Consider the following 57049-nt stretch of genomic DNA (forward strand, 5'->3'; position numbering starts at 1 on the left):
CACCAACTCGACACCGCCGTCCACCAACACGGCAAGGGCGACCTCACCCGACTCCTCACCGGCAACGACACCTGGACCGTCAACGACTGACACGAGGGGCACGACGACACACCGGGGGAGGGCGCGGAATCCCGCCCGCCCTCCCTCCGGCCCGCCCGGGAAGGCACCCGGGAGCGCGACCGGCCCCCGGGCGGGAGTCGAGCGGAGATGTAGCGCCCCTGACGAAGCTGGACGACGCGGCACCGGGCGGACCCGGTGCCCCCGCGTCGAAAGGGCCCGTATGAGCATCGTCGAGGAAGCGCCACTGGAGACCGTACTCGCGCCGAACCCCCGGCCCGCGGCTCCGATCCCCCCGCGCCGGGAGGAGCCCCCGTTCGCCCCGCTGCGCGAGCGCACCGCGGAGCTGCACGCCGTCCGCGCGCTGGCCGAGGCCGGGCCGGGCGAACGCGCCACCGAGGCCCAGCACGCCAAGGGCAAGCTGACCGCCCGCGAGCGCATCGACCTCCTGTTCGACGAGGGCACCTTCAACGAGGTCGAGCAGCTGCGCCGGCACCGCGCCCAGGGCTTCGGCCTGGAGGACCGGAAGCCGTACACCGACGGGGTCGTCACGGGCTGGGGCCGGGTCCACGGCCGCACCGTCTTCGCGTACGCCCACGACTTCCGCATCTTCGGCGGGGCGCTGGGCGAGGCCCACGCCGAGAAGATCCACAAGCTGATGGACCTGGCCGAGGCGGCCGGGGCCCCGATCGTGGGGCTGTGCGACGGCGCCGGCGCCCGGATCCAGGAGGGCGTCACCGCCCTCGCCGGCTACGGCGGCATCTTCCGGCGCAACGTCCGCAACTCCGGCGTGATCCCGCAGATCTCCGTCGTCCTCGGACCGTGCGCGGGCGGCGCGGCCTACTCGCCGGCCCTCACGGACTTCGTGTTCATGGTCCGCGGCACCTCGCAGATGTTCATCACCGGTCCCGACGTGGTCCAGGCCGTCACCGGCGAGGCCGTCACCATGGAGCACCTCGGCGGCGCGGACAGCCACGCCGGCACGTCGGGCGTGGCGGCGTTCGCCTACGACGACGAGGAGAGCTGCCTGGAGGACGTCCGCCACCTGCTGTCGCTGCTGCCCTCCAACAACCGCGAGCTCGCCCCCGCCGGTGACCTCGACGACCCGGCGGACCGGCGCTGCGAAGGCCTCCTCGACCTGGTGCCGGCCAAGCCCACCCAGGGCTACGACATCCGCGACCTCATCGAGGAGATCGCCGACCACGGGGACTACTTCGAGGTCCACGCCCAGTGGGCCCGGAACGTCGTCTGCGCGCTGACCCGCCTCGGCGGCCACGTCGTCGGCGTCGTCGCCAACCAGCCGGCCCACCTCGCGGGCGTCCTCGACATCCAGGCGTCCGAGAAGGCCGCCCGCTTCGTACAGTTCTGCGACGCCTTCAGCATCCCGCTCGTCACCCTGATCGACGTGCCCGGCTTCCTGCCCGGCGTCGACCAGGAGCACGACGGCATCATCCGGCACGGCGCGAAGCTGCTGTACGCGTACTGCGACGCGACCGTGCCCCGGATCTCGCTGATCCTGCGCAAGGCCTACGGCGGCGCCTACATCGTCATGGACTCGCGCTCCATCGGCGCGGACGTGGCCCTGGCCTGGCCGTCGAACGAGATCGCCGTGATGGGCGCGGAGGGCGCGGCCAACGTCATCTTCCGCCGCGAGATCGCCGCCTCCGACGACCCGGAGGCCACCCGCGCGCAGAAGATCGAGGAGTACAGGAACGAGCTGATGCATCCGTACTACGCGGCCGAACGCGGCCTTGTCGACGACGTCATCGACCCGGCCGAGACCCGCTCCCGGCTCGTCTCCGCCCTCGACATGCTGCGCGCCAAGCACGCGCAGCAGCCGAGCCGCAAGCACGGGAACCTCCCGCTGTGACCGCCCCCGCCGAGAACCCCGACGCCCCCGCTTCCGCCGACGACGCGGCGGCCCTGTCCCTGGCGGCCTCGATCCGCATCGTCAAGGGCAACCCGACGGCGGAGGAGGTCGCGACCCTGGCCGCCCTCCTCATCGCGCGGATGCGGCTCCAGCAGGAGGCCCGGGAACGGGACCGGCGGCCGGAGGCCCCCGTGCACAAGCTGCCGTCCCCCCGGCGGCCGGCCTTCGTCGCGCCGGGCGCCTGGGCCTCGTAGATCCCGGCGAGTGCTATCCGAGGTCGCTGCCCGGCGCGCCGGTGTCCTCCGGGGCCTCCCACTCCTCGTCCTCGTCCTCGTCCTCCTCCCCCTCGGTCTCCGTGAAGAGGACCTCGCGGGCCTGTTCGGCGGCGCGGGCGAGGCTCTCGGCGACGAAGTCGAGGAAGCGGGCGACGTTCTCCAGGCGGACGGCGGCCGGGGTGCCGGGCCCGAGGACGCCGACGCCCTGCCGCGCGACCTCGACCTGCTGGACGAGGGACCGCACGCTGGCGACCATCGACTGGTACCAGAGGTCGTCGTCGACGACGTAGCGCTCGCGGCGGCGCTCGTCCCGCTCCCTGCGGACGAGGGCCTGGCTCTCCAGGAAGGCGATCGACTTGGAGATGGTCGCCGGGCTGACCTGGAGGCGCCGGGCGAGCTCGGACGCGGTCAGACTGCCGGCGTCGGTCATGAGGAGGGCGACCATCACGCGGGCCATCATCTTCGGCATGCCCGACTGCATCATGACGGTGGTGAACAGCTCCTCGTACGCCCGTACGGCCTCGGGGTCGCCCCCGCGCGGCCGGTGCACCGGCTCCGGCCCCCGGGGCGCGGCGGGCCTGCGCCGGTGGGTGCGCTGCTCCGTGGCGCGGTGGGCCAGGTCCGCGCGGTACCCGACGGGGCCGCCGTTGCGCATCACCTCGCGCGTGATCGTCGAGGTCGGGCGGCCGAGGCCCCTGGCGATCTCCGCGTAGGCGAGGCCGTCGGCCAGCCCCAGCGCGATCTGCTGACGGTCCTTCTGGGTGAGCCTGCCTCCCGGCACCGCGGCCTCCTTCGTGTCCACTGAGGTTTCCACCAAGGTCTCCACCGTAGCGTTAACCATCAATCCATTGCAACACCCGAAAGGCTGGGCGTTGCGTTAAACCCAAGCCCACCGCAACAAGTTCAAGACGCTGAACTGGGCCGACTCGGTCACCACGCAACCACTTCATTGCCGCACGCTCGAACGCAACGTAGCCTTTCCATCATACGAAACACCGGTTCGTCAGGAGGGCGCCATGCAGAAGTTCGACACCCCCACCCCGATCAACGCCGTCTTCGACGTCCCGGCCGGACGCGTCCAGGTGATCGCCGCCACCCGGACCGACACCGTGGTCGAGGTCCTGCCGATGAACCCCGCGAAGAACCGCGACGTCAAGATCGCGGAACAGGCCTCGGTGGAGTACGCCGACGGCGTCCTGCGGATCGGGATCCCGGTGAAGAACCAGTACTTCGGCTCCTCCGGCTCCGTCGAGGTGACGGTCCGGCTCCCCGCCGGCTCGCGGGTCGAGGGCAGGGCCGCCGCCACCGAGCTGCGGGGCGTCGGACGGCTCGGCGAGGTCGTCTTCGACGGCGCCTACCGGCGGATCAAGATCGACGAGGCGACGGGCGTCCGCCTCGACGCGGTCGACGGGACCGTCGAGATCGGCCGGCTGGGCGGCCCCGCCGAGATCACCACGACGAGGGGCGACATCCGGATCGCCGAGGCCCTGGGCGGCACGGTCACCCTGCGCACCCAGCAGGGCGACATCTCGGTCGGCGCGGCCCGGGGGGTCTCCGCCTCGCTCGACGCCGGCACCGCCTACGGCCGCGTCGCCAACGACCTGAGGAACGACGGCACGTCCACGCTCGACATCCACGCCACCACGGCCAAGGGCGACATCACCGCCCACAGCCTGTAGAGCCCCGGCCCGCAGAGCCCCCGGCCCACGAAGTCCCGACCCGTACGACCCCAGCCCGTACGACCCCGACCCGTACGACCCCAGCCCGTACAGCTCCGCCCCGCGAACCCCACCCCGCAGAGACCCACCCCGCAAAGGCCCACCCCGCAAAGGCCCGCCCCGCAAAGGCCCGCCCCGCGGAGCCCCCGCCCTTTCCGGAGCCCCGGTCTGGGAACATGATCGGCATGGAGGCGGCAGCGACGTTACGAAGCGACACCGGGACACCCGACGGCCACGACGTACGGGTATGGGTCCTGCGCGCCCCGGCGGCTCCGCGCACCGCACGGGAACTCGCCGTCCTGGACGAGTCCGAGCACCGGCGCCTGGCCGCCTTCGCCCACGACCGGGACCGCGCGCTCTACGGGTTCGCCCACGTGGCGCTCCGCACGGTCCTGTCCGCCCTGACCGGCGCGGCACCGGGCGACCTGCGCTTCGCCCGCGACCCCTGCCCGTGCTGCGGCGAGCCGCACGGGCGACCCGTTCTCGTCCCCGCGCCCCTGGAGTTCTCGCTCTCCCACAGCCGGGGCCTGGTCCTCATCGGCACCGCGTCGACCCCGATCGGCGTCGACGCGGAACTCGTGCCGGAACCCCAGGTCGTGGAGGAGCTCACGAGGATGCTGCACCCGGCCGAGCGCGCCGAGGTCGAATCGGCGCCCGCGGACGACAGGCCGACGGTCTTCGCCCGCCTGTGGGCCCGCAAGGAGGCCTACCTCAAGGGGCTCGGCACCGGCCTCGGCCGCGACCTCGGCGCCGACGACGTCCGCGCCGACCTCCCCGGGTGGCGGTTCACCGACCTCCCCGCCGGCCCCGGCCACAGGGCCGCCGTCGCGGTCGCCTCCCGGGCGCCGCACGGGGTGCTGATCCACCGGACGCTCCCGACGGGCTGACCGGCGGGGCCCGGGTCGGCCGCGGGGGCGGTCGGCCGAGGAGCGGCGACAGGATCAGCGACGAGCGGGGCGGACAGGGACCCGGTGCCGTCGCGGGCGACCTGCGCGGAGCCGTGGGAGCCGATCACGAGCCCGGCCCCGGCGCACAGCCCCGCGACGGCGGCAACGGGCGGCCCGGCCCGCCGGGCGACCGCCGCGCCCGCAATGAATGCGGCGACGGACCGGACCGCGCCGGAACGGGGGATCTGGTTCCAGGCACCCGGTGGGCACTCCCGGGCCGGATCGGCCGGCACTCCGAGGAGGGGCCCGCCGACGAGCGCGGACACCACCGTGAGGATCCGCGCCCTTCCCTCGGTACCGGACACGGGCGCGAGGGCGGGGAGGCGTTCACGAGGCTGCTCGCCGTCTCTTCCGAAGTGTGCGCGGCCTTGAGTCCCCGGATGCGGCCGTGAAGACGCGCGGATCCGCCACCGCGTTCACCGTTCCCCGGTCCCTCTTCCCCGTTCAGTCCCTGCACCCTTCAGTCCCTGTAGGAAACCGCAGGTCAGCCCCTTCCCCGGCAGGGACCCAGGGACTGAAGGGACTCAATTCTCCTGTTTCCGGCCTTTACGTGCGTGCGTGCATGCGCGGGCGTGAGTACGTACTTGTACACCTGCTCATGAAGCCTGTGCCGCTGATAACTGGAGATTTGAGTCCCTTCAGTCCCTTTCAGTCCCTGGACCGATCGGCTCAGCCCCCTGACCTGCAGGTTCGTGCAGTGACCGAAGGGACAGGGACCGAAGGGTCCGAGTGCGGCATCAGCCCCTCCGGGCCGGGGAGGGTGTCCGGGGGAGGGGTACCCGGCAGCGGGCGCCCGCATGTCCCCGTACCGCCGGGCCGGGGACGGTCCGGAGACGGCCCGGGGACCGGAGGGACCGAAGGGACCCAGTTCCGAAACAAGGGCGACGTCATGCGTGAGTCGCCCGTGACGCTGGGCTAGCATCCGCGATAGGGAATCTTCAGTCCCTTGAGTCCCTGTGAACGCCTCCTCCGCATCGCCAAGGAAGAACCCGTGCCCGTCCGTCCCGAAGACGTCGCGACCTGGATGGTCCGGCACGGGTTCGCGGTGCACCCCCTGGCCCCCGGCGCCAAGACGCCCGCCCCCAACTGCGGCGCGTGCGCGACGGGGACCCACCCGGCCGGGCGCTGCCCCTGCCACGCGCGGCGCGGCTGGTGCCACGGCTTCCACGCCGCCACCACCGACCTCGACACCGTCCGGCACTGGTGGGCCGCCCAGCCCCGGTTCGGGGTCGGCGTCGCCTGCGGACCCTCGCGCCTGGTCGTCATCGACGTGGACGCCCACACCGACCGCCCGCCCGAGCGGGCCCGGCTCCTGCCCGGCATCCCCGTCCACGACTCCGTCGACCTGACCGGGCTCGCCAGCGGGTTCGACACCCTCGCCCTTCTGGCCGCCCACCGGCGCAGGCCCGACCCCTGCGCGGACGCCTCGACCCTGCGCGTACGGACGCCCTCCGGCGGCATGCACGTCTGGTACCGCGCGCCCCGGCACGCGCCCGCGTTCAAGTCCTCCAGCGGATCCGGCCACCGCACCGCCCTCGCCTGGCAGGTCGACGTCCGCGCCGCCAACGGCTACGTCGTCGCCCCCGGCACCCGCACCACGGCCGGCGAGTACCGCGCCCTGCCCGGCGCCCGCACCCCCGCCCCGCTCCCGCTCTGGCTCACCGCCGAACTCACCCGCACCGGACACCGCGCCGACCCGCCGCCCCCGAGCCCCTCCACGGCGGCCTCCCCCACGCCCGCCTCGTCCCCCCGGCCCGGCGGCGCCCCGCGCGTCCTCGCCGCCCTCCTCCGGGACGTGGAGGCCTGCGGCGCCGTCCCCGAGGGGGCGGCCTTCAGCGAGAAGCTCAACCGGGCGGCCTTCACCGCCGGCGGACTCGTCCGGGGCGGCCACCTCGGGGACGCCGAGACCCGGCGGCTGCTCCTCGAAACCGCCACGCGCGCCCGCCCCCACCAGCTCCGCAGGAACGCCCACATCGTCGAGACCGGCATGCGCGCCGGCAGCGCCCGACCCATCCGACCCGAGGAACGCACATGAGCAGCGCCGGAAGCACCGGGTTCAACGCCCAAGCGGCGGCCGAACAGCTCGCCGCGTTCGGCGACGAGTCCGCGCCCGACCCCGCCGCGCCGCCGCCGCCCCGGCGGAAGGACGGAACGACGCTCCCCCCGGACCCCTCGGACTTCGTCCAGTCCGGCCTGCTCGCCGACCTCAGCGACCGCGGCAACGCCAAACTCTTCGCCCACCTCCACCACGACCGCTTCCGGCACGTCGAAGGCCTGGGCTGGTACGTCTGGGACGAGTACCGGTGGAAGCGCACCGGCGGCGAGAAGGCCGCCATCTGGGCCGCGGGCGACATGGCCGAGGAACTGCCCACCACCGACCCCCGCGGCGTCTTCACCGACCGCGAACTCACCCAGCACCGCAAGCGCGCCATGTCCACCTCCGGCGTGAAGGCCATGCTGGCCCAGGCCAAGGCCTCGCCCGGGCTCGCCCTCGACCCCGACAGCCTCGACGGCGACAAGTACGCCCTGTGCACCCCGGCGGGCGTCGTGGACCTGCGCACCGGCGAACTCCGCAAGCCCGACCCCACCCGGGACCTGCACTCACGGGCCACCCACCTCGCGCCCGAGGCCATGCCCACGCCCCGGTTCCACGGTTTCCTCGCCCAGACCTTCGGCGAGGACGACCCGGGCAGGGAGATGATCGACTTCCTGCACCTCCTGCTCGGCTACTCCATCACCGGCGACGTCGGCGGCCAGGTGCTGCCCTTCCTCTACGGAGTCGGCGCCAACGGCAAGTCGGCGCTCCTCGACGTCGTCATCAAGATCCTCGGCGACTACGCCGACGTCGCGCCCCCCGGCTTCCTCATGGAGCGCGGAAAGTTCAACGAGCACTCCACCGAGCTGACCGAGCTCCACGGCCGCCGCCTGTTCGTCTGCAGCGAGCTCAAGCCCCACGACAAGTTCGACGAGGCCCGCGTCAAACTCCTCACCGGCGGCGACCGCCTCAAGGCCCGGCGCATGCGCCAGGACTTCTTCAGCTTCGAACCCACCCACAAGCTGTGGCTGCTGGGCAACCACCGCCCCGAGGTCGGCACCGGCGGACACGCCTTCTGGCGGCGCATCCGCCTCATCCCCTTCGAGCGCGTCGTCCCCGACCACCGCAAGATCGACAACCTCGCCGAGATCCTCGTCCACGACGAGGGCCCCGGCATCCTCCACTGGATGATCCAGGGGGCCAAGGCCTACCTGGCCGCCAAACCCGCCCTGGCCGGCCCCAGCGTGGTCCGCACCGCCACCCAGGCGTACGCCACCACCGAGGACCACATCGGACGCTTCCTCTCCGAGTGCTGCACCACCGGCGGCGACCTGGAGGAGCCCCGCGACCTGAAGGTCGAACAGGGCGCCCTCTACCGCGCCTACAGCGGCTGGTGCCAGGACGGCGAGGGACTGCGCCCCGCCACCACCCGCGCGTTCGCCACGCGGATCCGGGCCGAGATCGGCGTCGCCTCGCCCGGCGAGATGCTGCGCTCCAACGGGCAGAAGTTCTATCCCGGGCTCGCCCTCCTGGCGGACGACGAGCCGCCCCGGCGTACCGCAGACGGGTAGGCCTCGGAGTGAAGCCGGACCGCGTGCCCTTCGAAGACGACCGACGGACCTACCATGGACGAGGAATGAGCCGAGGCATCCAGCCGCCGGGCCCCGCGACGGCCGGCCGCACACCGACACCGGCGCCGAGCACGGCGTGGAGGAGACCGGGCCCCCCGCGGGCCGAGACGACCGAGAAGGGACCCAGGCCATGAGTTCGCTCCTGACGGCAGGCGACCTCACCCACGAGAACAGAGTGGTGTGGCTGGAGGACCCGGAAGAGCTCGACTACGTGCGCCAGGCCCTGGACAAGACCCCCCGCCGCCGGGGCAAGCCCCGCTACCACCGCGACGGGCGCATGATCGGCTTCGCCGAACTCGACGACAGCGCCGAGGCCGACCCCGACAGCGGACTGCAGAAACGACGCGTCTTCTACCTGCTGCCCCACGACCGCGACGCCGAGCCCGACGGGCTGTACCGCGCGGGGGCGCCCGGCGAGGCGGTGGACCCGCGGACGATCCGGCCGGGCCAGGTGGGCAGCAAGACCGCCCGCTCGCAGCGGGGGACCGAGGCGACGGTCGCCTGAATCGGTTCTTCGGTCCCTCCGGTCCCTCCGGTCCCCGTCGCACCGGCGAAGAGCGACGGCCGGGGCAAGATCACCGGCCGGGGCCGGGACGGTGCACCGCGGACCGCTGTCGGGACGGGCGCCCGACGCGGTCGTACGTGTGTGCGGCAGGACCGACAGGCACCGGTCAGCCATGATGTGACCTGATTCGCCCGAACATCATGTGGAGATCGTGCGAAACGCGCTGGTAATTTGAGAGCCGCGATCCCGTGAGGTCGGGGGGAAGTCAGGGTTTGCGACCGCCATAACGGTAGCCGGGTCAAGCCCTTGTACGTCTGTACTGCCTGCCTGCGCGCGCGACAGGGAGTACGGAGAGAGGCCGATCGTGACCCAGGCAGGGCAGGGAGGGCAGGCTCAGGGGGGCGAGGGAGACCCGTCGGAGCCGAGTCCCTCGGCACGCAGGCGTGCCCTCGGGCAGCGGCTCGTGCCCGACGAGACGATGCAGCTCCGCGTACCCGAGGGCGGCATACCCACCACCCGCTCCGGAGGGCCGCTGATACCCGGCGGGGGCCGGCGCGCCACGTCCGAGGACACCGCCGGCACGCCCTCCGGCACGGAGGAGGCCGGAGGCGCCGCCCCGACCGGCGACTCCCAGGCCGGCGACTCCCCGGAGACCGCCCCCGGATCCCGCGCGTCCCGCCGCGCGGACGCCAGGACCGCCGCGCCCGGCCGCCCGGGAACCCGGCGCCGCCGCAAGGCGCCCAGGACGGCGCCCACCGCCCGCCTCGTCGCCGCGGTCCTCGCCGCCACCGCCGTCGTCGTCGCCGTGGCCGGCCCCCGGCTGCGCCGCGTGCGACCGCACTACCCCCGCCCCGGACGGACCGGCTGGAAGCGCTGGGTGCCCTCCTGGCGGCAGACCGGGGGAGCGGTCCTCGGCGCGTTCGGCCTGAGCGTGCTGACCCTGACCGTCGCCTACGCCGTCACCGACATTCCGGACAACCTCAACTCCTACGCCACCCAGCAGGACAACGTCTACTTCTGGGCCGACGGCACCCCCATGGCCCGCGCCGGCTGGGTGCAGCGGCAGGAGGCGGAGCTGGAGGACGTGCCCGAGGACGTGCGCTGGGCCGTGCTCGCCGCCGAGAACGAGAGCTTCTACAGCGACCCCGGCATCTCGGCCAAGGGCCTCACCCGCGCCGTCCTGCGCACCGTGGGACAGGGCAGCACCCAGGGCGGCTCGACCATCACCCAGCAGTACGTCAAGAACGTCTACCTCAGCCAGGAGCAGACCTACAGCCGCAAGTTCACCGAGGCCATGATGGCCCTCAAGCTCGACAACAAGATGAGCAAGGACGAGATCCTGGAGGGCTACCTCAACACCAGCTGGTTCGGCCGCGGCACCTACGGCATCCAGCGCGCCGCCCAGGCCTACTACGGCAAGGACGTCAGCGGGCTCAACGCCAGCGAGGGCGCCTTCCTCGCCGCCCTCCTCAAGGGCGCCGGACTGTACGACCCGACGCTCGGCGCGGCCAACCGCGCCCGCGCCGAGGAGCGGTGGCGGTGGACGCTCGACCGGATGGTGAAGATCGGCAAGCTGTCGCCGGAGGAGCGCGCCGGCTACCGCACCTTCCCGGAGCCGCTGGAGAGCAACCCGCTCTACAACACCGGCGAGCAGAGCGACTACCTGGTGGAGCTCGCCACCCAGTACGCCAAGAAGTCGGCGCACGTCTCCGACAAGGACTTCGACCGCGGCGGCTACCAGATCTACACGACCTTCGACAAGAAGCGCGTGGACCAGCTCACCCGGGCCGTCGGCGCGGCCCGCGACAAGGCCCGCAAGACCAACCCCGAGGCCGCGAAGCACGTCCACTACGGCGCCGCCTCCATCGCCGTCGACGGACGCATCCTGGCCATCCACGGCGGCCCCGACCACCGCAAGCAGGGCTACAACGAGTCCAACGCGACCACCGTGCGGGCCGGCTCGGCGTTCCAGCCGTTCGTCTACGCCGCCGCCCTGGAGCACGGCGTGCGCAAGAGCCGGGACGGCACCCCCGAGCCGGTGACGGGCGAGACGGTGTACGTCGGCGACGACAAGGTGCCCGTCACCACGCCGGAAGGGCCGTACTGGGACCGCAGCGGCCGCAAGGTCGCCGCGAAGAACGACGCCGGACGGTCCTACGGGCGGATCTCCCTGCACCGGGCCCTCGCCTCCTCCGTCAACACCACCTTCATGCAACTCGGCATGGACACCGGCCTGGACAAGGTCCGCGCCACCGCCCAGGCCTCCGGACTGCTGCCCTCCAGCCTCGGTGCCCAGGTGCCCGCACTGGCCGCCGGCAGCTCCACGCCCAGCGCCATCCGGATGGCCAGCGGCTACACCACCTTCGCCGCCCAGGGCCGGCACACCGAGCCGTACGCCATCCTCAAGGTCACCCGCAACGGCCACGTGGTCGCCACGGACGCCCCGGCCACCCGCCGGGCCATGGACGCCGACACCGCCGCCGAGGTGCAGTCCGCCCTGACGGACGCCTTCCGCACCGCCTACCCGGAGACCGCCGCGAAGGCGGGCGGCGAGGTCGCCGGCAAGAGGGGCACCACCGAGGACGACACCGCCGCCTGGTACGTCGGCACCGAGAAGAAGGTGTCCACCGCGGTCGTCGTCTACCGCATCGACCTCGCCAAGAGCCTCGAACCCCTGCCGCTGGAGGGACTGGGCGGCACGATCGCCGACAGCGTCCCGTACGGCATCTGGTCGGAAGCCCTGAGACCGCTCGGCTGACCACCGGCGCGACCGCACCGTCCACGTCCACGCCTCCGAGAGATTGAGGCCCCCGAGAGATTGAGCCGCAGATGAACAAGCCGTCGGGCCGACGCCGCAAGGACCCCGCGCCCCGCCGTCTCCCCGCCCGCCCCGGAACGCTCGCCCTGGCGGCGCTCCTCGTCGTCGCCTCCACCGTCGGCGGCTACCTGGTGCTCTCCGGCACCGACGACACCGCCCCGACCGCGTCCGCGACGAACGGCTCGCCGCGCCAGCCGGTGTCCGGGGCCTCGGGGGAACCGGCCTGGGACGGCAAGGTCAAGGTGATCGGCGACGGCTCGACCTCGTACACCGGCCCGCAGAAGGAGCAGCTGAAGCCCGAGCCCCTCAAGCCCGGCGAGAAGCCCCCGCAGTTCGTCGTCTTCTCCTGGGACGGCGCCCTCCAGGGCGACGACGGACTGTTCGCGCACTACCGGGAGATGGCCAACCGGCACGACGCCCACATGACCTTCTTCCTCACCGGCATCTACCTGCTGCCCAAGGGCAAGAAGGACCTGTACGACCCGCCGCAGCACTCCCGCGGCAGCGCGGCCATCAGCTTCCCCACCGACGAGCACGTCTACACCACCCTGGAGCAGCTCGCCGGGGCCTGGAAGGACGGCAACGAGATCGGCACCCACTTCAACGGGCACTTCTGCGGCCCGAAGGGCGGCGGCGACTGGAGCGTGCCGGAGTGGAAGAGCGAGATCGACCAGTTCTACGGCTTCGTCGAGAAGTGGAAGACCAACACCGGCAGGACCGACCTCGACCCGCTGCCGTTCGACATACGCCGCGAGGTCTCCGGCGGCCGCGCCCCCTGCCTCGAAGGCCAGGCCAACCTCCTCCAGGCCGCCAAGGGCTACGGCTGGCGCTACGACGCCAGCTCCGCCGGCGACTTCCAGATATGGCCGAAGAAGAAGAACGGCATCTGGGACTTCCCGCTCCAGATGCTCCCGTACGAGGGCGGCAAGTACCAGGGCCTGTCCATGGACTTCAACTTCCTCTACAACCAGTCCGAGGGCAAGACCGACGGCGATCCGGCCATGTACCCGAAGTGGCAGCAGGAGACCCTGGACACCTACATGGCCGGATTCGACCGCGTCTACTACGGCAGCCGCGCCCCGCTGTTCATCGGCAACCACTTCGAGGAGTGGAACGGCGGCATCTACATGAAGGCCGTCGACCGCATGATCGAGAACGTGTGCACCAAGAAGGACGTCAAGTGCGTGTCCTTCAAGGAGCTCGCCGACTGGATGGACGCCCAGAAGCCCGCCACTCTGGAGCGCCTGCGCAGCCTCGACCCGGCCCAGTCGCCGGACTGGTCCACCGTCGTGAAGTGACCCGCCGACGGCTGTCGACGCCCCGGTGACAACAGTCCGGAAACCTCCTTGCATCAGTCACCCCACCTCCTTCACACGAGCCGCACAAGGCATGCGAAGATGCCGCTTACCTCGGCGGTCCTATGCCGGGGAAAGAGGGGAAAACGCCAGTGAAGTCAAGAAAACTGAAGCACACGCGACGCCGGGCGACGATACTCACGGCGGCCGCCGCATCGGCCGTCGCGGGGGCCGCACTGCTGCCCAACTGGAACGCGGGCGCCTCCACGGCGGCCGAGCCCCAGGTCGACGCCAAGACCAAGGCCGCCTTCCAGAGCCTGGCCGACGCGGTCTTCACCGACCGCACCAACGCCCTGGTCGACCAGCCGCGCCACGGCGGCAAGAAGGCCCTCACCAAGGGCTTCTCCGGCAAGGTGGAGCTCTCCTCGGACATCGGCCGCACCGAGGACACCGCCCTGAGGCAGCTCGGCGACCGCAAGAACCGGCTGGCCGACAACGGCGAGAAGTACAGCGCCGGCAGCACCACGGTCACCCTGGGCCGCACCGACGTCAAGGGCCGCACCGCCGTCGTCACGGTCACCGAGAACACCACCCTGACCTACGCGAAGGTCACCGGCGGCGAGCCGGGCACCACCGGCTTCCAGGCCCGTCACGAACTCACGTTCAAGGCGGACAAGAAGGGCTCCTGGAAGCTCACGAAGATCCGCGAGACCGGCGACGGCTACCTCGCGGTCAACCAGCTCGCCCAGCCGATGACCGCCACCGTGGCGGCCAAGACCACCACCACTCCGTCGGCGCCCCGCGCCGCCATCACCAAGCGCCCGCCGGCCGCCCCCAAGAACCTCACCGGCGGCGAGTACGACTACAAGGCGATGGCCGCGTACGCGGAGAAGTACTGGACGAACTACAACCCGGCCTACCCCAACTTCAACGGGGCCGGCGCGGGCGGCGACTGCACCAACTTCGTCAGCCAGTCCCTCAAGGCCGGCGGCTGGAAGCACGTGCCCGGTTACGTCTACGACTACACGCGCTGGTTCGGCACCGCCGACATCCAGTCGCACTCCTTCATCGGCGTCAACGAGTGGTCCTGGTTCGCGCAGAACTCCAAGCGCACCACCAGCCTCGCCAACGTCTACCAGCTGGACGTCGGCGACGTCCTCCAGGTCGACTTCAACAAGGACGGGTCCAAGGACCACACCATGATCGTCACGTCCCGCCGCAACGGCGTGCCGTACCTGACGTACCACTCCACCAACACCCTGCGCCGTTCGGTGACGAGCATCATCTCGTCCTACCCGAACGCCGCGTACTACGCCTACCGCACCTGACGGTCGGCAGCCCCCGAGCCGCAGCGCCCCGCGTCCACGACGACGCGGGGCGCTGTGGCGTCGTCGCCGAACCGGAGTAACGCAACCGGGCCCCGGTCGTTCACAGGGAGTTGCCCGGCGACGGCGACACGCTCCCGGAGGAGGCCCACGGTGACAACGGAAATCGGCAGGACGCGCACGGACGGGACGCCCGTGGAGCACCGGCTGTCGTACGAGGGCTTCGCCTACCACGCACGGGTCGTGCGGTCCTCGGCGGCCCCGGGGACGGTGCCGGTGGTGATCCTGGGAGGATCCGCGCAGGACCGCTACACCTGGGTCAGGCACGAACCGCGGCTGACGCCGACGACCCCGGTGATCACCGTGGACCTGCCCGGATACGGCTCCGCCGACTTCCTCCCGGCCGGCTACGGCCTGGACTTCCTGGCCGACACGGTCCACCACATGGTGACCAGTCTCGGCCACCCCGCCGTCCACCTGATGGGAGCCTGCTACGGGGGCAACGTGGCACTGCGCTTCGCCCAACGCCACCCGGAGGCCGTGCGCAGCATGATCCTGGCCGGCACGACCCTGGTGGTGCCCGAGAACTTCAAGGCGGCGGTCGCGGGGTGGACCGACATGCTCCGGCAGGGCGACCGCGCCGGCTACGCCTCCGGCATGGTGGCGGCGTTCACGGCACCCGCGGAGCTCGGGCCCGTGCGCAAGCGCAACGTCATGACCCGGATGCTCCACCGCCAGGGCATGGACCGCACCGCGCACGAACTGCGCATGGACGCCGAGCACAGCGACCGCGTGCTCCGCCACGGCGTCTACGCCTCCGGCCGCCTCCCCGACGTCCCCTGCCTGGCCTTCACCGGCGAGTACGACACCCTCACCCCGCCCTCCCACAGCCGCCGGGTGGCCGAACTCTTCCCCCGCGCCCGGTTCACCACGGTCAAGGAGACCGACCACCTCTCGCTGCTGGAACGCCCGACCGAGGTGGCCGACCTCTGGCAGCGCTTCTACACCGAGACCCCCTTCGACGAACTCGACTTCCTGAACGGCGTCGAGAGGATCGAGAGCCCGGCGCCCCTCCTGACCTCCCCGTAGGACCGACGGCCCGGCCGCCGAAGGGTCCGGGCCATCGGACCGGTCGGTCTTCTTCTGGGCGCCGAGAGTGTGGATGGGAACATCGGGGGCATGCGGGGGTGGAGCGCTCGGCCGCGCTCTGGATATGGCAGGGTCTGGCGGACTTCCCCCTCCGGCAGACCCCCTGGTGGACGAGCGGCCCGCACCTGGTCGGTGCGGGCCGCTCGGCGCGTGTGAGCGTGACTCCGTTACCGCCCCGCGCCGGCGAGGACGAGCCGGCTGGCGACGCCGCCATCGGGCACGATCACAGGCCGGCCGTTGTCGTCGACACGCCGCAGCCCAGACACGAAGATCACGATCTGCGCCTGGGGCGTGACCTCGCGTCATGGCAACGAGCGTGTGAGCCACACCACTTCACCGTTGTCTTCCGTGGAGACGTGATCCCGCTCGAACCCGAGCTTCTCAAGGACACGGAGCGACGGTGCGTTCCACGCGCCGACGGTCGACCAGAGCCGTTTCCGCCCGGTCGCGGTAGCGGCATCGAGCACCGCGCTGGCCGCCTCGGTGGCGTAGCCACGCCCATGCGCGCGCTGGAACAGCTCATACGCGATTTCGGGCTCCTCCAGGGTCGAGCGGCCGATGACCAGCCCGCAGTAGCCGATGAAGTCACCTTCGTCACGGCGCTGGATGGGCAACAGGGCGATCCCCGTAGCGGCCGTCGCGGTGAGCAGCTCCGCGATGGACGCCCGGATGTGCTCAACCGTGGGGGTCCCCTTGCCGCGTTCGGAGAGGAGGGCGCAGAACTCAGCGGCGTCCGACTCGACCCATGGCCGCAGCAACAGCCGCTCGGTCTCGAGGTGGAACGGCATCGTCTCGTACGAAGTCATGCCCCCACCTTGCCCCACGGACCGTCACGCACCGCATCCGGAGCATCGGCCTCACGGGACAACGGGACAGCTCCTACGCGGGCGCGGTCGATGAGTGTGGGCGGCGATCGAAGTCTGAGGGAGAACACTCGATCTCTGGAGGCTGCCCTGTGGCCGAATCACACGTCCTGGAAACCCGGGAGGCTCTGGAACGGGCGAACCGCGTCGAGCGGTTGGCGCTCGTTCAAGACCTCGCTGGGCTCAGCGAGGCCCAGTGGGCGACGGCATCACTGTGCGGACGCTGGACCGTGGAGGAGGTCGTGGCCCATCTGACGGCAGGAGCCAGTACGGGGATGTGGCGCTGGCTGCTGAGCATGCTGGCCGCGCGGTTCGACCCCGACCTGCACAACGACCGACGGCTCGCACAGCACCGTGGTGCCACACCTGAAGAGACCTTGCGGCGATTTCGCGCGGTGGTCGCCGGGCCCGCCGGGCCGACAGGACACACTGCGGCCTGGCTGGGCGAGACAGTCGTCCACGGCGAGGACATCCGTCGGCCGTTGGGACTCGTGCGGACGCCCCCGGTGGCCACGACGACCGCCGTGGCCCGGTTCTTCGCCAGCCGTGATTTCACTGTCGCGGGCAAGACCGCGATCGCGGGCTTGCGGCTCGAAGCCACCGACGGACCGTTCACCACCGGCTCGGGGAATCTGCTCCGGGGGCCGACCCTCTCGCTGGTGATGGGGATGGCGGGCCGCGCAGCGGCCTGCCAGGACCTGGAAGGGGACGGTGCGGTAGTCCTGCGTGCCCGACTGCGCTCCGGTTGAGAACGAGCTGGGGGGAGAGGGAGGGCGCGGTGGCCGCGGCGGAGGTAAGGCCGGTGGCGAGGAGCATGGCGGCGAGCGCGGTGGTGATCTTGTGCATGACCGACCCGACGTGGTGGCGGAGAGCCGGTCACGTTGCTCGATGGGGACACGTCGTCCGGCGACGGCCGGGGTCGGTGAGGTGCTCGCCGCCGTCCGGTGGGAGAGGGGCCCGCCCCCGGCGTCTTGGGCGGACGTCGTGCCCCGCTCCGTGAAGGGCCGGTCATGACAGGACGTCAGGTTCTCGGGCGGCACGGCGGCCCTGTGGCGGCTGCGCCGGTCTCGGCACCGCAACCCGTGTCGTCCACGGGCCGGCGGGGCGGCTCGTCGTTCCTTCCGGCTCGCTCGGCCGACGTGAGACATTGCCAGGACGTCGTCCGGGCCCTCGTGGAGCCGGCGCGTGGCCCTGCTCGGCCTCGCGAGCGCCGCCGCAGTGTCCGGCGTCTCCGCCTCGGACGTGCGCCGCGACGGCGGACACGCGGGGGTGAACCGCCGGTGGACGGGGAACGACTCCCTCGGCCGACGAAGGAGCGGGGATGACCGATACGGACGGGGCGGGTCGGGGCAGGTGGCGGTTCCGCCGGCGCGGTCGGGGCACGCGCCCGGGGACGGAGAGCCCGGCCGCCCGGACCCAGCCGCCCTCGGCTCCCGTGCCCGGGTCCTCACCGGCACCGGGCGGGGCCGCCGACGAGGGCGAGCTGGAGGGCCTGGGCTCGTACCGGATCACCCGGTACGAGGGCGAGGACGGCGTCCCCGTGATGAATGTGAAGCTCTCCCTGACGCCTTCCGGGATGACGCGCCTGAAGCTGAGCCACCTCGCGGCCGAACACGACCCGCACCATCCGGACGTCGTACGGCTCTCCTTCGAACTGGCCGAGCAACTCCGCCAGGAAGGAGAGTTCGACGAAGCGGAGGAGGTCTTCCGCTGGGTCATGGCGGAGCGCAGGGCGGACCTCGGGCCCGCGCACCCGGATACCCTGGCGGCGGAGGCCGCTCTCGCCTCCCTGTTACGGGCTCGTGGACGGCCTGAGGACGCGGAGCGGCTGCGCCGTTCCGTCTTCGCCCAGCGCGAGACGACATTGGGCCCGGACCACCCGGACACGCTCGCCGCGCTGGGGGATCTGGCCCTCGTCGTGCTCGCCCTGGGGCGGCACGAGGAGGCGGAGCGACTGGCGCGCACCGCGCTCGAACGCCGGACGCGGGTGCTGGGGCCCGAGCACGAGGACACGCTCGGCAGCCGGAACACCCTGGCCGGGGTGCTGCGGGCCCGGGGCGCGCTGGAGGAGGCCGGAGCGCTCTACCTCTCGGTGCTGCGCGACGCCGAGCGCCTGCTGGGCCGGACCTCGGAGCTGACCCTGACGGCCCGGATCAACCACGCCGCCGTCCAGTACCGCCTGGGGCACGTCGCCCAGGCCGTGCGGTCGATGCACGACGGGGTGCGGCAGTCGGTGGAGACCAAGGGCGCCGGCCACCCGGACACGCTCTCCGCACACGCCACCCTGGGCGCCATGCTTCAGGCGCTTGGCAAGGTCGAGGAGGCCGCGTCTGAGCTGCGGACGGCCGTCGTGGGCATGGAACGGTTGCACGGCCCCGACCATCCGGACGTCCTGAAGTACCGCACCAGCCTGGCCGCCACCTTCTTCAACGCGGGTCGGCACGCCCAGGCCGAGGAGGAGTGCCGCCTGGTCGTCGCCGGCCACGAGCGGCTCTACGGCACGGCCGACCCTCGCACGGCGAAGGCCCGGGAGAACCTGCGCATGGTCCGCATCGCCCGGGGTTAGCACCCGCGGAGGGCTCATGGACCGATGTGGACGTGCGCTCCCCACAGCGACGGGAGCAGCGGATGCTCCGTGTGCGCCTGCCGGACGGCCGCGTGCAGCGCGTGCGCGGGGCCGTGCGGGAGCCGGCCGTAGAAGGACTGGGCGATGCGCGGGGCGATCTGGTCCGTCACGGGCCACAGCGTGCCCACGACATGGCGGTATCCGGCGAGTTGGAAGGCGCTGGTGATGTGGATCGCCTCGTCCGCGAGCTCGGGGCGGGTCCCGGACGTGGAACAGCTGGAGAGGTAGGCCAGGCAGGCTCCCGACGGCCGCAGGGCGGAGATGTCCGCAACGGTCAGCGCCCCTTCCAGGTGGTCGTGAGTGAGGATGCGCGAGGCTGAGGGGTCGTGCGGGTCGGTGACGGCGTGGCAGACGAGATGGACGTACGGGCTGGAACGCAGGGCCTCCCGCACCCGGACGCGGGTGGCCTCGGCGCCGGTGAGCAGGGGTGCCCGGGTGGTTCCGGGCAGCAGCGCCCGCACCGCTTCCGCTTCGCGCAGGGCGCTCGGCAGGGGCGCGGCCCCCGGCGTGTCGCCGATGGCCACGATCAGTGGCGACCGCGCGCCCGACGGGGCGGGTTCGGGCCGTCGGCGCGCGTGGTGCAGGGCCCCGATGGTCGGGGTGTAGGAGGAGACGGCGAGGTCCAGGGCGCAGCGCGGCCGGTCCGGGTCGGCCCGGGGGCCGTGATAACCGGCGGCGTGCAGCGGCAGGAAGGCGAGTGTGCCCTGCGGGCACCACCAGATCCGCGGGGGCCGCTCCCCCGGGGCGGGTGGTCCGGTGTGACCGAGGCGTCGGAGCACAGGGCCGGTGACGGTGTCCCACAGCCATTCCAGTACGCCGGAGAGGGTCTCCTGCGCGGACCAGATCTCCTCCAGGGAGGCTCCGGGCCGGGCCGCGGCACGGGTGGCGTCGAGGAAGACGGCGACCTGCTCGGCCACGGTCTCGGAGCGCACCTTCAGCGGCAGGACGTCGATCGTGCCGTCGGCCACGATGACGGCGTCGCAGCGGATGCTGATGTTGAGGAGCACGACGGGTCCGTCGCCGGCCTGGCGCAGGATCTCCTCGGCCGAGGACGGGCGCAGGAAGCCGTTGAACCCCCGCAGGGCCCGGATCCGGCCCAGCAGGCGCTGCCACGCGGCGGCGTGGGCGCGACGCCGTTCGGCGGCCTGTTCGGTCGCGGCCGCCGGCCCCGGGAGTCCGGCCGGCCCGCCGGTCTCCTCCTCGCGCAGCCGCAGGAACTCGTCGGCCAGGGCGGGCGCCTGCCGGCGCAGCCGGTCGAGGTCGAGGTCCCGGGTCCGCAGCAGCCGTCCGAGGAGCACTCCCCTGCCGTGTTCGAGGACTTCCAGGGCTTCCTCGGGCCGCCCGGCCTGGAGGGCGTAGGCGGCGGCCTCCGCCGCGATGCCCGGCAGGCGGGCGAGCGCGTACTGCTGGTCGCTGCGGGTGAGGCTGCGCGTCGCCAGCTCGGGCAGCAGCGACGTGGCCGTGCGCAGGGCGCGCCACGCCGTCTCCCAGTCCTCCAGCACGCCGGACACCTGGCCCCAGGTGACGTGGGCGGCGAGCCGTTCGCGCACCGGGGCGGAGGCGACCGTCGTGATGTCGCGGGCGACGACGGCGGCCTCCGTGAGCAGATCGCGGTCCCCGGTCCGCAGGTGCAGGCTGTACAGGCCCTCGGCGAGCGCCGTGCCGGGCTTGGTCCGGTCGGGGTCGTCCCGGGGGCGGTCCCGCACGACGGCACGAAGGAGGTCCACGGACTCCTGGAGGTCCGCGAGGTCGTGGCTGATCTCGTAGCGGCTGCGCAGGGACTGGGCGAGGCTGAATCCGGCTACCTCCCGCTGGGTGGTCATCAGGCTCATGGCGTGGCGTTGCAGGCCGATCGCCTCGTCCAGGTCGGTCGGTGTGCCTCCGGCGTGGTCGAAGCGGGCGAGGAGGGCGCGGGCGAGGCTGCCCATCGCGGCCGCCCGCAGCTTGGGAGGGGCGGCGTCGAGGGCCTGTCGGAAGGCGCCGAGCGCCGGGCCCAGCGCCTCCGGCCGGGCAGTGTGGAAGAACCGGGCGAGGTGGGTGTCGCCGAGCAGCACGAGGACGACCGGACGGTTCGCGTCCCCCTCGGGCAGCACCAGCAGGGCCTGGCGGCACAGTTCGGCGCATCGGTCGAGATCCGTGATGTCGCCGTGGACGCCGAAGCGCTGGTGCAGGCACCCGGCGAGGCTCGCTTGGTGGAGGGCCCGGTGCGCCGCGTCCAGGTCCGCCCCGGTGGCCATGGCGTCGCGGTGGACCGCGATCCCCGATTCGAGGTCGGCGAGGTCTCCGCGCGCCGCGTGACGGGTCCGCAGGGCGGCGGAGAGTCTGGTGCGCAGGGCGCAGGCGTTGTGGGGCCCGATGCCGGGTGCGTCCACGGCCGCCCGGAGCAGGTCGATGGCCCGGTCCAGGGAGCCGGCCTCCCCGGTCAGGTCGTACCGAGTGTCGTACGCCGATCCCAGCGTGCCGATCAGCACGGCGCGTTCGGCGCTGTCGGCGGGTCGGCCGGCGATGGCGTGCCGGAGCACGGCGATCGCCTGGTCCGTGAAGTGGGGCCGGCCGGTCCCGACAGCCCGGTCCAGGAGCGCGTCGGCGGCCTGCAGGGCGGCCTCGCCGTGCTCGGTGGTGCCGGGTTCGGCGTTCGAGACGGCGCGCAGGCGCAGGGCGATCACCGTGTCGAGGTCCTCCAGCCGGCCCACGGTGTCGTAGCGGTCCTGCAACGCCCGTGCGAGGCCGTCGAGCAGGGCCTGCCGCTGCTGCGGGCGGTCGGCGGGCAGCAGGGCGAGGGCCCGGGAGTGGGCGTCGATGGAATCGTCGCGGTGGCCGGGGTCCCGGGTCAGCCTGTGGAGGGCGCCGAGTGCGGAGCCGAGGTTGACCAGCCGGATCGCGAGGTCCTCCTGTTCGGCCTCGGGGGTGAGCCGTACGGCGTGGCGGTACAGCGCCACGCACTCCTCCAGGTCGCCCCGGTCGCCGGTCAGGAGGTTGCGGTCGAAGAGCGTCTCGGCGAGACCGGCCAGCTGGGCGGCGGCCTCCCCCCGGGCCTCCGGCCCGCCGGACAGTGCCCGCCGCTGCCACTCGACGGCCTCGTCGAGGTGACCGGGGTCACCGGTCGCTCCGTACAGCCGGCGCAGGGCGCGCCCGAGTCCGTAGGCGTAGGCGGGCCGGTAGGGGTGGTCGGCCGGAGCCTCGGCGAGGGCCCGGCGATAGAGGGCGAGGGCGTCCTGCAGCGGGCCGGGGGCGCCGGTCTTCTGGTGTACCAGTTCCTCGGTGTGGGCGAGGTTCCGGAAATGGACGTGTCGGTCGGGGGTGCGCGGGCCGAGGGAGGCCACGGTCATGTGGAACGCGAGCCGGGCCCGTTCGAGGGCGGCGGGGTCACGGGAGCGGATGTAGTCGTCGAGTTCCCGCAGTCCGCAGTCGTGCAGAGCCTGGACGCGGTCGTCGCCGCGGCGCTCTCCCATCGCTGGCATGGAGCCACCGTAGGGCGCCTCGGCGCGGCCCGGTGCCCCAATGGCTCAGACGGCGGGCGGTACTTCGGGATGCTCGTACGCGTTCGGTGGCGGCAGCCCCTGCCGCCAGGACGCGCACAGGGCCGAGGCCAGGATCCGCTCCTCGTCGAGGCCGGCCGGCAGCGGAAGGTGCAGAGCCCGCAGCAGGTCGAAGCGGTGCAGGTCGAACGCGGTGTGGACGGCGTCTCCGTGGGCGACTGCCGCCTGGACGGCACCGTGGTAGGCGAGGCAGGCGACGGCCAGGGGGATCAGGACGAGGGCGAGCCACCACCCGCTGGACCACAGCAGTACGGCGGTGGCAAGCGCGGTGGCTCCCCCGGTGACGGCGAACCGCACGGCGCCGTCCAGGGAGTCGCGGGAGTCGTCGACGAGGGCGCGGGACCGGTCGCCGAGGACCGGGTAGAGCCGGGACCAAGCAGCCGCCGCGTCCCAGCCGTGGTCACGGCCTGCGGTGTCGAAGGTGGCGGTCAGGACGTTGCCCAGGGCGGTGGGCCGGACGAGGTGGTCGGGCAGCGGGTACCGGCGCCGCAGGCGCGCGGCGGCCGCACCGGCCCGCTGCACGGCTGCCGCCGTCACCTCCGGCGGCGCCCCGTCACCCGCTGCCAGGGGCAGGACCGTACGGCGTTCGAGGCGGGCCTTGCGGCGGCGCTGCCGGGCGCGGCAGAGCCCCGCGCCGAGGGCGTCCGGCCAGCCGCCCTGGAGCAACCGCACCATGGCCAGTTGCAGGGGCTGGAAGACGACGGCGACGACGGTGACACCGGCGGCGATCAGCACGATCTCGCCGACACCGAGTCCGGCGGCGGTGCGCCAGGCGCGGCGCATCGACAGGGCGCCGGGGGCGCCCGCCCAGACCAACCACAGGATGCTCAACGCCCCCGCGTAGGTGGGGAGGTAGGAGACGAGGAAGAACCGTCCGGAGCCACCCGAGGCGAGACCGGCGGGCGCTGTCGCGACGGCGGCGAGGCCGGTCTGGCTCATCGGTGGCTCACCGCAGTTCCATCGCCCCGTGGCCGTCCGCCTCGCACCTCGGCCGGTACCGCTCGTCGTAGAAGGCGGTCCAGGCCGTCCGCTCGCAGGACGGACAGCGGAAGGTCAGCACGGTGTACTGGGTGGATTCGACCGGCTGGCGGCCGCGGTCCTCCTCGCCCGCGCCCCGTACGACCCCGAGGGCGCGCACGGTGCTCAGGTGGGCCCGGGTGCTGATTCCGACGACGGTGCCGTCCACGACGAGGACCACACGGTCCAACGCCGGCCGGGTCGCGAACAGCAGGTCGAGCGCGCCGGCGGTGCCGTCCAGGGTGGCGCCGTCCGGCACCTCCAGCCGTGCCGCGCCGTCCGGCGCCGCGGCCGGCCCCACCAGCATCGCGTACTTCACTCCAGTCCCCCACGGCTTCCGCTCGGCTTCCCGGTCGGCTGCCAGTCTGCCCGACCGGTGTGGTCGTTCGGACGGTTTCCTGGAGGAGGTGGAGGCGGTGGAGGCGGTGGAGGAGGTGGAGGAGGTGGAGGCGGTGGGGCACGGCGACGGCCTTCGGCCCTTTGGGGGTGTCTGTTCGCCCGCAAGGCCGGAAGGGAGACATCGGGGGAGGGGCGAAACCGGGCATCGGAGTCGGCGCGGAAGGCCGGGATCGCCCGTCAGGTCGGCGGCGATGCCAACGCGCTGAAGGGCAGAGGCGCCATGGTGCCGCCGTCGACTCGCTTGTGTCCGCCTCCGTGCGGGCGATCGGCGCTCTTCCAGAAGACGAACGCCTGGTCGGTGTTGTTGACCGCCGAGAACCGCCACGACTCCCACCGGTGGGCCTTTCCGATCTCGCGGCCGCGCTGGTCACGGACGTGCCGACAAGGGGACGTGCCGACAAGGGGACGGGCCGCTCGGTGAGGGGCTTGTCACCGGCGGATTCGCAGCCGGCCGCTGCTTCTCCGGACGTTCTGCCGAGCACGGCCGGTTGCGCTCGTGGCCGGGTTGGAAAAGGCCCACCGTCGTCAGGAGCGCGTGAGCCGGGCCGCGAGATAGGGGGCGGTGGCGCTGCGCCGGGCCTTCGCCACTTTGGCCGGCGGGCCTGCCGCGACCACCCGCCCGCCCTTGTCGCCGCCGCCCGGGCCGAGGTCGACGACCCAGTCGGCGGTGGCGATCGCGTCCAGGTCGTGCTCGACGAGGACGACCGTGTTGCCGGCGTCGACGAGCCGGTGCAGCTGTCGCAGCAGGAGCGCGGTGTCCGCGGGGTGCAGCCCCGCCGTCGGCTCGTCGAGCAGGTAGAGCGCGTGCCCGCGGCGGGCTCGTTGCAGCTCGGTGGCCAGTTTGATGCGTTGCGCCTCACCGCCGCTGAGTTCCGTCGCGGGCTGGCCCAGCCGCAGGTACCCCAGTCCCACCTCGCGCAACGTCTCAAGGCCGCGGGAGGCGGCGGGGAGGTCGGACAGGAACTCGGCGGCGGCGTCGACGGACAGCGACAGCACTTCCGCGATGTTCTTGCCGCGATGGGTGACTTCCAGCGTTTCGGCGTTGTACCGGGCGCCTCCGCAGGTCGGGCACGGCGCGTAGGTGCCGGGCAGGAACAGCAGTTCCACCGCGACGAATCCTTCGCCCTGGCAGGTCCCGCACCGTCCCTCGGGCACGTTGAAGGAGAACCGTCCGGCCGAGTAGCCGCGAGCCCTTGCTTCGTCCGTTGCCGCGTACAGTCTGCGCACCGCGTCGAACATCCCGGTGTACGTGGCCAGGTTGGACCGGGGCGTTCGGCCGATGGGCCGTTGGTCGACCCGGACCAGCCGGTCGAACGACTCGACCCCCGACGCGTCCTGGACGTCGACCTCCAGCTGCGCCTCGCCGGGCTCCCCGGGCGCGACTCCGAGGTGGTCGCGGACGACTTCGGCGAGCACCTGCGTGACCAGCGTCGACTTCCCGGAACCGGACACGCCGGTCACCGCCGTCAGTACGCCGAGCGGTATGTCGACGGACACGTCGTGCAGGTTGTGGCGGGAGACGCCGCGCAGGTGCAGCCAGCCGTGAGGGGCGCGCGGGCGGTGATCGAGCGGCCGGGCACGCCCGAACAGGTAGTGGCCCGTGGCCGAATCCCCCACCTGCTCCAGGCCGGCGACCGGGCCGCTGTACAGCACGCGTCCGCCGTCCTCCCCCGCACCGGGGCCGATGTCGACCACCCAGTCCGCCCGCCGTACCACGTCCATGTCGTGCTCCACGACGAACAGCGAGTTGCCCGCCGCCCTGAGCCGGTCCAGTACCCTCAGCAGCGGTTCCGCATCAGCCGGGTGCAGGCCCGCGGAGGGTTCGTCGAGGACGTAGACGACACCGAACAGCCCCGAGCGCAGCTGGGTGGCGATCCGCAGGCGCTGCGCCTCGCCCGGTGACAAGGTCGTCGAGCGGCGCCCGAGGCCGAGGTATCCCAGGCCCAGGTCGAGCAGCACCTCGATCCGCGCGACAAGATCGCCGCAGATCCGGACCGCGGCCTCGGTCGTCTCCCCGGATCGGGCGGCCGACGTGGTGGCCTCGGCCTCGGACCGCTCGGCGACGGGTCGCAGCAGCGCCGCGACCTCGGTGAGCGGCATCGCGTTGATCTCGGCGATGGAACGTCCGGCGAAGGTCACGGCGAGCGCCTCGGGCCGCAGTCCGCTGCCGTGACACGCGGGGCAGGGCACACTCCTGACGAACCGCAGCGCCCGTTCGCGCGTCTTCTCGCTCTTGGAGTCGGCGAGGACGTGCATGACGTGCTTGCGGGCGCTCCAGAACCTCCCCTGGTAGCCGTAGTCGACGCGGTCCTCCTCCGGCTCGATGTACACGGAGGGCTGCTCCTCCGTGTACAGCAGCCAGTCCCGGTCCTTCTTCCTGAGTCGGCGCCACGGGCGGTCGATGTCGATCCCCAGGCCGTTCACGACACTGCGCAGGTTGGCGCCCTGCCAGGCGCCCGGCCAGGCGGCGATCGCCCCCTCGCGGATGCTCAGCGAGGGATCCGGGACGAGCAGGTCCTCGGCGACGTCGTGCACGACGCCCAGTCCGTGGCACTGCGGGCAGGCGCCGGCCGCGGTGTTGGGGGAGAACGACTCGGCTTCCAGCCGTGCGGCCCGGGGCGGGTGGGTGCCGGCTCGGGAGTACAGCAGGCGCAGCAGATTCGACAGGGTGGTGAGGGTGCCGACCGTCGAGCGCGAACCGGGCGATCCGCGTCGTTGCTGCAGGGCCACGGCTGGTGGCAGTCCGGTGATCTCCTGCACGTGCGGCACGCCGGCCTGTTGCAGCAGCCTTCGAGCGTAGGGTGCCACGGACTCGAAGTAGCGCCGCTGGGCCTCCGCGTAGAGCGTGCCGAACGCGAGCGAGGACTTGCCCGAACCGGAGATGCCGGTGAAGGCGACCAGCGCGTTCCGCGGAACGTCGACATCGATGTTCCGCAGATTGTTCTCGCTGGCCCCACGGACATGCACGAAGGGGTCGGTCGCGTTCTCGTTCACGGTTCCTGATTACCCGATCGAACCGTGAACCGCGCGCCAGGCGCCGTCCCCGGGTCCCGGTCCCGGGACGCGTTCGCGTGTGCTTCACCGTGGACGTGCCGGGCTGGTGCTCGTGATGGTGCACGCAACGGTGTGGCCGGGTGGTGGGCCGGGTTCCTCCACGGGGGATCGCCCCGTACGTGCGGCAGGCGGGCGGCATGGGGTGATCGGAGGGCCGCGCTGTCGATCGCCGTGCGCGGGCGAGGCCTTCACGTGGGTGCCGCCCTTCTACCGTGGGGGGCACGGATCCCGGTCACCGCGGTCCGGATCATGTGACGGAGGCGAATGTGTTGATCACCGTTGCGGACGTGGAAGCCGCAGCCAAGCAGATCACTGGACATGTGCTGCGGACCCCGACAGTGCCGAGCCCTGGGCTCTCCGCGTTCCTGGGTGTGCGTGTCACCGCGAAACTGGAACTGTTGCAGCGCACCGGTTCCTTCAAGGCACGCGGTGCGACGGCGAAGCTGCTCGCGCTCAGCGAGGCCGAACGGGCTGCCGGAGTGGTGGCGGTGAGTGGCGGCAACCACGGCATCGGGGTGGCGGTCATGGCCGGCGTGCTGGGTGTGGAAGCGACTGTCGTCATGCCGCGGTCCGCCCCCGGCCGTGCGGTGGACATCGCCGAGGCCTCCGGAGCGAACGTCACCCTCGTCGACACCATGGACGGCGCGTTCGCCCTCGTGGAGGAACTGCGGGCCAAGGGGCTCACCCTGGTCCACCCCTTCGACGACCCCGTCGTCATCGCGGCTCAAGGCACGGTCGGTCTGGAGTTCGCGCAGGACGCCGGGGAACTCACCGACGTGCTCGTCAGCATCGGCGGTGGGGGACTGATCGCCGGAGTCGCCACCGCGCTGCGCGCGCGTCGTCCCGGCGTACGGATCTGGGGCGTGGAAACCGACGGTGCGAGAGCCATGTCGGCGGCCTTGGAGGCAGGCGGGCCGGTGCCGGTCGAGCTGTCCTCGATCGTCTCGACCCTGAGCGCCCCCAGCGTCTCCCCGATCACCTACGAACACGTCTCGGCGCTGGTCACCGATGTCCTCACGGTGACCGACGCCGAGGCCGTACGGGGCACCCTCGACCTGGCCGACCACGCGAAGGTCTGGGCCGAGCCTGCTGCCGGCTGTCTGCTGCCCGCGGCGCGCCGGGTGCTGGAACGCGTCGGTGAGGACGCCAGGCTCGGTCTGGTGCTCTGCGGCGGTAATGCGACGACCGCCGACGTGACCGCCTGGGCCGAGCGCTTCGGGCTGCGCTGATCCCACAGGCTTCAGCAGCCGCTCAGCCCTCGGCGGGAGAACCTGGCGGTCACCGGCGTCAGGTGGTCGTGCTCGACCCTCACCGCGGAAGACCAACGGTCGCGGAGCCTTGAGACTCGCAGGCTCCTGTTCGAGGCGGCGGAGCTCCGCGGGCGGCGCCGGTGACCGGCCAGCCGTACGCGGTGTGCTTCTCCGCCACGCCTCCGTCGGCCGGCTCTCCCCCACCTACCGGACCAACCGCTCCTGCGCCGCTTCCGCTGTTCCTCGACACCCGGATCGGCGGGCGGCCGGGCAACACCCGTGCCGACTGACCCGGAGGACGACGACGGCCGTCCGGTGCTCGGCTTCGACGACGAGGCCGAGCGAGCCGTCCTCCTCGTGCGCGAACTCACCAGGGGCGCCGCCGTGCTGTCAAGGCGTAGCAGGCGAGGAGGGCGAGGGTGAAGGCGATGCCGATGACGGCCGCCTGCCGCATGTCGGGCACCTTCACCGCCGTCGCCGCGACCGCGAGGACGCCGAGCCCCGCGACGACCGCGAGCTTGTCGCCGCCCCGGACGGAGAAGCCGGTGAATTCCCCGGGGTGCGCGGCGCGGTGGCGCCGGAAGGCGACGTACGAGGCCAGGATCAGCAACCACACCAGCATCACCGCGAAGATCGCGATCGACATCATGATGCCGAAGAGGCCGCTGACGTCGTAGAAGGCGAGCAGGGCTGCGGCCGCGATGCCCAGGGTGGACGCGGCGATCGCGACCGCGGGGACGCCCCGGCGGTTGAGCCGGGCGAGCGGCTTCGGCGCGAGGCCGTCGTCGCCGAGCGAGTGGAGCAGCCGGGAGGCTCCGTACAGGTGGGCGTTGGCGGCGGACATGGCGGCGATGAGCACGACCGCGTTGGTGACGGTCGCCGCGGCGGGCACGCCGATCTCGGAGAAGACCCGGACGAAGGGGCTCGCCTCGATGCTGCCGTCGCCGTCCGCCATCCGGCGCCACGGGATCAGGGCCAGCACCAGGGTGATGGAAAGCAGGTAGAAGAAGCCGAGCCGCCAGGCCAGTTGGCGCATCGCGGTGCGTATGGTGCGTTGCGGGTCGGCCGCCTCGGCGGAGGCGATGGCGACGACTTCGAAGCCGGCGTAGGCGAACATCACCACGGACATGGCCAGCCAGATCGAGCTCAAGCCGTGTGGAAGGAAGCCGCTGTCGTCGGTGAGATGCGCGAAGCCGGTGGCCTCGGTGTCCGGCAGTCCGAAGAGGACCAGCAGGGCCGCGCAGAGGATGAAGGCGCACAGGGCTGTCACCTTGATGCTGGAGAGCCAGAACTCGGTGGTGCCGAAGGACTTCACGCTGATCACGTTGACCGCGAGGACGACCGCCGCGACGGCGAGGATCGCCACCGACATCGGCACCCCCGGCCACCACCAGCGGATGTAGAGCGCGGAGGCGACGACTTCGGTGCCGATGACGACGACGGCGCTGAACCAGTACAGCCAGCTGCTGAGGAAGCCGGCCCAGGGGCCCAGGTAGCGGCGGGCGATGGTGCCGAACGAGCCCTGGACGGGATGGGCGGCGGACATCTCGCCGAGCAGCACGGCGATGATCGCGACCAGGACCGCCCCGATCACGTACGAGACGATGACGGCGGGACCGGCGACGGACATCGCCGAGCCGGAGCCCAGGAAGAGGCCGGTGCCGAGCGCGGAGCCCAGCCCGATCATGGTGGTCTGCCGGTGGGTGAGCGAGCGGACCAGCCCCTTGCCGGAGCCGGAGCCGGGGGCGGGTCTGGCTCCGTCGGCGGCCACCGGGACGGGGGGTGCGGAGTCGCTGGGTGAGGCCATGGCGGTGGGGCCCTTCTGCACGGGGGTGGACAACGGAGGGGGAGGGGGAGGGGTCAGAACTCGCTGTTGCGGAACGGCTTGGCGGGGGCGTCCAGGTCGGGCTTGCCCAGGACCTTCGACGACAGGGCGTAGATGCCGTGGTTGGTCAGGACCCAGGCGATGTTGCGATCCCACTCCACGTAGACCCCGTGGGTCTGGTTGCCGTACGCGTAGTCCGCCGTGTCGCGGCCGTACGCCTTCGGCACGAAGTACGCGGAGATCTCCGGGTCGGCCGGGTCGGACACGTCGAAGAACTGCACGCCCGCGTTGTAGAAGCCATAGCCGAGGACGCCGGCATCGTGCTTGCCCGGGTTGGTGTAGTAGCCGGTCCGCTTGGGGCCGAAGCTGCCGCGCCGCTGGCAGTAATCCGTGAAGCCGGCCGGCTTGGGCGGCACCGGGCGGGGGAGGACGCCGACGACGCGGGGGTTCTTCGGGTCCTTGGCGTCGATCTGGTAGACGTCCTTGTAGGGCTCGTAGCAGTCCTCGGTGAGCGGGTAGCCGGAGTAGTAGATCATTCCGGTCTTCTCGTACTGGGAGACGTCGATGTTGTCGCCCTCGGTGCCCGAGACCGACGCCGGGAGGTCGAGGTGGCTCACGGTCCGCAGGTTCGAGGGGTCGGAGACGTCGAGGACCGTCAGGCCGTAGCCGCCCATCGCGGCGAAGGCGTACCGCCCGCCCTTCTCCACGGGCTTGGGCAGGAAGAGCGGCATCCGGGCGCCCATCCAGCTGGTGCGGTTGCCGCAGCGCGGGTTCTTCCGGTAGGCCGCGGCCTCTCCGGTGCGCTGCCCCGGCAGGTGCCAGGTGTCGAGGAGCCTGGGGCGCGCCGGGTCGGTCATGTCCCAGGACTGGTAGCCGGCCGAGTGCAGGTTGGTGGGGTACTCGGTGCCGGAGTAGGTGTCGTCCGGCGCCGTGGCGATGAACATGTACTTCTCGCCCGTCCAGTACGGCACGTCGATCGAGCCGGAGCCCTGCTGCGCCGACGCCGGGTCGCTGCGCAGCGGGTCGGCCTGGGCGGAGTCGGTGGAGACGGTCGCCAGGAGCTTCCAGTCCTTCTTGCGCGGGCCGTCCAGGCGGTACACCTTGAAGCCCTTCAGCCCCGGCTTTTCCCGCAGCTTCCGCACGCCCTCGGGGTTGTTGTACTTGTCGAGCGGCGGGTGGTCGGAGAGTTCGGAGATCTGCCGCTTGCTCTCGAAGCTCTGCACCATGACGTAGGCGTTCAGCTTCCTGTTCCACTGGATGGTGGAGGCGCCCCAGTAGTCGTGCGCCGCCCAGTCGCCGTTGGCCCGGCTCTCGTCGCCGCCGACGTCCTCGCGGCTCAGCTTCTCGACGACCCTCACCTTCCGCACGTCGGTGACGTCGTAGACGCGGCCTTCGGAGCGGTCGTACTGGAAGAGGTAGCGGCGGCCGTCGAAGTCGACGACGTTCTGCCAGGTGTGGAAGTAGTCGGGGGTGAAGCCGGCGCCCTCGTAGGCCGCTTCGACCTTCATGTTCTTGATGTACGAGCGGGTGTCGTACTGCGCCCTGCGCCCCGGGAAGGGGTGCTCGGACTCCTCGTCGACCGGGGTGAGGGCGGGGTGGCGGAACGTGCCGTCGAGCTGCATCCCGTACGCGCCCGGGTCGGCCGGCCCGGGGCGGCGGTCGGCGCACACCGCGGGGACGTTCGGGTCGGTGGCGGCAGCGGTCGCGGTGTCCGCACCGGACGCACCGGGGGCGAGCAGGCCGGCGGTGACGGCGGCCGCGGCGATGGTGGCGAGAGCCGTGTTCCTGCGGGTGAAGCGCATCGGACGGTCCTTTCGGGGGCGGGGGCGGGGGCGGGGAGCGGGCGGGTGGGGGCTCAGGTGACGGTGGGGCGCCGCTGGAACGCCGGGGCGAGATGGGCCCCGGAGGTGACGATGTCGCGCAGCTCGACCACCGCGCGCAGGACGTCGGCGTGCGACACGTACAGGGCGTTGAAGCCGAAGCGGAGCAGGTCGGGGGTGCGCATGTCGCCGATCACACCCCGTGCGGTGAGCGCGGCGACCAGCGGGTACGCCTCCGGGTGGCGCAGCGCGACCTGGCTTCCCCGGCGCTCCGGCTCGCGCGGGGTGGCCGGGGTGAAGCCGAGGCCGTCCAGGAGGGCGTCGGCGCACTCCTGGAAGAAGCCGGTCAGGGACAGGCCCTTCTTCCTGACGTCGGCCATCGCGACGTTGTCGAAGGCGGTGAGCGCGGCCTCCAGGGCGATCAGGGAAAGCAGCGCGGGCGTGCCGATCCGTGCCCGGGTGATGTCTGCCGCCGGGGTGTAGGCGCCTGCCATGGCGAACGGTTCGGCGTGCCCGTGCCAGCCGGTCAGCGGCTGGTCGAACGCGTCCTGGTGGCGGTGGGCGACGTACGCGAACGCCGGGGCACCCGGCCCGCCCGACAGGTACTTGTAGCCGCAGCCGACCGCGAAGTCCGCCTCCACCGCGTCCAGCTCGACCGGCAGCGCGCCCGCCGCGTGGCACAGGTCCCAGTGCACCAGGGCCCCGGCGTCGTGCGCGGCGGCGGTGAGCGGGGCCATGTCGTACAGCTCGCCGGTGCGGTAGTCGACCGGCGCGTACGCGGCGACGGCGACGTTCCCCGCCTCGGCGGCGAGCACGGCGGCGGCGTCCCGGGCCGGCACCCGGCGCACGTCGAGGCCGAGGAGCCGGCCCACCGAGTCGGCGATGTACTGGTCGGTGGGGAAGTGGTCCGGGTCGGTCAGCAGCAATCGGCGACCGGGGCGCAGCCGGGCGGCGGCCAGCAGGGTGTTGAAGAGCTGGACGCTGGTCGAGTCCCCGGCCACGACCTGCCCGGGGGCGGCGCCGACCAGCCGTCCGATCGTGTCGCCGGTCCGCACGGGCGCCTCCCACCAGCCGTTGCCGTTCCAGGAGCGGATCAGGTCGGTGCCCCACTGGCGGTGCACCGCGTCCTCGACGGCCGCCGGAACGGCGGCCGGCAGGGCGCCGAGGGAGTTGCCGTCGAGGTAGACGACGCCCTCGGGGAGGAGGAAGCGGTCCCGGACGGCGGCGAGCGGGTCGGCGGCGTCCAGGGCGGCGGCGCGGGTGGTGAGGTCGGTCAGCATGAGGGAGCTCCGTGATCGGGACGGGCAGGGGCGGCGGGGTGGGCGAGGTCGAGGGCGATGTCGGTGAGCAGGTCCTCCTGCCCGCCGACCAGGCGCCGCCGGCCCGCCTCGACGAGCAGGTCCCGGGTGTCCAGGCCGTGGCGGGCGGCCGTCGCCTCCGCGTGCCGCAGGAAGCTGGAGTACACCCCCGCGTAGCCGAGCGTCAGCGTCTCCCGGTCGACCCGCACGGGCCGGTCCTGGGTCGGCCGGACCAGCTCCTCGGCGGCGTCCATCAGAGGAAAGAGCGCGCAGCCGTGCTCCCAGCCCATCAGGTCGAAGACCGCCACCACCGGCTCCAGCGGTGCGTTGCCCGCGCCCGCGCCCTGCCCGGCGAGGGAGGCGTCGACGCGGTGGGCGCCTCCCTCCACCGCGACGATGCTGTTGGCGACGCCGAGACCGAGGTTGTGATGGGCGTGGATGCCGATCTCGGTGGCCGGATCGAGCGCGTCGCGGTAGGCCCGGACCCGGTCTCGCACACCGTCCATCGTCAGCCGGCCGCCGGAGTCCGTGACGTACACGCAGTGCGCGCCGTAGGACTCCATCAGCCGTGCCTGCGCGGCCAGTTCGGCGGGCGGGGCGAGGTGGGACATCATCAGGAAGCCGGAGACGTCCATGCCCAGTTCGCGGGCGAGCGCGATGTGCTGGGCGGAGACGTCCGCCTCCGTGCAGTGGGTGGCGACGCGGACGGAGGTGACGCCGAGCGCGTGGGCGCGGCGCAGGTCGGCGGCGGTACCGATGCCGGGCAGCAGCAAAGTGGTGAGCCGGGCCCGGTCGAGGACCTCGGCCGCCGCCTCCAGCCACTGCCAGTCGGTGTGGGCGCCGGGCCCGTAGGTGAGGGAGGAACCGGAGAGGCCGTCGCCGTGGGCGACCTCCACGGCGTCCACACCGGCCGCCTCCAGCGCGGCGGCGATCGCCCGTACCTGGTCGAGGGTGTAACGGTGGGAGACGGCGTGCATGCCGTCCCGCAGGGTGACGTCCTGGACGTAGACCCGGGTCATCGGCCCGTGCTCCGTTCGGCCAGGCGCTCGGCGGTGCGCAGCGCGGCGGCGGTCATGATGTCGAGGTTTCCCGCGTAGGCGGGGAGGTGGTGGGCGGCGCCCTCGACCTCCAGGTAGACGGAGACGAGCAGCCGGGCCCCGCCGCCGAGCCGGACCAGCGGGTCGTCGGCGGCGAGCGTCCGGAACTGCGGCTCCTGCTTGAGCCGGTAGCCGGGGACGTACGCGGCGACGGCGGCGGCCGTCGCGCGCACCGACGCGGCGATCCGGCCGGTGTCCGCGTCGTCGACGAGGCAGTGCACGGTGTCCCGCATGAGCAGCGCCGGTTCGGCCGGGTTGAGGACGATGATCGCCTTGCCCCGGGCCGCGCCGCCGACCCGCTCCAGGGCGCGGGAGGTCGTCTCGGTGAACTCGTCGATGTTGGCCCGGGTGCCCGGCCCGGCGGACCGGGAGGCGATCGAGGCGACGATCTCCGCGTAGTGCACGGGGGTGACGGCGGCGACGGCGGCGACGACCGGCACGGTGGCCTGCCCGCCGCAGGTGACCATGTTGAGGTTCTTCGCGTCCAGGTGCTCGTCGAGGTTGACGGACGGGACGACGTAGGGGCCGATGGCCGCCGGGGTCAGGTCGATCAGGGTCTTGCCGTACGGGGCGAGCGCGGCGGCGTTGCGGTGGTGGGCGGCGGCCGAGGTGGCGTCGAAGACGACGTCGATCCCGTCGAAGCCGTCCATGCCGATCAGCCCGGCGACGCCGTCGCAGCTGGTCGGCACGCCGAGCCGGCGGGCCCGCGCGAGCCCGTCCGAGTCCGGGTCGATGCCGATCATCGCGGCGGCGGTCACGAGCCCCGAGCCGCGGATCATCTTGATGAGGAGATCGGTGCCGATGTTGCCCGATCCGATGACGGCGGCCTTCACCGCACGGCCTCCTTCAACAGGGGGGTCAGTCCGAAGAAGCGGACGGCGTTGCGGCCCAGGACGGCCTCCCGCTCGGCGGGGGACAGGGCGCTCTCCCGCACCAGCCGGCCGATGGACTCCTCGCCCAGCGGGAAGGGGTGGTCGGAGCCGAGCAGCACCCGCTCCGCGCCCATCACGTCCACCAGGAGCCGCAGCGCGCCCGGGTCGAAGACGGCCGAGTCCACGGCGAAGCGCCCGGTGTAGTACGACGGCGGGTGCGGGCTGTCGGCGCGCACGATGTCCCGCCGGTGCCAGGCGTTCTCCGCCCGCCCCAGCAGGTAGGGGAAGCTGCCGCCGCCGTGTGCGAACAGCAGGCGCAGCGACGCCGGGAGCCGCTCGAAAGCACCGGAGAGGATCAGCGAGAGGATCGTCAGGTGCGTCTCGCCCGCCATTCCCGCCAGCCAGGCCAGCATGTAGCGGGAGTGGCGCGGCCCGGCGGGCAGGTCCCACGGGTGGACCAGGACGGCCGCGTCCTCGTGCGCGCAGTGCGCAAGGAATTCGAGGAGGGCGCCGTCGTCGAGGTCGCGGTCGCCGAGGTGGTTGCCGATGTGGACGCCGTGGAAGCCCTCCCGCATCGCCTCGGTGACCATCGCGCAGGCCGCCTCGGTGTCCTGGAGCGGCACCTGGCACAGCGGGGCCAGCCGGCCGGGGGCGTGCGCGGCGTACCGCAGCAGGTGCCCGTTGACGCTCCGGCACCAGTCGGCGGCCCGCGCCGCTTCCAGGCCGTAGCCGAACAGCAGCGGCGTGCTGGACAGCACCTGCACGTCCACCCCGAGCCGGTCGAGGTCGGCGACGCGGGCGGCCGGGTCCCACAGGGTGCGGCGCACCGGCCGGTACTCGGAGGCCCCGGCCATCATCATCCCGGCGTCGGGGCCGTCCGTGGTGCGCAGCCATGGGCCGTCCTCGCGACCGGTGATCCGGCGCGACTCGGCGCGGCCGATCTCGGGGAAGACGTGCGCGTGGACGTCGACGACGGTCATGCGCCGCCCGTCTCGTCGCGCCGGGTGCGGGGCCGCAGCTCCTCGGGCCAGTCCCTGCCCGGGTGGAGGGCGCCGCAGTGCCCGCAGGTGCGGGCGGCCTCGTCGGCGTGGAAGGCGGAGAAGACCGGCGGCAGGTCGTCCACGATCGAGGTGAGCTGCACCTCGCTGCGGTGCACCAGGTGGTGGCACTGGACGCAGTACCACTCGAAGGCGTCGCGGTGGCCCTGCGGCCGCGCGAACTCGACGACCAGGCCGATGCTGTCCTCCTCAGGCCGCTGCGGGGAGTGCCGCAGGTGCGCCGGAGCGAGGAAGACGTCGCCCTCGCGGATGTGGATGTCGTGCGGCGCCCGGCCCTCCTCCTCCATGACGCGGAGCACCATGTCGCCCTTGAGCTGGTAGAAGAACTCCTCGATGGGGTCGTCGTGGAAGTCGGTGCGGCGGTTGGGGCCGCCGACGACCGTCACCATCAGGTCGGCGTCCTGCCAGATCTGCACGTTGCCGACCGGCGGCTTCAGCAGGTGGCGGTGCTCCTCGATCCACGCCTGGAGGTTGAACGGTCTCATCGTCATCGCTGCTGTTCCTTGTCCTGCGGGAGATGGGCCACCGCGCTGATCTCGATCAGCAGGTGGGGATGGGGGAGCTGGTGGACGGCGACGGTGGTCCTGGCCGGCCCGCTCTCGTCGAAGTACTCGGCGTAGACCTCGTTGTAGCCACCGAAGTCGTTCATGCCGACCAGGTAGGCGGTCACCGACACCAGGTCGTCCAGACCGCCGCCGACGGCGGCCAGGAGGGCCGCGATGTTGTCCAGGACCGCCCGGGTCTGGGCCCGGATGTCGAGGTCGGTGACGCCCATCGGGTCGGCGCTCGCCCCGGTGAAGCCGCCGTCGGGGCGGCGGGAGCTCGTACCGGAGACGAAGACCAGGTCGCCCGCGCGCCGCAGGTGGGGGAAACGGCCGCGCGGCGGGGCCGCGCCGGGGACGATCACGCCGCCTCCCCGGTGGTGAGGGCGACGGAGCCGAGCCGGGCCACAGTGGCCCGCACGTGCGTCCCCGGCGGCAGTGGTACGGCGGCGGTCGCCGCCCCGGCCAGGACGACCGCCCCCGGGGCGAGCGGGCCGGCCAGCCGGGCGGCGGCGGCCAGTGCGCGCAGCGGGTCGCCGAGGATCGCGGCCGTCGAACCGGTCTCGGCCGGGCGGCCGTCCACCTCCAGCACCACGCCCAGGTTGGCCAGGCACCGCAGTCCGCCCGGCCCGGCCGCCGGGGTCCAGGGGCCGAGCGCGTACCCGGCGGCGGAGGTGTTGTCCGCGATCACCTCCGGCAGCGAGAAGCGGAAGCCGTCGTAGCGGGAGTCGATGACCTCCAGCGCGGGGGCGACGGCCGCGACCGCCGCCGCCGGATCGCCGCCGGGGGCGAGGACCGAGCCGAGCAGGAAGGCGATCTCGGGCTCCACCCGCGGGTGGATCAGACCGGAGACGTCGTAGCGACCCCCGTCCGGGATCTCCATCCGGTCCGTCAGCCGCCCGTGGATCAGGTCACGGACGCCCATCTGCCGCATCTTCGCGGCGCTGGTGAAGCCCAGCTTCACGCCGGTGGGCCGCTCGCCCCGGGCGTACCGCCGCGCCAGCAGCGCCTCCTGCACCGCGTACGCCTCCGCCGTGCCGGTCAGGCCGCTGCCGCCGCCGGGCAGCGGGCGCGCCTGTCGGGCGGCCGTGTCCAGCTCCTCCGCCAGCGCCTGCGCGTCCGTCGGGTTCATCGGGGGTCTCCTTCCTCTTCCCCGGCGGCGTGTCCGAAGGCCGCGCGCACCGAACCGAGCCCGTCGATACGGGCCTCCAGCACGTCGCCCGGCGCCACGGCCGTCATCGGCCCGAGCGCCCCCGTGAGCACGGTGTCCCCGGCCCTCAGCGGCCGGCCCAGCCGGACGAGGGTGTCGGCCAGCCAGACGGCGGCGTGCAGCGGGTGACCGAGGCAGGCGACGCCCGCGCCGGTGGAGACGGGCTCGCCCCGCCGCTCCAGGACCATCCCGGCGTTCCGCAGGTCCACGTCCCGCAGGAGCACCGGACGGGTGCCGAGGACGTACGCCCCGCTGGAGGCGTTGTCGGCGATCGTGTCCACGGCGGTGATGTCCCAGTCGCGGATCCGGCTGCCGACCACCTCGACGGCGGGCAGCGCGAAGGCGGTCGCCCGGATCACGTCGGCCACCGTGTGCCGCTCGTGCCCGAGGTCCCGCTCCAGGACGAGCGCCACCTCGGCCTCGGCCCTCGGCTGGAGCACCGCCCCCCGGGGCAGCTCCGCGCCGTCCGGTACGGCGGTGTCATCGAGGAGGGCGCCGAAGTCCGGGGTGTCGACGCCGAGCTGGCGCCGCACGGTGGGCGAGGTCAGACCGACCTTCCAGCCGGTGATCCGGCGGCCCGCCGCCAGCCGGCGCTCGGTCAGCAGGGACTGCACGGCGTAGGCCGCGTCCAGGTCGCCGGCCGGCAGCAGGTCCCGCACCGGGGCGCACGGCACGCCGGTGCGCCGGGCCCTCTCCAGGCGCTCGGCGGCAGCCTCCACCACCGTGTTCTCGGGGCTCGTCACAGCTTCACGCACACATTCATCGGCTCGGAGAAGAAGTCCAGGGAGTGCTCGCCGCCCTCGCGCCCGATGCCGGACGCCCTCACCCCGCCGAACGGGGTGCGCAGGTCGCGCAGGTTCCAGGTGTTGACCCAGGCGATGCCCACGTCGAGCGCCGGGGCGACGCGGTGGGCACGGCGCACGTCACCGGTCCACACCGTGCCGGCCAGGCCGTACGGACCGGCGTTGGCCAGGGCGAGCGCCTCCTCCTCGGTGTCGAACGGCGCCAGGTGCACGACCGGGCCGAAGATCTCCTCCCGTACCGCAGGGTGGTCCTCGGGCAGCCCGGTCAGCACGGTCGGCTCCACCCAGAAGCCGCCGTCCCGCTCGTCGCCGAAGCGCGGCACCCCGCCGCCCGCCAGCACCTCGCCGCCGTCGGCGGCGGCCCGTTCCAGGTGGCCCAGGACCTTGTCGCGGTGGGCGGCCGACACCATCGGGCCGTAGCCGGACAGTTCCTTCGCCCCGGCGGCCAGCGCCGACGCGAACGCGTCGAACACCGGCCGCTCCACGTACACCCGTTCGGTGCACAGGCAGACCTGACCACTGTGGGTGAAGGACGACCGCAGCGTGCCCGCCACCGCCTCCTCCAGGTCCGCGTCGGCGAAGACGAGGCCGGCGTTCTTGCCGCCGAGCTCGAAGGAGACCGGCGCGAGCCGGGCCGCCGCCGCCCGCATGATCGTGGAACCGGTACGGGACTCGCCGGTGAAGGCGACGGCGTCCACCCCGGGGTGCTCGGTCAGCCACTGACCGGCCGCGCCCGCGCCCCGCCCGTGCACCAGGTTGAACACGCCCGCCGGGACGCCCGCCTCGGCCATCACCTCGGCCAGCAGGCAGGCCGTGCCGGGGGTGAGTTCGGACGGCTTGGCGACGACCGTGTTGCCGGTGGCGAGGGCCGGTGCGACCTTCCAGGTGAGCAGCAGCAGCGGCAGGTTCCACGGCGAGATCACCGCCACGACGCCGAGCGGCTTGTGCACCGTGTAGTTCAGCGCGCCCCGCCCGTCGGGCGTCGGGGTGTGCCAGGACCGCTCGCTCCGCCCGACCAGCAGATCCGCGTAGGAGCGGAAATTGGCCACCGCACGCGGGATGTCGACCGTCGAGGCCAGCTCGCGGGGCTTGCCGGTGTCGGCGCACTCGGCGGCGGTGAACTCCTCGAAGCGGGCCTGAATCCCGTCGGCGATCCGGTGCAGCAGCCGCGAGCGCTCCGCCGGGCTCCACCCGGCCCACGGCCCGCGCAGTGCCGCGCGGGCGGCCGTCACAGCCTGGTCGACCAGCTCCCGCGACGCCTCCGGCACCGCGCCGGCGGTGCGTCCGGTGACCGGGTCCACGAGCGGGAACGGCATGCCGGACGCGTCGAACCCGCCTCCCACGTAATGCCGCACGGGTGAACTCACCTTGCAGACCTCCGTTACTGAGCCGGGGACTGTCCGAAACTCACCCCCGGGGCGTGCCGGTATAGTGCGCCCACCCAGCTATGCCGATCCAATGCCGATCGGTAAGAGAGCCATAGCAACCCTGGTATGTCACAGTGCGGCCCCGCTCCGGGGCGGCCCACCGCCTCCCTGGAAGGAGCCCCTGCGATGGACCTCCTGGACGGCCGACTGAAGTTCCGGCACCTGACCCTGCTCATCGCGGTGTACGACCACGGAAGCGTCGTACGGGCGGCGGAGAGCCTCCACCTCACCCAGCCCGCCGCCACCCGCACCCTGCGGGAACTGGAAGCCATCGCCGAACTCCCGCTCTTCGTCCGCGTACCCCGCGGCATGCGGCCCACCGTCTACGGCGAAGCACTCGTCGGCCACGCCCGCACGGTCGTCGCCGAGATCCGACGGGCCAGGGAACACCTCACCGGACTGCGCCGGGGCCAGGACGGCACGGTCACCGTGGGCACCCTGCTCGCCGGCGCCAACGTCCTGCTGCCCCGAGCCGTGGCCCGCCTCAAGAAGGAGCGTCCCCGGCTCACCGTCGTGGTCCGCGAGGGCACCCCCGACGTCCTCCACCCAGCCCTGCTCAGCGGCGAACTCGACCTCATCGTCGGCCGCGTGGGACCCGCCCCGTGCGGCGAGGCACTGCGGCAACGGATGCTCTACCGCGAGCCGATCCGGCTCGCCGTCCGCGCCGGGCATCCGCTCCTGGCGGAAGGACCGGCCGGGGGAACCGTCGCCCTCACCGACGCGCTCGCCCACCCGTGGATCCTGCCGGTCGAACAGACCGCCCTGCGCCAGGAACTGGGCGCCCTCTTCGTCGGCCGGGGCCTGCCGCTCCCCGCCGACCGGGTGGAGTGCACCTCCATCCTCACCATGCGGGCCCTGCTCCTTCAGACCGACATGGTCGCGCTCCTGCCCGAACTGGTCCTGCGCGACGACGAGCACCTCGCCGCGCTGCCGGTCGAACTCCCCTCGGTGGGCCGCACGGTAGGAGTCACCGAGGCCGCCCACCGCACCCGTACCCCCGCCCTCGAAGCCCTCCTGCGCCACCTCGACGAGGAGGCGGCGCTGCTCCGCGCGAGCCTCGGCGCTGGCGCGCAGGGGTGACGGGGCGACCGGCCCGGGGCGGGGCGGTGCCGCAGTCCGCGATCTGGTCACCGCCACCCGCCGAGCCATGACCATCACCACGTGGCAGGTGTCGGCAGAGGTCTCGCGACGCCGCCGCGGCGACGCGCAGGGCCTCACCGACCACGTCGATCCCGTCGTTCCGGAAGAGGCCGGGGAACAGCAGGACGAGACGGGGACCGTGGTGGCACTGTTCGTGCGGGAGATCCGTCCGGCCCGTTCGCCCGCCGCGCCCGGGCCTCAGCAACAGGGAGGGAAAGCAGTGCTGGTCACCTTCGTCACCGCCGCCCTGGCCATCCTCGGCACGCTCCTCGGCGCGATCGTCTCCGGCCGGTTCCAAGAGCGGGCCGCCGAGCGGGCCGTGCGCATCGGTCACAGCGAGACGATCCGCCGCGACCGCTTGGAGGCGGTCACCGCACTGGCTGTGGCCGTCAGCGACCACCGCCGGACCCTGTGGGACCGGGGGGAGGCCATTCTGAAAGGTGCGGACGCGGAGCTGATTCAGGCGCTGCGTGTCGAGAGCCGGGCGACCCGGGCCGCGGTCGCCCGCCCGCTGGTGAGCATGCGCGTGCTGATCACCGACCGGACGGTGCGGGAGGCGGCCGACCACATGATCACGCTGACCTATGCGATCCGCGAGGCACTCGACGACGCCCAAGCGCTCGCCACCGCCCGGCAGGAGGCGGTGGCCGCCCACGACGAGTTCGTGAACACCGCCGCCCGCTACCTCACGGCCCAGACCGGCTGAACGCCTGCTTCCCGTCCGGTGGAGGGACAACCCCGCCGGGCCGGCTCGCCGCTCCTGGCGGACGAGAGGGCCGGCGGCCGGGCGGTCGATGGCACCGGTGTCGCGGGCCGCGCACAGCTCCGGGCGGACCGGCCGCCCGTGTCCGTCGTTCTCCGGCGCCACGGCGCTCACGATCGGGTCACCCCCGCAGGGCGAGCACTACGGCAGACGACCGGACGGCCTGATCCCCTCCGTACCCGGCCCCCCGCCGGCGCCCGGGGCGCGCTGGACCGCCCATGGCCGACCGCAACGGAAGGGCTGCCGCAAGCTCCGCAGCGTGAACGCGCCGGACTTCTCCCGGGCAGCCCTGGCGGCAACCGCGATGACGTGACCCAGCTCGTTCCGCTGCTCGAAACGGGAAAGCGCGCCTGCTCCAGCCGTCTCTGCACGCCCTGGACAGGCAGGCGCTGCGATGTGCGGCGCAGGGGCCGGGGCCGGACGGTCGTCCGAGGACCGCGCTACGAGGCGTTCTCCCGGGCGTCGGGTCGTCCGCGCCAGTCGAGGCAGACGACCATGGCGTCGTCGTCGGGATCGATCACGCCGCGGTGACCGGCGAGCTCCTGGAGGACGGCGCGGGGGACCTGGGAGGCGGGCAGAAGCCGGGTACTGGTCAGGGCCCGGGCCAGGGCCCGTTCGCTGTACCGTTCCCCGGACGGGGAGGCGACATCGTAGACCCCGTCGCTGACGAAGACCAGACGGTCGCCCGGCTCGGTCTGGAACCGCTCGGCCGTGTAGACGGTGTCCTCGAACATGCCCAGGGGAAGCTGGGCGTCCAGTTCGACCTGCTCGACCTTTCCGCGCCGCACGCGCCACATCTTCGGTGATCCGGCGTCCACGATCTCCGTGGCGCCGGTGGCCAGGTCGAAGCGGAGCAGCAGCACCGCCAGGTGTTGGGTTCCCCGGTGCTGTCCGTAGATCGCTTGGTCGGCGAGGTAGGCCTGGTCGGCCAGGGGCAGGCCGGCCCGGCGGGCGTTGCGCAGGGCGTTGACCGCGAGGTTGGTCAGAAGTGCCGCCTCGATGCCTTCGCCCATCCCGTTGGTCACGGTCAAAGTGAGATCCCGAGAGGTCGTCGACCAGTCAAAATTGTCACCGTAGATCGCGTAAGCGGGTTCGAGCTGTGCGCCGATTTCATACTCGGGACGGGCACACGAACGTCCGGGAAGAAGCTGCCACTGCATCTCGGCGGCGAGTGTGAGCCGGTCGGCGCGCCGGGCCTGGAGGTAGAGATCGGTATCGCGTTCGCTGACGATGATCTCGTGGCCGAGGATTTCCGCGATCTGCGTCAGCTCGTGGGCGGTTTCGGAGCCGTCCTGCCAGGAGGGGAGCCGCAGGCTGAGGACCCCGATGCGATCGCCGCGTACGCTCACCGGCAGATGCACGACCACGGAGCCGTTCTTTCCCTCGGCCTCGATATGGGGCTGCTGCCAGTTGAAGGCCTGCCCGGGAGCGCTGGAGTGGACAGGAATTGGTTCGGTCGTGTAGGGGAGGGATGTGACCGGTTGCAGTATGGTCATGGCGTAGTCGGCCATGAGCAAGGTGACGTCAGTGGCGTCGTACTGTGTGTTCAGCTCCTCTTCCAGGGCCTGGAAAAGGGCGTCAGGAGTGGCGGAGCGCAGAGCGCGTTCGACTGCGATGAATCTGTGCATGGTTGGGTTACCACCTAGTTTTAAAGCATATGCGAAAGGAAGCTCCTCTCATGTCTGGGCGACCGGAGGAAGCGCTGCGACAGGGCGGTACGGAGGGATCCGTCGCCAGTATTGCGCGTGATGTTCTGGAGCTCCTGGAGATCCTGTGGCATCAGGGGGAAGCGGTCTCGACGGCCCCGCTGTCGTCGTCCCAGGTCCGTGTGCTCTATGTGCTGGAGCGTGGGGGAGTGATGAACCTGCGCACTCTCGCCGCGGAGCTCGACTCCATGCCGCCTTCGGTCAGCCGGATGTGCGACCGTCTGCACGCGGTGGGCTTCATCGAACGGACCCACAGTCCCTCCGACCGCCGCGCGCTGGAGCTCAGGCTGTCACGCCGGGGCGCGAGCTATCTCGAATCGCTTCGGGCCCGCCGCGAGGAAGTCCTGCAGCAGTTGCTGGACAAGATGACCACCGCCGAGCGGACCATGCTGATGCGGGGGCTGGTCGGAGTCCAGGCAATGACCCGCGGTGTCGCGTCGGGTCGCACCGAACCGGGAGCCCTTGCCTCGGAATCGGCCTGAGGCCGCCGGATGCGCCGATGGGTGCATGGTTTCCGCCTTCCCGAGACCGGCTCTGCGGCTCACGCTCCGTCACCGATTCCTTCCTCCACCAGATACTTGTCAAACGACAAGTATTGCCTGAAGGCAACTATAGGGGAGGCAGGCTCCCGCGAGGGCGGACAGGGGCGCACGAAGGTGATCCTCCCCCAGCGGCGGCCGGCTTCGCGTACCGGCATGGGGCCGCTCCGGCCGTGGCGGCGCGGAGAGCCGACGCGGTCCCGCCGGTTCGAGGGGCCTTCAGGGGGTCCGCCGGTCCGTGCGGGGCTTTCGCGACTGCCGAAGCGAGGCGTCGTCACCGGTAGCGAGCGGGTCCTCGGCGGCCCGGACGTCGAGGACGCCCGGCACGACGTGCCGCATCAGCGTCTCCAGGCGTTCGGCGCGCAGTTCACCGAGCAGCGAACGACCGGCCTCTGTCATGGCCAGGGCTCTGCCCCTGCCGTCACCCGATGCCGCGGTGCTGGCCACCGGCCCGGCCCGTGCCGTCCGGGCGGTCAGGCGGCTTATCGAGGTGTCGGGAACGGAGAGCAGGCGGGCCGCCCGCCCCGGAGGCATCGGGCCGGAGCGTTCCAGCAGGGTCAGCAGCCGGTAGACGAGGCTGGCGGGATCATGCCGGATCTCCAGGTTCTCCCACAGCCTCAGCAGCGCGGCGATCACCTCCGCCTCGCGGTCCGGGAGATCAGCGGTGCTGTCGGGGTCATCGTTCATGAGCAGGCGCACAATCGGAGGTTTTTCTTCCAGTTTCCCCGAACAAGCCTTCTCATGCCCGCCGGAAGGCAGGGCGACCGCCGGAACCCCCGCGGTGCCCTTGCGGCGGGCCTCGCGCAGGAGCGGCCGATCGGGTCGCGTCGGGCGATCCCGCTACGGGCCGCACCGGGTCGTTCCGTCACGAAGAGCCGGACCCCGCGCTGATGTCCGCCCGCTCCGCGGCACAAAACGATCGGCTCCGGACGCTCCGGACATCCCTGCCCCGAAACCGTCACGTACGGCTACGGCCCTGGTCCCTCGCGCCGAGGTGGAGGCCGCAGGGAGGCCGGCAAAGACCATGACTGCTCTGTGTCCGCGCAGGGTCAAGCCCTGCCCGGCCGCCGGAGGCGCATGCAACACTTGCCTCAGGGCAATAATTGTCTTCAGTGAAGTTGGCTCGGAACATATCCGCTGTTCCGCGATGCGGAACGGTAGGAAATACAGGCATATGGTGACGCCAGGGCAGAGTGCAGACGCGGCGGCACCCCCTCCTGCGGAGGCGGCTCCGATCCCCGAAGAGCTGCCCGGCATCGAACTGGCCCACGTGCTCGAGCACCTTCCCGATGCGGTGACGCTCTCTCGCGCCGTACGGGACGCCGCGGGCCTGGCGGTGGACATGCGTCTGGAGTACATGAACGCGGCCGCCCGAGCAGGTCAACCGGACGGTGCCGCGCCCCTGGGCGGTCTGTGCGGCGAGCTGTGGCCGCAGATGACGCACAACGGGTCCTTCGCCGCATGCATGCGCGTGCTCAACACCGGAAGGGCCGAGCACGGGGCGTTCCACTGGACCCAGGCCAGCACCTACCGGGCGGCCGACTACGAGTACCAGGCCACGCGTCTGGGATCGGACCATCTGCTGTGGGTACTGCGCGACAACAGCGAGCGCGTCCTCAGGGCGGAACTGCTGGCTCGGCTCACCGCGGCTCTGACCGCGGCCGGCACGCTCGCCCACATCATGACGATCCTCACCGAGGAGGTCATGCCCGCCGTCGGAGCGACGGTCGGCGCCGCGGTCCTCGGCGAGCCGGGCAGCGACCGGTACACCGTGCGCCACATCCACGACGCCGAACAGCCCACCCGGGCCCCCGCCCCCTTCAGCGTCACGGCGCCCTACCCCATGGCCCACACCGCCAGGACCGGACAGGCCCTCTTCTTCACCGATCCGGCCGAGCGGACCGAGGCGTTCCCCGAGGCGGCCCCCTTCTTCTCCGAGCGGTACCACTCGACCGCCGTCCTGCCCCTTGCCACGGAGGATCACCTTTTCGGCGCGGTCAGCTTCCACTTCGGCGTACGGCACGACTTCGCCGATTCCGAACGCGGCTTCCTGGCCGCTGTCGTCGGGCAGTGCGCACAGGCCATCGAACGCGTGCGCCTGCACCAGGAAGCCGCCCGCAAGCAGGCGCAGCTCGAGGCCCTCGCCGAGATCAGCGCTGTCCTGGCGGAATCCTTCGGCCCCGGCCCCATCGCCCCCTTCGACACCATGGTGGCCGCGTTCGTGCCCAGGATCGCCGACGGCTGCCTCATCTACACCGTCGATCGGACCGGACAGCCCGAGCTCGCCGCCCTGGCCCACACGGATCCCGCACAGCGGCAGGCGCTGCGTGCCACGCTCGAAGAGTTCCCCCCGCGCCTGGACGCCGAGGGCGGGGTAGGCGCTGTCATCCGCACCGGGCGGCACGAACTGGTCACCGATGTCCCCTCCGAACTCGACCGCCTCGCCCGCAGTCCGCAACACCGCCTCGCCCTGCACAAGCTCATGCCCGCGGCCTCCTGGCTGGCCGTCCCCCTGAGGCGGCCCGAGAGCGTCGTCGGGGCCATGGTCCTGATCCAGAGCCCTCCGGCACACACCCTTTTCACCGAGCGCGACGTCCCCTTCGCGCGGGAACTCGCGCGCCGGGCGACACAGACCCTCGTGCAGGCCCGGTACCTCGCCGTACAGAGCGAGGTGGCCCACTACCTGCAGCAGAGCCTGCTTCCCCCCGATCTGCCCCACATGCCCGGCGTGGAGATCGCTGCCTGCTACCACCCGGGAGACCAGGGAACGCTCGTCGGAGGCGACTTCTACGACATCGTCCCCACCACCCCGACGTCGTGGGCCCTGACCATCGGCGACGTCTGCGGCAAAGGGCCGACGGCCGCAGCCCTCACCGGCCTCGTACGGCACACCGCACGCGCCGCAGGACGCTGGAACAGCGAGCCACGCGCCGTCCTCCAAGCCGTCAACGACGCGATCATCGCCGGCAGCTCCGCCCACATCTTCTGTACGGCGGCCCACGCCGACCTGGAGACGAGCACCTCACCGATGCGCCTGCGCCTCGTCCTGGGCGGCCACCCCCACCCCCTGCTGCGCCGGGCCGACGGAACCGTCGTACGAATCGGTACGGCGGGCACCTTCCTGGGCGTCCTCGCCGACCCCCCGCTGCACACCACCGAAACCGACCTGTACCCCGGCGACCTTCTCCTCTTCTTCACCGACGGCGTCACCGAACACCGTTCGGGCACCTCGATGTTCAGCGAAGAGGGCGTGCGTGACCTCCTGGCATCCCTACCCCGTTCGTCTGCCGCCGAGACCGTAGCCGCTCTCGAAGAGAGGGTCATCGCTTATGGAGCGAAAACCCCTGAAGACGACATCGCCATGCTTGCCATACGCATCGTGTGAGGTGCGTAGCGGGCAAGACCGCCCCAGGAAATGACGTAGGCCGTGGCGGCCGAGCAGGAGAAGCGCGGCGCCGGGCGCCATGTGACGCAGCGCCGGTTCGTCACCGTGGAGGACTTCACCCGCGGGCACGCCCCGACGGGCGGGTCGCGCATGCTGCCGGCTCGGTGATCCTGGCCGAACGTGCCGGCACGAGTGCCCCCTCTCTTCCTCGCCGCGCACGAGGTGCGTCGGCACCGGCATCGGCGACTCCGCCAGGTCCTCGTGCGACGCCACCCCGTCCCGCCGTCACCCGATCGGCACTCGGTGCACCACGGCCCGCCTCCCGCCTCGACGCTTGCGATCATCGCCACCGGTTTGCGGCACTGCCTGACCGATGGGGACACGGCTGCTTCCGGTGACCGGGAGCGGATGCGCACTCGGCCGGAGAAGCTGTTCCTTTCGCCGGCCCGAGCCGTGGCGCCGCGACGCCGGGCCACCCGCCCGGTTCGAGCGGTCGGCCGCGCGGCCTGGCACACGGCGAAGGGGAGGGATCCGGCTCCGGATCCCTCCCCTTCGCCGTGTGGTTCAGCGGTTGCGCAGTGCGGCCAGCGTGTTGTCGAGGTCGGCGACGCGGGGACGGTTGTGGGGGAGCTTGGCGAGGACGGCGGCCATGCCGCAGGTGTTGGTCAGGGCGGAGAAGACCAGACCGGCTGCGATGCCGGCGGATACGAGCTGGAAGGCGGGATGGGCGACGAGCCCGAGCAGCAGGCCGAGCAGCACGATCACTCCTGCGGTGAGCCTCACCTGTCGCTCCATTCCCCAGGTGGCGCGGGAGGCGCCCCGGGGGCGGTGGAGCTCGTGGCCGTCGGCCGCCCAGGCGCCGGTGCCTCCTGACAGGGTGGCGGCGGTGATGCCGTTCTCCGCGAGGACCGTGCAGGCGTTCTGGGAGCGTGCGCCGGAGGCGCAGACGACCAGGACGTCGCCGCGGGCGGTGGCGTGACGGATGTCGGGCAGTGCGCGCCGGATCTGGTCGAGGGGGATGTTGAGCGCGCCGGGGAGATGGCCGCCGGCGTACTCGCCCGGGGTGCGCACGTCGATGACCGTCAGTTCGTGCAGGCGGGTGCGCGCCTGGTGGGTGGTGAGGGCCGTGGGGGTGGGCATGGCGGTGTCCTTGCGGTTCGGAAGTCGTGGTGGAGCTTGATCTGACGAAAGCGGGCCGGAGGCGGCCCCGGGAGGCGCGGCGGGCTGGAGAAGTTCTCCCGGCCCCTGGTCCGAGCCGCTGGCAGCCGTCGTGTTCAGGCGATCGCGTCGACGAGCATGAAGGCCGCCACCGCCAGCAGGACGCCGGCGAAGATCTTCTGAAGGGTGGTGCCGGAGATCCTCGTCGCGAGGCGTTTGCCGTCCCAGGCGCCGAGGATCGCGGCTCCGGTGAAGGGGGCGATGATCTCCCAGTGGAGCCCGCCCGTGGTGCCGGTGCGAGCGGCGAGCGCGGCGAGCGAGTTCACCGTGATGACGAGCAGGCTGGTGCCCACCGCCCGCCGCATGGTCAGTCCCAGGACGCTCACCAGAGCGGGCACGGCGAGGAATCCCCCGCCGACCCCGAGGAAGCCCGTCACGGCGCCGAGCCCGGCACCGGCACCGGCCGCCTTGCCGGGACGGATCCGGTCCGGCGGCTCGGATGCGGACGGTCGCAGCATACGCAGGGCCGCCAGCGCGGCGATGAGCGCGAACGCCGCCGTCAGTACCGCTTCGGGCAGGTTCCCGGCGACAGCGCCGGCGAGGAAGGCGGGGACGGTGCCCGCCGCGGCGAACAGGGCCCCCGTCTTCCATGCCACGTTCCCGTCGCGGGTGTGGGCGTACAGGGCGGTGGCGGAGGTGGCGGTGACGATGATCAGGCTTGCGGTGGTGGCGGCGGCCGGGGTGAAGCCGAGCAGGTAGATCAGTGCCGGCACGGCAAGGACGCTGCCACCGCCGCCGAGGGCTCCCAGGGCGAGACCGACGACGGCCCCGGCGATGAGGGCGAGAACGAGTACGGTCACGCTGTCTGGCCGCTGTTCCCGCGTTCGTCGACGACCGGGTGCCCGGCGGCGGCCCACGCGTTCATGCCGCCCTCGACGTCCACCGCCTGTGCTCCGCGCCGGGTGAGAAGCTTCGCGGCCCGCTGGGAGCGGTGACCGCTGCGGCAGATCACCACCAGCGGACGGCCCTCGGCTTCGGCGGGCAGCGCGGCGCCGGCGACCAGCTTCGTCAGCGGTACGTGGACGGCGCCCGGGGCGTGGCCCGAATTCCATTCGGGTTTTTCACGGACGTCCAGCAGGACCGCGTCGGGCCGGTCGCCGCTGGTACGGCTGTGTGCCTCGTCGACCGTGACACGGGGCCCGTTTCGGCGAAGGAGGAACATCGCACGTTTCCTTGCTCTGTGAGAGGGGACGGCCGGAATTCAGCCGGAGGTCAGGGACAGCCCGGCCTTCGCCGCGGCGTCGAAGCCGTCGTCGACGGCGACCACGTCGCGGCCGGCGGCATCGAGCAGGGAGGCGGCGATCGCCGCGCGCATCCCGCCGGCGCAGTGCACCCACACCGTGCCGTGCGGCACCTCGCCGATGCGGCCGTGCAGCTCGTGGATCGGGATGTGGACCGAGCCGTCGATGTAGCCGCCCGCCCGCTCGGAGTCCCGGCGCACGTCCAGGACGACCACGTCATCGCCGCGGTCGCGCGCCTGGGCGAGGTCGGCGAAGCGGGCCCGCGGGAACGAAGCGAGCTGCTCGCCCTCACCCACCCAGGTGGCCGGGTCGCCGGTGGCGGCGGCGGCCGGGCGGTCGATGCCGACCCGGGCCAGCTCCCGCTGCGCGTCGGCGATCCGCGCCGGGGTGTCGGCGAGCAGGGTGACGGGCTTGCCCCACGGGATGAGCCAGGCCAGGTAGGTGGCGAGTTTGCCCTCGCCCTCGAAGTTGAACGACCCGGCCACATGCCCCTCGGCGAAAGCCAGGCGGCTGCGCAGGTCCACCACCCACTCACCGGCCGCCAGCCGAGAGGCGATCTCGCCCGCGTCCGCGCGCCGTGGCGGGGTCAGGTCGACGGGGGCGGGGCCCGCGGCGTTGGCCGGGCCCATCTGCGCGTAGTAGGCGGGCACGTCCTCCAACCCGGCGAGCATCCGCTGGACGAAGGTGTCCACGTCCAGGGTGAGCGCGTCGTTGTTGGTGCGTTCCTTGCCGATCGTGGTCGCGTCTCCCCCGGACTGGGCGGAGGAGCAGAAGCTGCCGAACCCGTGGGTGGGCAGTACCGGCACCTCGTCGTCCAGCTCGGCGGCCAGGCGGTGGGCGGAGGCGTGCTGGGCCCGGGCCAGCCGCTCGGTCAACCTCGGTTCGACCAGGTCGGGGCGGCCCACCGTGCCGATCAGCAGCGATCCGCCGGTGAACGCCGCCGCGCCACGCCCGTCCTCCTCAAGGACGTAGGAGGTGTGGTGCGGGGTGTGCCCGGGGGTTGCGATCGCCCGCAGCACCAGATCCTCGTCCACGTCCACGGTGTCACCGTCGGCGACCGGGGTGCGGGCGAAGGACACGTGCGCCGCCGCGGGCACCAGGTAGTGGGCGCCGGTGACGCGGGCCAGCTCCAGGCCGCCGGTGACGTAGTCGTTGTGCACGTGGGTCTCCGCCACGTACGCGATGCGCACCCCTCGCCGGGCGGCGGCGGCGATCACCCGGTCGATGTCACGCGGCGGATCGACGACCACCGCGGCCGCGGCCCCGCCGGCCAGATAGCTGCGATTGCCGAGCCCCTCGAACTCCAGGGTGTCAACGAAAAACACGACTGCGACTCCTCTCCGACGATGTACCCCGGGGGGTATCTGGTACCTACCCTAACAGGGGTACCCCCGGGGGTATTCCTGTTGTTCTGGGCGCCCCGAAAGCCGCAGATGCGGCATTGCTCCCACTGCCGCGGTACCCGCCGGGGTATCAAGGGACCTGACTTTCCGCCTCATCGAAGGAGCGGCGCATCATGTCCTACGACCGCACCGTCCGCCTGGCCGGCGTCAGCTTCGACGCCGCCACCGCCGCGGTCCGCCAGGCCCTGGCCGATCAGGGGTTCGGCATCCTCACCGAGATCGACGTCAAGGCCACGCTGAAGGCCAAGCTCGGCCACGACATGGAGGACTACCTGATCCTGGGCGCCTGCAACCCGGCACTCGCCCACCGGGCGCTGGAAGCCGACCGCTCCATCGGCCTGCTGCTTCCTTGCAACGTCGTCGTGCGCCGTGACGGCGACCATGCGCTCGTCCAGGCCCTCGACCCGGGCACCATGGTCACCCTCACCGGGCTGGACGCCCTCGAGCCCGTCGCCGGCGAGGCCACCGCCCGGCTCGACGCCGCGCTGGCCGCCCTGGCCGCCCTGGCCGCCACCTGACCTTCCCCGGTCCGGCGTCCGCCGTCCGTGCGTCGTTCCCCGTGGACGCGTGGACGCGTGGGCGCCGGAAGCCGTGCAGCCGGGCGATGGTCCGCTCGACGGCCCACCGGTGGACGCCGAGGCCGGGGCCGTGCGGAACACCTCGGCGGGCGATCATCGGTTCGATGCCCCGGTCCCAGACCGGACGGCGGTATTTGTCGTGGTCGTAGCCTTGGTCGGCGAACGGGACGTCGGGGCGGCGGCGCGGCCGGCCGACCAGACCGGCGGCGGAGGGAACCTTCCCCGGCAGGGGCGGGAGCCGGGTGACGTCATTGCGGTTTCCGCCGCTCGGGGACGCGGTGAGTGGGATGCCCTGTCCGTCGACGAGGACGGGGCAGCGCCCTGGTGACGCGTACGGCCCGGCCCGCGCGTCCGGCGAAGGACGCCCCGGTCATCCGTCGCCGGGGCGGCAACCACGCCGACAAGGAGATCGATAGTCCCGCGAGCACGGTCAGCGGAAGCTCCGCTCAACGCTTCAACGCACTCTCCGACGATCATTGAAGACGCTGGTCACGCCATACGAGTTCTCTGAAAACCGCACCTTTGTGCACATGGTCGTGTGCGGTGAGGGGCCGGGTCCGAGCCGGGCGCGACCGGGCCGGTGGGACGACGAGTTCGCCCGCCGGTGTCGGCGCCTCGGTGTGCGGAGACGGGCCCGGTCACCCGGGGCGGCGGGGCACGGTGCAGGCGGGGGTCCCTCCCGGCAGCCGGTGGCGGTGGGTCGCGACGAGCCGGTAGACGCTTCGGGCGGCCCACCGCACGCCGGGCAGCAGGAGCACCGCCCCCAGAGGTGCCCAGACGCCGCCCGTGCTCAGGAGGGCTTTCGCCACCGCCCGGGCCCCGCCGTCCACCGCTCCCGAAGGCGTCACCCACAGCACCTCGTACGCGGCACGCTCGGGTGTGACGCCGAGGGCCTCCAGATCCGTGAACTGCCACGGGACGATCTCACAGCGCGGCCGCACACGCCGTTCGGCGAAGTTCGCCGCCGTCGTGCAGAAGCCGCAGTCTCCGTCGTAGACGAGCACAGGCCGAGAGCGCATACCTCCATCATGCTGCGCCGCGCCGGCGGGATCACGCCGGGGCCTTCCTGACCTTTCCTGCCCCCGGTGTGGAAGCGGCGTGGCGCCGACGGCCCGCGAGGGTGGACGTCTGTCAGGGTGGAGAGGTGACGGCTGATGCGCCAAAGCCCGCCCGCACCCCCGACGGACGGTATGTGATCATCGACGGTCGGCGTTGGCGGGCCACGGACCCCGACGTGCCCGAGGACGTGGCCGCCCGGCTGCGGTCCCACCTCATGGCCGCTCGTCGTGCCGTGGCCACGGCCCGCCGCGCCCAGGACACGGCTGCCGAACGAGCCGCCCGCGACCGCGTGCACACCGCGAAGGTCGCCCTCGGCGAACGCGGTGTGCCCTGGTGGGACCAGCAGGAGCCCGAGCGCCGTACCCGCTGGAGCGACGGGCTTGCCGCGCTCGACGGGCACGGTGGCCAGGAGGGCGCCGACGAAACGTGAGCGGGTCCGGGTTCCCGGTCCCGAGCGGCGCCGTGACCGGCGCGACTGTTCGGAGACGACTCCGTGGGTGTGGAGGAGGGGATCGGGGGCAGGCGGGGTGGTGAGCGCATGGGACCGCTCTGTAGAGGCAGGGCTCGGCCGAATTCCCCCCTCGGTGGGCTCTGGGGTGGTCGGACGGGCCCGCACCGGACGGTGCGGGCCCGTCCGGCATGCGGCCCGGTGGCGTGGTGACCGCCACCGGCGGCACGACCGGAACCGACCCGCGAGGTCGGCACCACTCCCGCCGCTCTCGCCCACGGCACCCGCCACTACGACGTCCCCGGCGGCTCGGTGATCCGCACCAGCAGGGACGACAGCGTCCGCATCCTGGTCTCCGATCACCACGGCACCGACACCCCGTCCATCTCCGCCGGCGGCCTGACGGTCAACCGCCGCAAGGCCCTCCCCACGGCGGGCAGCGCGGGGCGGCCCCCTCCTTCTGGCCCGGCAACAAGGGTTTCGTGGGCGGTGACATCGACACCACCACGAACCTCACCCACATAGGCAGGGTCTTGCCGACGGCGGCTTCGGCGCCGGATTCCTCCCACGCCTTGCAGTCGTTGCGGTTCCCGGCGAGGGGCCGGCCGATGACGACGACGCGCCGTGTGTCGGCGTCGACGACGACCTGGTGGTCGGTGGAGTACCGGCAGTTCTTCGACCGCTCGGCCACAGTGTGGTCCCGGGTGGGGACCAGGGTGCCGTCCACGAGGGGCACGGCGTCCTTGGCGAACCGCCTGCGGGGCCGGAGTGGGGGAGCTGTTGCACCAGCGCGGCCGGCGGACGGCGTTCACGGCCGCTGAGAGAGTGAACGCGCGGGCCGCGCTGCGCCATCGAGCGCGGCTACGGCGAGCACGTCTACGAGCACACCGACGACCTCTACTGCCGGAACCGGCGGCACGAGGGCGCGGCTCCTGCCGGACGAACGCACCGTCCAGCTCTGGACCTCGCGGATCGAAGCTCTGGACGACCGGTACAAGGCCGCGACCGTCGACGACGGCCAAGCACTCGACCAGTTCCACAGGCGGCCCGGCCGCGATCTGTGGCGGCGAGACCCCCGCCTCCTCACCGGCGACCTCGGACGTTCACTTCACTCGGCCGGCGCCGTCGGCACCGACCCGGACACCTCGATGACCCGCCTGCGGCGTCCGAGTCGTTCGCTGGACTCGATGCCTTTGCGGGCGATCCGGACGCCGATGTGCTTACCCCAGAGCCATTCCCGCAGTTCAGGGATGTCGCAGGCCTCGTCGGCGTGCAGCCGCTGGGGTTTGGAATCGGCTGCGTGGGATTCGCGTCCCAGGTGGAAGTGGGACGGCACCGGTCTCAGGGCCTGGCTGTCGTGGGCGTGGGCCGCGAGAGTCCGACGCGTAGGGACAGGCCGGCCACGTCGGACAAGACGTGCGTCCCGGAACCGGGCCCATCTCGGTCCACGGGGCTCGGACCTGCAAGTCCGCCCCCTCTTCAGCGCGGACGTGAGCGGAGTCGAGGACTGCCCGGGACAGGTCGACATGACGGCCCCGACGGCCGACCAGCCACGCAGGACACGGTCTCAGAAGGCGTAACGCACCCGCAGCCACGGCGTCCGTTCCGCGATCATGCCGGTCAGCGCTTCGACGGCCTCGTGTTTGACCGGGGTGCGATAGCGGACGTTGAGCGCTCCGTTCTGCGACCTCTTGAGCTGCTGGAGGTCCGGTTGCCACAGGACGCCCTCGGCGCGCGGGTGCCAGTCGAGGTTGACCCCGTGCAGGTCCTCGTTGTGGGTGAGCATGATGATCTCCGCCGCGGCCTGTTCCTTCACCCGCCGCGGGAGCACGTCGTCCATCATCCGCAGCAGCTCGCCCCAGGCGTTCCGCCAGCCGGGCCGGACGACCACCGGCGACAGGTTGAAGTGCACCTCGTACCCGGCGTCCAGGAAGTCGCCGGCGGCCTCCAGGCGGGCGGGGACGGGGCTGGTGCGGATGTCGAGGAGCCGGGAGTCGTCCGGCGGCATGAGGGAGAAGCGGATCCGGGTACGTCCGCGGGGGTCGAGCCGCAGCAGGTCGGGGTTGACGAACTTGGTCGCGAAAGAGGCCTTGGCGGTGGGCCAGCGGCGGAAGGCGTGGACGAGGTCGGCGGTGTTGTCGCTGATCAGGTCGTCGACCGCGCAGTCCCCGTTCTCGCCGACGTCGTACACCCACGCCCGCTCGTCGCACTGGTTGGGTTCCTTCTTCGGTCCGGCCGAGGCGATGTGCCGACCGATCGCGGCCAGGACCCGTTCGACGTTGGTGAAGACGGTGATGGGGTTGGCGAAGCCCTTGCGGCGCGGCACGTAGCAGTATGCGCAGGCCATGGCGCAGCCGTTGGACAGCCCGGGGGCGATCCAGTCGGCGGAGCGGCCGTTGGGGCGGACGGTGAGGGAGGAGCGCTCACCGAGGACGAGCGTCTCCCGCTTCACCCGCACCCAGTGCTCGACGTTGCCTTCGTTGCCGTGCAGGTGCGGGATGCGCCAGTGCGAGCCGGTCTCGACGAGCCGGGCGCCGGGGAACCGCGCGATGATCTGCCGCCCCCGCCAGGAGGCGGCGGCGCCCGGTTCCGCGTGGATCTCCGCCACCCGCAGCAGCCGCGCCGCCTCGGGCCCGTCCCGGAACTCCCGCCCCCCGCACGCCCCGGCCGGTGCGGACGCGGCGACAAGCTCCGCCACCCCGAACAGCCCTTCGGGCTCCCCGTCCGTCTCCTGAGGCCGCCCCATACCCACTCCGCCGCCGATTCCGATTCCGATGTCTTTGCCCCATTCTACGAGCCCCGTCCGTCACCCCTTGCGGTCGGACGAGGGCCACACGTACGGGAGATCGTCCGGCACGTCGGGGAAGCGGTCCCGGTAGTGCGCCGGGTCCTTGCGCACCAGCGCCGAACGGTGACTGCGGTGGAACGCCGGGTCCCCCAGCCATGGCGGCAGCTCGCCCGCCCGTGCGAGCTCCGCCTGCTCGCGTACCGTGCCCGAGGGCCGCCAGGCACGGTGGTCGTCCAGCAGGGTCACCGCGCAGGTGTCGGCCCGCCCCTGCCCGATCCACACGGCGCAGACGTCCAGCCCGTACCGCACCAACGCCTCCTCGTACCCGGCCCACATCCGCACCGCCGGGTGCCGCCGCCACCCGTACGTCGGCACGGTCAGCCCCCGGAACACCTGCAGCGCCTCGACGCGCTGCTTCCCCAGCCGCTTCGGGTCCAGCACGGCGGCGGAGGCGGA

The 57049-nt window shown here is 72.5% G+C and carries 47 protein-coding genes and 4 pseudogenes (1 of these 51 cut by a window edge); 21 read left to right on the forward strand and 30 right to left on the reverse strand.

Features of this window, described 5'->3' with window-relative positions; genetic code table 11:
• Nucleotides 1-280 precede the first annotated feature (280 nt).
• Complete coding sequence (locus ACIQKA_RS32375) at nucleotides 281-1927, forward strand: acyl-CoA carboxylase subunit beta (protein ID WP_383434890.1); 1647 nt, start codon at nucleotides 281-283, stop codon at nucleotides 1925-1927.
• Complete coding sequence (locus ACIQKA_RS32380; protein WP_383448620.1) at nucleotides 1924-2181, forward strand: acyl-CoA carboxylase subunit epsilon; 258 nt, start codon at nucleotides 1924-1926, stop codon at nucleotides 2179-2181. The genes ACIQKA_RS32375 and ACIQKA_RS32380 overlap by 4 nt, the downstream gene beginning before the upstream one ends.
• 13 nt (nucleotides 2182-2194) lie before the next feature.
• Here the strand turns inward: ACIQKA_RS32380 and ACIQKA_RS32385 are convergent, their stop codons facing one another.
• A complete protein-coding gene (locus tag ACIQKA_RS32385; protein WP_402543144.1) occupies nucleotides 2195-2983 on the reverse strand; it encodes a helix-turn-helix domain-containing protein in 789 nt (262 codons plus the stop codon).
• A gap of 235 nt (nucleotides 2984-3218) precedes the next feature.
• Between ACIQKA_RS32385 and ACIQKA_RS32390 the strand changes: the two genes are divergently transcribed.
• Nucleotides 3219-3881: a DUF4097 family beta strand repeat-containing protein gene (locus ACIQKA_RS32390; protein WP_383153776.1), complete on the forward strand. Its 663-nt coding sequence runs from the start codon at nucleotides 3219-3221 to the stop codon at nucleotides 3879-3881.
• A 224-nt stretch (nucleotides 3882-4105) separates the two neighbouring features.
• Nucleotides 4106-4807, forward strand: coding sequence for a 4'-phosphopantetheinyl transferase family protein (locus ACIQKA_RS32395; protein WP_402543124.1), 702 nt, complete (start codon nucleotides 4106-4108; stop codon nucleotides 4805-4807).
• A gap of 80 nt (nucleotides 4808-4887) precedes the next feature.
• Here the strand turns inward: ACIQKA_RS32395 and ACIQKA_RS32400 are convergent.
• Nucleotides 4888-5172: pseudogene (locus ACIQKA_RS32400) on the reverse strand (DUF6518 family protein); the annotation flags it as partial.
• A 686-nt stretch (nucleotides 5173-5858) separates the two neighbouring features.
• Here ACIQKA_RS32400 and ACIQKA_RS32405 point away from each other — a divergent pair.
• The 7 genes from ACIQKA_RS32405 to ACIQKA_RS32435 all read left to right on the forward strand — a co-directional run bounded on the left by ACIQKA_RS32405 (nucleotide 5859) and on the right by ACIQKA_RS32435 (nucleotide 15565).
• Nucleotides 5859-6902, forward strand: a complete 1044-nt coding sequence (locus tag ACIQKA_RS32405) for a bifunctional DNA primase/polymerase (protein WP_402543125.1) — start codon at nucleotides 5859-5861, stop codon at nucleotides 6900-6902.
• The gene (locus ACIQKA_RS32410) at nucleotides 6899-8473 is read left to right on the forward strand and encodes a phage/plasmid primase, P4 family (RefSeq protein ID WP_402543126.1); all 1575 of its coding nucleotides are present in this window, start codon (nucleotides 6899-6901) and stop codon (nucleotides 8471-8473) included. The genes ACIQKA_RS32405 and ACIQKA_RS32410 overlap by 4 nt, the downstream gene beginning before the upstream one ends.
• A gap of 190 nt (nucleotides 8474-8663) precedes the next feature.
• Nucleotides 8664-9038, forward strand: a complete 375-nt coding sequence (locus ACIQKA_RS32415; RefSeq protein WP_366379334.1) for a DUF6009 family protein — start codon at nucleotides 8664-8666, stop codon at nucleotides 9036-9038.
• Between the two features lie 478 nt (nucleotides 9039-9516).
• Nucleotides 9517-11796, forward strand: a complete 2280-nt coding sequence (locus ACIQKA_RS32420) for a transglycosylase domain-containing protein (protein ID WP_402543145.1) — start codon at nucleotides 9517-9519, stop codon at nucleotides 11794-11796.
• A gap of 71 nt (nucleotides 11797-11867) precedes the next feature.
• Nucleotides 11868-13154, forward strand: coding sequence for a hypothetical protein (locus ACIQKA_RS32425; RefSeq protein ID WP_383153765.1), 1287 nt, complete (start codon nucleotides 11868-11870; stop codon nucleotides 13152-13154).
• Between the two features lie 149 nt (nucleotides 13155-13303).
• Nucleotides 13304-14479 carry an amidase domain-containing protein gene (locus ACIQKA_RS32430; RefSeq protein ID WP_383153763.1) on the forward strand — a complete coding sequence of 392 codons (1176 nt, stop codon included), beginning with the start codon at nucleotides 13304-13306 and terminating at the stop codon, nucleotides 14477-14479.
• A 150-nt stretch (nucleotides 14480-14629) separates the two neighbouring features.
• Complete coding sequence (locus ACIQKA_RS32435; protein WP_402543127.1) at nucleotides 14630-15565, forward strand: alpha/beta fold hydrolase; 936 nt, start codon at nucleotides 14630-14632, stop codon at nucleotides 15563-15565.
• 362 nt (nucleotides 15566-15927) lie between these two features.
• On the opposite strand, the gene ACIQKA_RS32440 is transcribed toward ACIQKA_RS32435, so the two are convergent.
• On the reverse strand, nucleotides 15928-16431 hold the full coding sequence (locus ACIQKA_RS32440) for a GNAT family N-acetyltransferase (RefSeq protein ID WP_383153759.1): 504 nt from the start codon (nucleotides 16429-16431) through the stop codon (nucleotides 15928-15930).
• Between the two features lie 149 nt (nucleotides 16432-16580).
• Between ACIQKA_RS32440 and ACIQKA_RS32445 the strand changes: the two genes are divergently transcribed.
• Together ACIQKA_RS32445 and ACIQKA_RS32450 are read left to right on the forward strand one after the other, a co-directional pair.
• Nucleotides 16581-17237, forward strand: coding sequence for a maleylpyruvate isomerase family mycothiol-dependent enzyme (locus ACIQKA_RS32445; RefSeq protein WP_402543128.1), 657 nt, complete (start codon nucleotides 16581-16583; stop codon nucleotides 17235-17237).
• A gap of 686 nt (nucleotides 17238-17923) precedes the next feature.
• Nucleotides 17924-19054 carry a tetratricopeptide repeat protein gene (locus ACIQKA_RS32450; protein WP_402543129.1) on the forward strand — a complete coding sequence of 377 codons (1131 nt, stop codon included), beginning with the start codon at nucleotides 17924-17926 and terminating at the stop codon, nucleotides 19052-19054.
• A gap of 14 nt (nucleotides 19055-19068) precedes the next feature.
• On the opposite strand, the gene ACIQKA_RS32455 is transcribed toward ACIQKA_RS32450, so the two are convergent.
• From ACIQKA_RS32455 to uvrA, 4 genes are all read right to left on the reverse strand, one after another.
• Nucleotides 19069-22575 (reverse strand): CHAT domain-containing protein, encoded by a 3507-nt coding sequence (locus ACIQKA_RS32455; RefSeq protein WP_391097048.1) that lies wholly within the window; start codon nucleotides 22573-22575, stop codon nucleotides 19069-19071.
• Between the two features lie 45 nt (nucleotides 22576-22620).
• Nucleotides 22621-23592, reverse strand: a complete 972-nt coding sequence (locus tag ACIQKA_RS32460) for a hypothetical protein (RefSeq protein ID WP_383448606.1) — start codon at nucleotides 23590-23592, stop codon at nucleotides 22621-22623.
• 7 nt (nucleotides 23593-23599) lie between these two features.
• A complete protein-coding gene (locus tag ACIQKA_RS32465; RefSeq protein WP_375967722.1) occupies nucleotides 23600-23989 on the reverse strand; it encodes a hypothetical protein in 390 nt (129 codons plus the stop codon).
• A 605-nt stretch (nucleotides 23990-24594) separates the two neighbouring features.
• Complete coding sequence (uvrA, locus tag ACIQKA_RS32470; protein WP_402543130.1) at nucleotides 24595-27063, reverse strand: excinuclease ABC subunit UvrA; 2469 nt, start codon at nucleotides 27061-27063, stop codon at nucleotides 24595-24597.
• A 329-nt stretch (nucleotides 27064-27392) separates the two neighbouring features.
• On the opposite strand from uvrA, the gene ACIQKA_RS32475 reads away from it, so the two are divergent.
• A complete protein-coding gene (locus ACIQKA_RS32475) occupies nucleotides 27393-28352 on the forward strand; it encodes a threonine/serine dehydratase (RefSeq protein WP_383153748.1) in 960 nt (319 codons plus the stop codon).
• Nucleotides 28353-28740: 388 nt separating this feature from the next.
• Here ACIQKA_RS32475 and ACIQKA_RS32480 read toward each other — a convergent pair whose 3' ends face one another.
• The 11 genes from ACIQKA_RS32480 to ACIQKA_RS32530 are packed head-to-tail and all read right to left on the reverse strand — an operon-like array spanning nucleotide 28741 to nucleotide 40214.
• A complete protein-coding gene (locus ACIQKA_RS32480) occupies nucleotides 28741-30180 on the reverse strand; it encodes an amino acid permease (RefSeq protein ID WP_390112686.1) in 1440 nt (479 codons plus the stop codon).
• Between the two features lie 53 nt (nucleotides 30181-30233).
• Nucleotides 30234-32000 carry a hypothetical protein gene (locus ACIQKA_RS32485; protein WP_383153742.1) on the reverse strand — a complete coding sequence of 589 codons (1767 nt, stop codon included), beginning with the start codon at nucleotides 31998-32000 and terminating at the stop codon, nucleotides 30234-30236.
• A 53-nt stretch (nucleotides 32001-32053) separates the two neighbouring features.
• On the reverse strand, nucleotides 32054-33298 hold the full coding sequence (gene kynU / locus ACIQKA_RS32490) for a kynureninase (protein ID WP_391097051.1): 1245 nt from the start codon (nucleotides 33296-33298) through the stop codon (nucleotides 32054-32056).
• Entirely contained in the window at nucleotides 33292-34335 is a 1044-nt protein-coding gene (gene dmpG, locus ACIQKA_RS32495; protein WP_391097052.1) for a 4-hydroxy-2-oxovalerate aldolase, read from the reverse strand. Before dmpG ends, kynU begins: the two co-directional genes overlap by 7 nt.
• A complete protein-coding gene (locus ACIQKA_RS32500) occupies nucleotides 34332-35192 on the reverse strand; it encodes an acetaldehyde dehydrogenase (acetylating) (protein ID WP_383448285.1) in 861 nt (286 codons plus the stop codon). The genes dmpG and ACIQKA_RS32500 overlap by 4 nt, the downstream gene beginning before the upstream one ends.
• Nucleotides 35193-35242: 50 nt before the next feature.
• The gene (locus ACIQKA_RS32505) at nucleotides 35243-36265 is read right to left on the reverse strand and encodes an amidohydrolase family protein (RefSeq protein ID WP_383434932.1); all 1023 of its coding nucleotides are present in this window, start codon (nucleotides 36263-36265) and stop codon (nucleotides 35243-35245) included.
• Nucleotides 36262-36834, reverse strand: coding sequence for a 3-hydroxyanthranilate 3,4-dioxygenase (locus tag ACIQKA_RS32510; RefSeq protein WP_402543131.1), 573 nt, complete (start codon nucleotides 36832-36834; stop codon nucleotides 36262-36264). Before ACIQKA_RS32510 ends, ACIQKA_RS32505 begins: the two co-directional genes overlap by 4 nt.
• Nucleotides 36831-37250, reverse strand: a complete 420-nt coding sequence (locus ACIQKA_RS32515) for a RidA family protein (protein ID WP_383153729.1) — start codon at nucleotides 37248-37250, stop codon at nucleotides 36831-36833. The genes ACIQKA_RS32510 and ACIQKA_RS32515 overlap by 4 nt, the downstream gene beginning before the upstream one ends.
• On the reverse strand, nucleotides 37247-38017 hold the full coding sequence (locus ACIQKA_RS32520) for a 2-keto-4-pentenoate hydratase (RefSeq protein ID WP_383153727.1): 771 nt from the start codon (nucleotides 38015-38017) through the stop codon (nucleotides 37247-37249). Before ACIQKA_RS32520 ends, ACIQKA_RS32515 begins: the two co-directional genes overlap by 4 nt.
• Nucleotides 38014-38838: a 2-keto-4-pentenoate hydratase gene (locus ACIQKA_RS32525; protein ID WP_375967747.1), complete on the reverse strand. Its 825-nt coding sequence runs from the start codon at nucleotides 38836-38838 to the stop codon at nucleotides 38014-38016. The genes ACIQKA_RS32520 and ACIQKA_RS32525 overlap by 4 nt, the downstream gene beginning before the upstream one ends.
• Nucleotides 38835-40214 (reverse strand): 2-hydroxymuconic semialdehyde dehydrogenase, encoded by a 1380-nt coding sequence (locus tag ACIQKA_RS32530; protein WP_383434998.1) that lies wholly within the window; start codon nucleotides 40212-40214, stop codon nucleotides 38835-38837. Before ACIQKA_RS32530 ends, ACIQKA_RS32525 begins: the two co-directional genes overlap by 4 nt.
• A gap of 237 nt (nucleotides 40215-40451) precedes the next feature.
• Here ACIQKA_RS32530 and ACIQKA_RS32535 point away from each other — a divergent pair, with 237 nt between their 5' ends.
• Both ACIQKA_RS32535 and ACIQKA_RS32540 read left to right on the forward strand, forming a co-directional pair.
• Entirely contained in the window at nucleotides 40452-41405 is a 954-nt protein-coding gene (locus ACIQKA_RS32535; RefSeq protein WP_402543132.1) for a LysR substrate-binding domain-containing protein, read from the forward strand.
• A gap of 67 nt (nucleotides 41406-41472) precedes the next feature.
• Nucleotides 41473-42171, forward strand: coding sequence for a hypothetical protein (locus ACIQKA_RS32540; RefSeq protein ID WP_402543133.1), 699 nt, complete (start codon nucleotides 41473-41475; stop codon nucleotides 42169-42171).
• A 497-nt stretch (nucleotides 42172-42668) separates the two neighbouring features.
• Here the strand turns inward: ACIQKA_RS32540 and ACIQKA_RS32545 are convergent, their stop codons facing one another.
• Entirely contained in the window at nucleotides 42669-43856 is a 1188-nt protein-coding gene (locus ACIQKA_RS32545) for a PP2C family protein-serine/threonine phosphatase (protein WP_383434948.1), read from the reverse strand.
• A 50-nt stretch (nucleotides 43857-43906) separates the two neighbouring features.
• Here ACIQKA_RS32545 and ACIQKA_RS32550 point away from each other — a divergent pair, with 50 nt between their 5' ends.
• Entirely contained in the window at nucleotides 43907-44416 is a 510-nt protein-coding gene (locus ACIQKA_RS32550) for a MarR family transcriptional regulator (protein ID WP_391097056.1), read from the forward strand.
• Nucleotides 44417-44692: 276 nt separating this feature from the next.
• On the opposite strand, the gene ACIQKA_RS32555 is transcribed toward ACIQKA_RS32550, so the two are convergent.
• Entirely contained in the window at nucleotides 44693-45160 is a 468-nt protein-coding gene (locus tag ACIQKA_RS32555; protein WP_375967731.1) for a hypothetical protein, read from the reverse strand.
• Nucleotides 45161-45767: 607 nt separating this feature from the next.
• Between ACIQKA_RS32555 and ACIQKA_RS32560 the strand changes: the two genes are divergently transcribed.
• Nucleotides 45768-47858, forward strand: a complete 2091-nt coding sequence (locus tag ACIQKA_RS32560) for a GAF domain-containing SpoIIE family protein phosphatase (RefSeq protein WP_402543134.1) — start codon at nucleotides 45768-45770, stop codon at nucleotides 47856-47858.
• Between the two features lie 336 nt (nucleotides 47859-48194).
• Nucleotides 48195-48305: pseudogene (locus ACIQKA_RS32565) on the forward strand (transcriptional regulator); the annotation flags it as partial.
• 117 nt (nucleotides 48306-48422) lie between these two features.
• On the opposite strand, the gene ACIQKA_RS32570 reads toward ACIQKA_RS32565, so the two are convergent.
• The 4 genes from ACIQKA_RS32570 to ACIQKA_RS32585 all read right to left on the reverse strand — a co-directional run bounded on the left by ACIQKA_RS32570 (nucleotide 48423) and on the right by ACIQKA_RS32585 (nucleotide 51642).
• The gene (locus ACIQKA_RS32570; RefSeq protein WP_402543135.1) at nucleotides 48423-48998 is read right to left on the reverse strand and encodes a rhodanese-like domain-containing protein; all 576 of its coding nucleotides are present in this window, start codon (nucleotides 48996-48998) and stop codon (nucleotides 48423-48425) included.
• A gap of 134 nt (nucleotides 48999-49132) precedes the next feature.
• On the reverse strand, nucleotides 49133-49876 hold the full coding sequence (locus tag ACIQKA_RS32575) for a sulfite exporter TauE/SafE family protein (protein ID WP_383434960.1): 744 nt from the start codon (nucleotides 49874-49876) through the stop codon (nucleotides 49133-49135).
• Complete coding sequence (locus ACIQKA_RS32580) at nucleotides 49873-50238, reverse strand: rhodanese-like domain-containing protein (RefSeq protein ID WP_383434964.1); 366 nt, start codon at nucleotides 50236-50238, stop codon at nucleotides 49873-49875. The genes ACIQKA_RS32575 and ACIQKA_RS32580 overlap by 4 nt, the downstream gene beginning before the upstream one ends.
• A gap of 39 nt (nucleotides 50239-50277) precedes the next feature.
• Nucleotides 50278-51642, reverse strand: a complete 1365-nt coding sequence (locus ACIQKA_RS32585; RefSeq protein ID WP_402543136.1) for a rhodanese-like domain-containing protein — start codon at nucleotides 51640-51642, stop codon at nucleotides 50278-50280.
• A 191-nt stretch (nucleotides 51643-51833) separates the two neighbouring features.
• On the opposite strand from ACIQKA_RS32585, the gene ACIQKA_RS32590 reads away from it, so the two are divergent.
• Complete coding sequence (locus ACIQKA_RS32590; protein WP_402543137.1) at nucleotides 51834-52238, forward strand: DUF302 domain-containing protein; 405 nt, start codon at nucleotides 51834-51836, stop codon at nucleotides 52236-52238.
• On the opposite strand, the pseudogene ACIQKA_RS32595 reads toward ACIQKA_RS32590, so the two are convergent.
• Both ACIQKA_RS32595 and ACIQKA_RS32600 read right to left on the reverse strand, forming a co-directional pair.
• Nucleotides 52144-52596: pseudogene (locus ACIQKA_RS32595) on the reverse strand (hypothetical protein); the annotation flags it as partial. The gene ACIQKA_RS32590 and the pseudogene ACIQKA_RS32595 sit on opposite strands and share 95 nt — an antisense overlap.
• Nucleotides 52597-52936: 340 nt before the next feature.
• On the reverse strand, nucleotides 52937-53317 hold the full coding sequence (locus tag ACIQKA_RS32600) for a thiol-disulfide oxidoreductase DCC family protein (protein ID WP_383153704.1): 381 nt from the start codon (nucleotides 53315-53317) through the stop codon (nucleotides 52937-52939).
• A gap of 173 nt (nucleotides 53318-53490) precedes the next feature.
• On the opposite strand from ACIQKA_RS32600, the gene ACIQKA_RS32605 reads away from it, so the two are divergent.
• Nucleotides 53491-53787: a hypothetical protein gene (locus ACIQKA_RS32605; RefSeq protein ID WP_383434972.1), complete on the forward strand. Its 297-nt coding sequence runs from the start codon at nucleotides 53491-53493 to the stop codon at nucleotides 53785-53787.
• Between the two features lie 541 nt (nucleotides 53788-54328).
• Here the strand turns inward: ACIQKA_RS32605 and ACIQKA_RS32610 are convergent.
• The 4 genes and pseudogenes from ACIQKA_RS32610 to ACIQKA_RS32625 all read right to left on the reverse strand — a co-directional run.
• Nucleotides 54329-54574 (reverse strand): annotated as a pseudogene (locus tag ACIQKA_RS32610) (IS5/IS1182 family transposase); the annotation flags it as partial.
• Nucleotides 54575-54913: 339 nt separating this feature from the next.
• Nucleotides 54914-55141 carry a hypothetical protein gene (locus ACIQKA_RS32615; RefSeq protein WP_391097240.1) on the reverse strand — a complete coding sequence of 76 codons (228 nt, stop codon included), beginning with the start codon at nucleotides 55139-55141 and terminating at the stop codon, nucleotides 54914-54916.
• A gap of 231 nt (nucleotides 55142-55372) precedes the next feature.
• On the reverse strand, nucleotides 55373-56551 hold the full coding sequence (locus ACIQKA_RS32620; RefSeq protein ID WP_402543138.1) for a spore photoproduct lyase family protein: 1179 nt from the start codon (nucleotides 56549-56551) through the stop codon (nucleotides 55373-55375).
• Nucleotides 56552-56611: 60 nt separating this feature from the next.
• On the reverse strand, nucleotides 56612-57049 hold the 3' portion of the coding sequence (locus ACIQKA_RS32625) for an MSMEG_6728 family protein (protein ID WP_383153697.1). 30 nt of this gene lie beyond the right edge of the window; only the last 438 of its 468 coding nucleotides appear in the window; its start codon lies beyond the right edge, outside the window — the gene reads right to left on this strand; the stop codon is at nucleotides 56612-56614.

Source organism: Streptomyces sp. NPDC092045 (assembly GCF_044756005.1).
GTDB lineage: Bacteria > Actinomycetota > Actinomycetes > Streptomycetales > Streptomycetaceae > Streptomyces.

Coding starts and splice junctions, on each gene's coding strand:
- ACIQKA_RS32375 (WP_383434890.1), top strand. CDS start 281: ATGAGCATCGTCGAGGAAGCGCCACTGGAGACCGTACTCGCGCCGAAC.
- ACIQKA_RS32390 (WP_383153776.1), top strand. CDS start 3,219: ATGCAGAAGTTCGACACCCCCACCCCGATCAACGCCGTCTTCGACGTC.
- ACIQKA_RS32395 (WP_402543124.1), top strand. CDS start 4,106: ATGGAGGCGGCAGCGACGTTACGAAGCGACACCGGGACACCCGACGGC.
- ACIQKA_RS32410 (WP_402543126.1), top strand. CDS start 6,899: ATGAGCAGCGCCGGAAGCACCGGGTTCAACGCCCAAGCGGCGGCCGAA.
- ACIQKA_RS32415 (WP_366379334.1), top strand. CDS start 8,664: ATGAGTTCGCTCCTGACGGCAGGCGACCTCACCCACGAGAACAGAGTG.
- ACIQKA_RS32420 (WP_402543145.1), top strand. CDS start 9,517: ATGCAGCTCCGCGTACCCGAGGGCGGCATACCCACCACCCGCTCCGGA.
- ACIQKA_RS32425 (WP_383153765.1), top strand. CDS start 11,868: ATGAACAAGCCGTCGGGCCGACGCCGCAAGGACCCCGCGCCCCGCCGT.
- ACIQKA_RS32440 (WP_383153759.1), bottom strand. CDS start 16,431: ATGACTTCGTACGAGACGATGCCGTTCCACCTCGAGACCGAGCGGCTG.
- ACIQKA_RS32455 (WP_391097048.1), bottom strand. CDS start 22,575: ATGCCAGCGATGGGAGAGCGCCGCGGCGACGACCGCGTCCAGGCTCTG.
- ACIQKA_RS32460 (WP_383448606.1), bottom strand. CDS start 23,592: ATGAGCCAGACCGGCCTCGCCGCCGTCGCGACAGCGCCCGCCGGTCTC.
- ACIQKA_RS32480 (WP_390112686.1), bottom strand. CDS start 30,180: ATGGCCTCACCCAGCGACTCCGCACCCCCCGTCCCGGTGGCCGCCGAC.
- ACIQKA_RS32485 (WP_383153742.1), bottom strand. CDS start 32,000: ATGCGCTTCACCCGCAGGAACACGGCTCTCGCCACCATCGCCGCGGCC.
- kynU (WP_391097051.1), bottom strand. CDS start 33,298: ATGCTGACCGACCTCACCACCCGCGCCGCCGCCCTGGACGCCGCCGAC.
- dmpG (WP_391097052.1), bottom strand. CDS start 34,335: ATGACCCGGGTCTACGTCCAGGACGTCACCCTGCGGGACGGCATGCAC.
- ACIQKA_RS32500 (WP_383448285.1), bottom strand. CDS start 35,192: ATGATCCGCGGCTCGGGGCTCGTGACCGCCGCCGCGATGATCGGCATC.
- ACIQKA_RS32505 (WP_383434932.1), bottom strand. CDS start 36,265: ATGACCGTCGTCGACGTCCACGCGCACGTCTTCCCCGAGATCGGCCGC.
- ACIQKA_RS32510 (WP_402543131.1), bottom strand. CDS start 36,834: ATGACGATGAGACCGTTCAACCTCCAGGCGTGGATCGAGGAGCACCGC.
- ACIQKA_RS32520 (WP_383153727.1), bottom strand. CDS start 38,017: ATGAACCCGACGGACGCGCAGGCGCTGGCGGAGGAGCTGGACACGGCC.
- ACIQKA_RS32530 (WP_383434998.1), bottom strand. CDS start 40,214: ATGCCGTTCCCGCTCGTGGACCCGGTCACCGGACGCACCGCCGGCGCG.
- ACIQKA_RS32535 (WP_402543132.1), top strand. CDS start 40,452: ATGGACCTCCTGGACGGCCGACTGAAGTTCCGGCACCTGACCCTGCTC.
- ACIQKA_RS32540 (WP_402543133.1), top strand. CDS start 41,473: ATGACCATCACCACGTGGCAGGTGTCGGCAGAGGTCTCGCGACGCCGC.
- ACIQKA_RS32545 (WP_383434948.1), bottom strand. CDS start 43,856: ATGCACAGATTCATCGCAGTCGAACGCGCTCTGCGCTCCGCCACTCCT.
- ACIQKA_RS32550 (WP_391097056.1), top strand. CDS start 43,907: ATGTCTGGGCGACCGGAGGAAGCGCTGCGACAGGGCGGTACGGAGGGA.
- ACIQKA_RS32555 (WP_375967731.1), bottom strand. CDS start 45,160: ATGAACGATGACCCCGACAGCACCGCTGATCTCCCGGACCGCGAGGCG.
- ACIQKA_RS32570 (WP_402543135.1), bottom strand. CDS start 48,998: ATGCCCACCCCCACGGCCCTCACCACCCACCAGGCGCGCACCCGCCTG.
- ACIQKA_RS32580 (WP_383434964.1), bottom strand. CDS start 50,238: ATGTTCCTCCTTCGCCGAAACGGGCCCCGTGTCACGGTCGACGAGGCA.
- ACIQKA_RS32590 (WP_402543137.1), top strand. CDS start 51,834: ATGTCCTACGACCGCACCGTCCGCCTGGCCGGCGTCAGCTTCGACGCC.
- ACIQKA_RS32600 (WP_383153704.1), bottom strand. CDS start 53,317: ATGCGCTCTCGGCCTGTGCTCGTCTACGACGGAGACTGCGGCTTCTGC.
- ACIQKA_RS32620 (WP_402543138.1), bottom strand. CDS start 56,551: ATGGGGCGGCCTCAGGAGACGGACGGGGAGCCCGAAGGGCTGTTCGGG.